The following is a 56720-nucleotide window of genomic DNA, read 5'->3' on the forward strand; positions in this document are numbered from 1 at the left end:
GGTGGTGATAGTTGCAGCTGCCGGGCCGACAATTGCGGAATCTGACTTGGGGCTACTTCCAGGCGTCCTCGATCGCCTCGAAGATGTCGGCGTCGGTTTCCTTCTGCCAGTCGGGCAGGTCCGGCCAGTCGGCGACGTAGCCGGGCTTCGGGTTCTCGAAGTGCTTGTACATCTGCGCGGTCCAGCAGGTGGCGACGAAGCGGCTCTTCTGCTCGCGGGTGAGGCGGGAGGCGTGGCGGTCGCTGAGGTCGAGGAACTGGCGCACCTGGTCGTGGACGGCGCCGGCGGCCTGGCGCTCCCACTCGGGCGTCTCTTCCCAGGGGGTGACGTAGCCGGGCTTGGGATCGCCGGGGAAGTGCTTGCGCACTCCGTTGATCCAAGCCTCGCGGAACAGTCGGGCGCCCTCGGACTGCGACATGCCTTCCCCTCTCGTCACGTCGTGCACAGTGCGTCGATCTCGGCGCCCAGCTCTGCCACACGAGCGTCGCGAGTGAGCGGGTCGAGGTCGGTTCTTAGCCCTTGAAGTTTATGGGCGACGTAACCGGAGGAGGTCGTGCGGGCGAGTCGCAACGCCTCCCCGCCGTAGGCGAGTACTTGGTCGGGGTCCTGGCGCCGGGCGCCGATGGCCGCTAGGTCGGTCAGGACCGCACCGCGTCGGCGGAAGGACTGGCCGGAAGCGAGGATGTCCTGGCCGAGTGCGGTACTGAGTGCCTTCTCGGCGAGGTCGAGGCGTCCGAGCTGGAGGTAGCGCGCTCCGCGCTCCTCTGCGAGGCGGGAGCCGTCGAAACGCAGCCAGCCGCCGTTGTGGGCCGCCTCGCTCAGGCCGGTCACCTTCTCCGCTTTGTCCAGGGCACGTTCGCAGGCGGCGAGGTCGCCGAGGCCGGCGTACGCCTCGGCCTGGACGGCAGCGACCCAGTAGCGGGTGGACAGGGAACCGTCCCCGCGCCGTGCCACTTTCTCGGCGGCCGACAGCGTGCCGACCGCGTCGGCGTAGCGGCGTTCGTACAGATCGACGTAGGCGTGGCGGACGAGGGCACACGCCCACAGGTCGTAGGACTTCGCCTCCTGGCTGGCAGAGGCGGCGAGCGTGTAGGAGGCGGCGGCGTCGGTGTAGCGGTTGCCGTCGAAGGCCAATTCTCCGGCGAGCTGGAAGAGGTCGCCGGCCGCGCCGCACAGGGCCTGTGCTTCGGCCTCGGGCCGCCCGTCGAGGGTCTCGTTCAGGGCGGTGAGCTGGTCGCGGACGACTGGGTGGACGGAACGCTTGGCGCGGGCGAGTTGGTAGACCTGCCACAGGTGTCCGTTCCTGCGCAGGAAGTCGTCGGACATCCCGCGCAGCGCGCCCTCCGCGAGGGCTGCGCCCTCGTCGGGGGGTAGGGACACCAGGGCACTGGTGACGGTGATGGCGCGCAGGAACTGGCGTCGGATCATGTCGTCGAGGTCCCCTGAGCCGTGGTGGTCGCGAGGCGGCGGCCCTGCCGACTCCGGTCGGGCTGCTCGTGGCTGTCCCACCAAGGCGTCGAGTTCGTCAAGGTCGAGGTGGAGCAGCTCGGCCAGCCGTGGTCTCAGCGGCGGCTGCGGCGTGGTGGTGCGGCCTTCCCAGCGGCCGACGGTTCGTCGGTCCACGCCGAGGGCGTGCGCGAGCTCTTCCTGACTGTAGCCCAGCGCCCTGCGCCGCTCCGCAAGCCCCATGCCGCCCCCTTTCCACGCATCAACCCGCGTCTAACCCGACGGCACCGGGCTGTCCCAGAAGTGTCCCAGGACTGCCCCGCGGATGCCGTGGTCTGCGCCAACGCGAGCCGCTTTTCTGGACGTTGTCAGGCACGACAACGGTGGAGACCGGAGAAGGGGCGCGGGCAATGGCAGCAGGAAGCGTCACGTCGTCCGAGGTAGCTGAAGTGTCGATCGTCATGGAAGCGGTCGACGAGACCGTGGAAACCGCGCTGGCCACTCGCCTGATGATGCCCGAACGCCCGGTGATCGACGCCACGACCCGAGACCTGGTCAGCCACCTGAGAGTGCTGATGGCCGAGGAGCTCGGCTTCGACGAGAACCCGGCCGTCCAAGCGTTGTTCCGGGAGGGCTACCGGGTCCTCGACCTGACGCGCCGGCCGACGGAGCAGTCCCCTCACTTCCATGCCTACCAGTACATGCGGGACCTCGGCTCACTGACCAGACGCTTCGCCGACGTCTACTGCGCGACCCGGAAGAAGGACCAGGACGATGGCTGACCAAGCCCCGACCGAGCTGCCAGTGCGCTCATCTGGCGCCACCCTGCCCGACCAGGAACGAGCACGACGCGTCTTCATTGGCCGCCCCGGCCTCGCGCCGACCGTGGGGCAACAGCGTGGCAAGGGCCAGGGCGCGCAGTGAAAGGCCAGGTCACGGCCCAGGTCGTGTACATCGCGTGCGTCCTGGCGCTTGGGGGATCGATCGTGGTGGCGGTGTCCCGGGGGTGGTGGGCCAGCGGCGCAGCAGGCGAGGTCGCCTCTATGGCTGGCGGCAGTGGCTGCTGTCGGCCCTGATCATCGTCTCCACTACCTCGGTCGCCTGGGCTCTGTGGCACTTCGCCCCCGACTGAGAGACCACCGGTCCGCTCCCGACCCACCGACTCCCGCTCTGGCCGAGCGAGCCCTCAGGAAGACCCGGTCCCCACCGGGGAGGGGCTCAGCCGCTCTCCCCCTCGGCCAGAGCGGGCCCCACACCCCAACGAGCTCCCGTCCAGTTCGCCGTGAACGCCGGCGGCAGGGACGGGTCCGGGCTCCGCAGCTCGCGGGGCCCGTCCACCCACTCCGCAGGAGGAAGGAACAGCCATGATCATCGATGAGCTCTTCACGGGAGACCTGATCACCGGCGTCCCCAGCATGGACGCGGCGCTGCTCGACAAGATGCCCGGCGGCGGCGACAACAACGGCGACCACTGCAGCTGATCGGCCGGTGAACGCGGCGGAGCAGGGCCTGGTGTCCTGCTCCGCCGCTCCGTAGAGGAGGGGAGTGAAGTGCTCTCGTTTCGTGTGCGACTGGCAGACACCCGGGACGCCGGCTGGCGCTGGGACACAGACCGCTGGGTCAAGGGGGAGAGCTGGATCCGGCCCGCTCACGCAACCGTCCTGGTCGCGGACCTCATACCGGGCGACGGAGCAAGCGCCTGTGCGCTGGTGCGGGAAGACAGAGACAGTGAAGCCGACTACACGTCTCTGCTCGTCCGGCCCGACGAGATCCAGGTCTCGGCGGGAGTGCTGGGGACCGTCCCGCTGTACCTCACAGCAGTCGGCGACGAAATCTTCGGGTCATGGGACATCGTCGACCTCCGGCCTCACCTGCGACCTGACCGGCTCAATCCACGAGCGGTCGCCCGCACCTTGAGCCGCCAACACCGCTACAGCACCGACACCCTCTTCGACGGCGTGTACCGACTCACCGAACGCGCCACCGCGGTCTTCACGCCAGCGGGGCTCTCCATCCTCTACCCCGAGCCCACCCAGCACGTCCTGGAACCCCGCAGCCTCCGTAGCGGAGTGGACCCCGTGACCGCGTTCGACGCACTGCTCACCGAGGCCGCGGCCGAGTGGCGAACGACGGCCAGCCGTGTCGGCGTCGAGGTGTCCGGCGGAGCGGACTCGGCCAATGTGGCACTGTCCGCCGTCGCGGCCGGATTCGGCTCCGTGCACACCTTCGGGCTGCTCATGGGCGGCCGGATCGGCCAGCTCCAGCGAGACCGGCGCCGCTCCCTGGTGGACCACCTGGGATTGCGGGACACCGCTGTGCCAGCGATGCAGCACCCGCCCTTCGTGCCTGGAGGTGTGCGGGAACGGAGACGGCCGCATGACCCGGCGGGCGCCTTCTACCAGGAGGCATTCGACGTCGTGCGCGGGCGTGTGGCCGCACACGGCTGCGAGCTGGTCCTCACCGGAGGTGGTGGGGACGAGGTCAACGCCCACCACTCGCGTACGGAATACGGACTTCCGCCGAGGGAGCCGGTGCCGTGGCTCGGCGACAAGGCCACTGCGGCGCTGGCCCAGGTGAACGAGAACCTCGCTCCCATCCCGGTCCTGCCTGTGCCCACGCTCATGGCCTTCGGCCTGCACAACCCGGCGTACGTGAGACTCGGTATCTGGCCGGTGGCACCGCTCGTCCAGCCCCGGATGATCCGCTTCATGGAGCAGCTGCCGCACGAGTACAAACGCGACAAGAGGATGTTCCGCGACCGGCTTCGGCGGGCGGGTCTGCCCGAGTCCGTCGCGGCTCCGACCGAGCCGGAGAACTTCCTCGCGGTCATGGAGTCGGGACTGCGCACCTACGGGCTCCCTCTCCTGGACGAGATGCTGACCGATTCCCTGCTGATCGATCTCGGATACGTTGATGCCGACGCCCTCAGGCGAGCCCGTGACCACGCCGAGCGGACTCCCGCGGTGCCCGACCTGCTATGCGACACACTCGCCCTGGAAGTCGGACTGCGGAGCCTCGCATGAGCGGCCTGGACATCGCCGAACCCAGACACCTGGCAGCCTCCAACCTCTTCTACCGAGACCCCGCCCTGTACGACAGAGTGCAGTCCGACAGCACCAGCGCGAGCATCTGCCGGGCGCTCGTCGACCGGCACCGCCCGGACGCCCGCACTCTGCTGGACCTGGGCTGCGGAACCGGGAGAGACCTGGAGCTGCTGGCCCACTACTTCCACTGCATGGGCGTCGAGCTCCAGCCCGGCCTGGTCGACTACGCCCGCCGCACGCGACCCGGCCTCGATATCCGCCTCGGCGACATGCGCACCATCCGCCTCGACCACACCGCTGACGTGCTGACCTGCCTGGGAAACTCCCTCTCCTACGTGCACGACAACCAGGACATCCAGGCGGTCTTCCGGACCTTCGCAGCGCATGCCCGTCCTGGGACGCTCCTCGTACTTTGCTGCTCCGTAGCCCCGATCGAACGTGATGAGCCGCAGGAAACAGAGGTCGAGACCGGATCGGGCACAGCCCAAGTGACCATCACCTACGAGTGGGACCTGCGGGCCCAGATGAACACCATGCGCCGGCACTGGGTGTTCGACTCAGGTGAGGAAACACGGGACGTCATCCGTCGACGTGTCCTCGGACCGCGTGAGCTGGAGCTGTACGCGGCCCTCGCCGGCTTCGACGTCCTCCAGATCACCGACGGGATCGGAGCAGGCACCTTGCACGGGCCTACCGCGTACACCGTGGCCCGGTACAGGTGATCAGGACGCGGTAGTCAGCGCCCACGGCGGGTATCGTTCCCCACGGCCGGCCACCCCCTCGAAGAGACCCTGGCCCGGCAGCTCCTCTTCCTGCTCAAGCGGCTCGGGAGGGATTGCGGCGCCGAGATCGTCCGCATCAGTGATCCGCATCCCTCAACGTTCCGGCCATGCTTATTGCGTGGCGTCCGAGCAGTGCTGGTGCGACCGCCGGACTCGACTTAGGGCATGTTGAGGGCACGCCACCCTCTGATTGGACTAGACAATAAGTAAGGCCCAGGTCGGTGACCTGGGCCTTCTTCGTGGAGCGGGTGACGAGAATCGAACTCGCGCTCTCAGCTTGGGAAGCTGATGTTCTACCATTAAACTACACCCGCGTAAGACGCCGACCTCGTCGGTGCCTGGACGCTCGCTCACTCTACCTCATCGCTGGCCCCCGGTGTTCGCGCCGTGGGGCCGGTGGGCGTTTCGGTGGTGGGGTGATGCGGCTGCGGAGGGCCGGAGTTGAGGCGTACGGTGGGCGCGTGGGCGAGGGGTCCCGGAGGGGCCGGAGTGCCGCCTGGAGAGTCGTCTCTTTGATCCCGTACTGTGGCTTTTGTCGTCAGGGTAGTAAGCCAGACGCGGCTCTTGGGGAAGGGACTTGAAGGACTTGATGGATCGCACCGTCCTCCGCTGTGCCGATGGGCACGTGTTCACCGCCGCCTCGTTCCCGATGCAGCAGGCCGAGCGACTCGGCCCCGGCCGGCTCGTCCGATGTCCGCGGTGTGCGCGGCTGCGGAGTGCCGTGCCGGTGGGGTCGGAGAAGCGGTAGTCGGCCTCCCCGCCGGGGAGACTCAGTAGGACCCAGTAGCAGTCAGTAGCACCCAGTGGGAGTCAGTATCAAGGACCGGGCGCGCGGGGCGGCGGCGGTTGTCGCTGCTCCGCGCGCCTTGCGTATCCTCGGTGCGTGCTTCTCTCAGACAAGGACATCCGGGCCGAGATCGATTCCGGGCGGGTCCGCATCGAACCCTTCGACGACTTCATGGTGCAGCCGTCGAGTATCGACGTGCGCCTCGACCGCTACTTCCGGGTGTTCGAGAATCACCGGTACCCGCACATCGACCCCTCCGTCGAGCAGACGGACCTGACCCGGCTCGTGGAGCCGGAGGGGGACGAGCCGTTCATCCTGCACCCCGGCGAGTTCGTGCTGGCCAGTACGTACGAGGTCGTCTCGCTGCCCGATGATCTCGCCTCGCGGCTGGAGGGGAAGAGCTCGCTCGGGCGGCTCGGCCTCGTCACGCACTCCACCGCCGGGTTCATCGACCCCGGCTTCTCGGGGCACGTGACGCTCGAGCTCAGCAACCTGGCGACCCTGCCCATCAAGCTGTGGCCCGGAATGAAGATCGGGCAGCTGTGCATGTTCCGGCTCACGTCGCCGGCCGAGCACCCCTACGGCAGCGAGCGGTACGGGTCCCGTTACCAGGGGCAGCGGGGGCCGACGGCCTCCCGGTCCTTCATCAACTTCCATCGGACCCAGGTATGAGCCGGGTATGAGCAGCGAGAACGCAGGCGGGACGCGAGTATGAGTGACGTTCGGGAGAATCTGACCTACGAGCAGTTCGGCGTCGCCGTGCGCGAACTCGCGCAGGCCGTCGCCGACGACGGGTACGAGCCGGACATAGTGCTCTCCATCGCCCGGGGCGGGGTCTTCGTGGCCGGCGGGCTGGCGTACGCGCTCGACTGCAAGAACATTCACCTGGTGAACGTCGAGTTCTACACCGGGGTCGGGACCACGCTCGAGATGCCGGTCATGCTCGCGCCCGTGCCCGACGTCGTCGACTTCTCCCGGAAGAAGGTCCTCATCACCGACGACGTCGCCGACACCGGCAAGACGCTCAAGCTGGTGCGGGACTTCTGCCTGGACACCGTCGCCGAGGTCCGCAGCGCCGTGATCTATGAGAAGTCCCACTCGCTCGTGAAGTGCGAGTACGTGTGGAAGCGGACCGACGAGTGGATCAACTTCCCGTGGTCCGTGCTGCCGCCCTGCCGCAAGTCCGGCGAGCCGGTCACGCCCTCCAAGGAAGCTCTCTGAGCCTGCGCGGCAGCATGGAGCGGTCCCGGGCACAGCCGCTCGCGCGGGCAGGCGTGCGGCCTTCGTGGGAAGGCGGTCCTTGAGGCCTGCATGTCCCTGAGCGGGCTCCGAGCGGGCAGGGCGTCCGGCCGCGACGGTCCCCCCGGGGCGCTACGGCTGTCGGCGACGCCCGGCCCGGCGATGGACCGTACGGGGCGGGTGAGCCGGCGGAGGGGGCCGAGGTGGCTAGGCCTTGGCCGCGACGTAGTAGACGTTGAAGGGGTCGCCCTCCACCGACTTGACGTCGATGTCCTGGAACCCGGCGTCGTTCAGCATCCGCACCGCCGTCTCCTGGCCCCACACCGTGCCCAGGCCGGCCCCGCCCGTGCTGAGCGAGGTGGTCATGCAGTAGAAGACCGAGAAGCCGTAGAGGGCCGGCCCGAACGGGTGCCCGATGTTCGCCTCCAGCCTGCTGGACGCGGCGATGTCACCCATGAGGAACATGCCCTTGTGGCGCAGGGCGCGCTCGGTCGCCCTCAGCGTCTCGGCCGGTCGCGCGAGGTCGTGGATCACGTCGAAGGCGGTGATGAGGTCGAACTCACCGCTGATCTGCGTCGAGTCCGCCACGCGGTACCGGACGTTGCCGATCCCGGCGCGGGCCGCCTCGGCGCGTGCGGTGTCGACGGCGGCTTCGGACTGGTCGATGCCGAGGAAGCGGGAGGCGGGAAAGGCCCGCGCCAGCACCAGTAGGGCATGCCCCTGCCCCGTACCCACGTCCAGGACGTCGATGCCGGCGCGCAGGCGCTCGGGGAGCCCCGGAGCGAGCGGCACGATCGTGTCGACCAGGGCCAGGTCGTAGACCCGGGCGGACTCCTCGGCCTGTAGCGCCTGGAACCGCGGATAGGCCGAGTACGGGACGCCGCCGCCTTCTCGGAAGCAGCGCACCACCCGCTGCTCGACCTCGCCCATGAGCCCGACGTACATCATCATGCCGGCCAGGTTGTCCGGGCCCGCGGCAGTGGTGAGCGAGGCGGCGTGCTCCGGCGGCAGGTCGTACGTCCCCTCCTCCGGCCGGTACTCGACGAGCCCGCCGACCACCATGCCCCCGAGCCACTCCCGCACATACCGCTCGTCCAGGCCCGCCGCCTCGGCGATGTCCGCGCTCGACGACGGTGGCAGGGCGGCCAGTGAGTCGAACAGCCCGCACTGGTGGCCGACGCTGATGAGCAGGGCCAGAGCGCCCTTGTTGAGTACGTCGGTCAGCTCGGCGGCGAACCGCTCCTGCCGGTCGGCGTCCCGGGGTGTCCGGGCCGCTTCGGAAGTCGACATGACCGCACCTCCACTGGTGCTCCGCCGTCAGGCGTCACCGAGCATCGGCGAGACGCCCGTGTGCCAGTTTATCCCGGAAAGCGGCCTTCGGTCACCGGTCACTGACGGAACGCCGACCCGCACCACCTGGTGACGCAGGGGCGCGGGCGACGCGTCTAGAACGTGCCCAGCTTCACGATCGACAGCAGCGCGATCAGCTGGATCGCCGACGCGCCGAGCGCCTTCGGCCAGGGCAGGTCGTGGGAGCGGCCGACCATCAGGGTCAGCAGGACGCCGGCCGCGACCCAGGTGGCCCAGCCGAGGATCTGGACGAAGGGCGCGTCGCCGCCGGCGAACATGGCGACGATCAGACGCGGGGCGTCCGTGATCGACATGATCAGCATGGAGAGGCCGACCGTGGGCTGCCACGCGCCGTCGCCGCCGAACTGGCGGGCCAGGGTGTGGGTGACCACGCCCAGGACGAACGCGCTCAGGACCATCGCCACGGCCGTGGTCAGGACGATCGGGACCGCGTTCGAGAGCGTGGCCTTGATCGCCTCCTCGCGAGCGCCGTCGAAGCCGAAGACCGCCAACAGGCCGTAGAGGAAGGTCACGATGAGCGCCGGGGCCCACATCGCGTAGTCCCGCATCTGGAGGAAGGTCTGGTTGGGGGTGACGACGACGCCCCTCAGCAGGGCCTTCCAGTGCAGGCGGGGGCCGACCGGGCCGGGCGGCGGGGCGGAGCCGGCGCGGTAGGTCCCGCCCTGGTTGTAGGGGTCGTCGCCGACGGTGAACGCCTGGGTGTGGCCGGGGTTGTTGGCCGCGTACGGGTCGTGCGGAGCCTGGCCCCCGTGCGGGCCGCCCTGGGGGTAGCCGCCGTCGCCGAAGTACTCCGGCTCACCGTGCCCTCCGCCGTGCGGCTGCGGCCACGGTGAGCCACCGGCGCCGGGGCCGCCACCCCCGTACGGCTGCTGCGGGTACGGCTGCCGAGGCGTCGCGGGACCGCCGTACGGCGGTCCCTGGGGCGCCTGCTGTCCGTACGGAGGGTGTTGCGGTCGCGCGTTGGGAGCGCCGTTGTTCCGGCCGCGTCCGATCCTGAATCCAGCCACGCCTTCGAACGTACCTGGTCCCGGAGAGTGACGTGCGTGGCCCGGCCTTTCGGGGCGCCCTTTGCTGCCGAGCTGTGACATCCCTTACGGGGGTTGAGCGGGGTGTCCCCCAGGGGGCGGCCGTGCGGGGTCGGGCAGGCATCAGAGGCCCCGGCCCGCCGGGGAGGAGGAACGGCAACGGCCCCCGACCCGTTCTGGGTCAGGGGCCGCCGTAACCCGGACTGCCGGGCGGGTGGGGCCGGTTACTTCACCGGCTCCGGCGTCGGCTCGCTCTCCGTCTCCGGCTCGCCCGCCGGGTCGGCCGGGGTCTTGACGGAGTCCAGCAGGAGCTGGGCGACGTCGACGACCTGGATGGACTCCTTGGCCTTGCCGTCGTTCTTCTTGCCGTTGACCGAGTCGGTCAGCATGACGAGGCAGAACGGGCAGGCGGTGGAGACGATGTCCGGGTTGACCGAGAGGGCCTCGTCGACGCGCTCGTTGTTGATGCGCTTGCCGATCCGCTCCTCCATCCACATCCGCGCGCCGCCGGCGCCGCAGCAGAAGCCGCGCTCCTTGTGACGGTGCATCTCCTCGTTGCGGATGCCCGGGACGCTGGCGATGATCTCGCGCGGGGGCGTGTAGATCTTGTTGTGGCGGCCCAGGTAGCACGGGTCGTGGTACGTGATGATGCCCTCGACCGGGGTCACCGGGAGCAGCTTGCCCTCGTCCACCAGGTGCTGGAGCAGCTGCGTGTGGTGGATGACCTCGTAGTCGCCGCCGAGCTGCGGGTACTCGTTGCCGAGGGTGTTGAGGCAGTGCGGGCAGGTGGCGACGATCTTCTTGGCCGACTTCGGCTTCGCCGACTCGGGCACCACCTTGCCGTCCTCGTCCATCTCCTCGCCGAAGGCGGCGTTGAGGGACATGACGTTCTCCATGCCCAGCTCCTGGAACAGCGGCTCGTTGCCCAGCCGCCGTGCCGAGTCACCGGTGCACTTCTCGTCGCCGCCCATGATGGCGAACTTGACGCCCGCGATGTGGAGCAGCTCGGCGAAGGCCTTGGTGGTCTTCTTGGCGCGGTCCTCCAGGGCGCCGGCGCAGCCGACCCAGTACAGGTACTCGACCTCGGTGAGGTCCTCGATGTCCTTGCCGACGACCGGGACCTCGAAGTCCAGCTCCTTGAGCCACTCCAGGCGCTGCTTCTTCGCCAGGCCCCAGGGGTTGCCCTTCTTCTCCAGGTTCTTGAGCATCGTGCCCGCCTCGGACGGGAACGCCGACTCGATCATCACCTGGTAGCGGCGCATGTCGACGATGTGGTCGACGTGCTCGATGTCCACCGGGCACTGCTCGACGCAGGCGCCGCAGGTGGTGCAGGACCACAGGACGTCCGGGTCGATGACGCCGTTCTCTTCGAGGGTGCCGACCAGCGGGCGCTCGGCCTCGGCGAGGGCGGCCGCTGGCACGCCCGCCAGCTGCTCCTCGGACGCCTTCTCCTCGCCCTCCATCGTCTTGCCGCCGCCGGCCAGCAGGTAGGGGGCCTTGGCGTGCGCGTGGTCGCGCAGGGACATGATCAGGAGCTTGGGGGAGAGCGGCTTGCCCGTGTTCCAGGCGGGGCACTGCGACTGGCAGCGGCCGCACTCGGTGCAGGTGGAGAAGTCGAGCAGGCCCTTCCAGGAGAAGTGCTCGACCTGGGAGACGCCGAAGACGTCGTCGTCGCCGGGGTCGGCGAAGTCGATCGGCTTGCCGCCGGAGGTCATCGGCAGCAGCTCGCCGAGGGCGGTGCCGCCCTTCGCGTCGCGCTTGAACCAGATGTTCGGGAAGGCGAGGAAGCGGTGCCAGGCCACGCCCATGTCGGTCTTCAGGGCGACCGTGATCATCCAGATGAAGGAGGTCGCGATCTTCAGGCCGGCGAAGAGGTAGACGAGGTTCTGGAGCGTGGAGACGTCCAGGTCCTGGAGCGCGGAGACGACCGGGTACGAGATGAAGAACGACGCCTCGTAGCCGTCCACGTGGTGAAGGGCGCCCTCGAGGGCGTGCAGCATGAAGATGCAGACGCCGACGATGAGGATGACGGCCTCGACGAAGTACGCCTGGCCGAAGTTGGAACCGGCGAAGCGGGACTTGCGGCCCGGCTTGTTCGGCTTGCTCAGCTGGCGGATCCCGATCAGGACCAGGATGCCGAGCACCGTCATCGTGCCGATGAACTCGACGAAGACGTTGTACGGCGCCCAGTCGCCGATGACCGGCAGAATCCAGTCGGCCTCGAACAGCTGGCCGATCGCGTTGACGATCGTCAGCAGCAGGGAGAAGAAGCCCACCGCCACGAACCAGTGCGCCACCCCGACGATGCCCCAGCGGTTCATCCGGGTGTGCCCGAGGAACTCCCTGACCACGGTGAGGGTGCGCTGTGCGGGTTCGTCGGTCCGCGTGCCGGCCGGTACGGGCTGGCCGAGCCGCATGGAGTTGTAGATCTGCAGGACGGCGCGGCCGAACAGTGCGACGCCGACCACGATCAGGACCAGCGACACGATGATCGCGGCGAGTTGCATTTGGGGGCTCCTCGGGCCTGCGAGGTTTCGAGGGGGGCGGTATTACTAAGCGGTAACTTAGGTAGTTCGTCTGAGACTACCCCCATCCTCCGCCGCACTGTAGCCGGACGTGCGGTGATCTGTGTCGCTGAGGCAACCCTGACCGGCGGACCCGGTCGCGGGGTACGGCGTCTCGCTGAGTCGGACGCGCCATTCGTCGCAAATCATGATATTCGGCTTGTTCCGGGCATAGGTTGTGCCCGTGCTCTACGGGATCATCGCCGCCACCGCCTCCTTCCTCCTCGCCGCCCTGCTCACCGCGCTGCTGAGGGCGCCCGCGCTGCGCCTCGCCCTCGTCGACCGGCGACGGCAGCGGCCTGTCCCCCTGCTCGGCGGTGTGGCCGTCGTCCTCGTCACCGGGCTGGTCGCGTGGGCCGGGGACTGGACCGGTGTCGTGCCGCTGGGGTCGTTGGTCGGCCGGCTGCTGGTGGCCGGGACCGCCGTCGGCGCGCTCGGCCTGGCCGCCGACGTGTGGCGGCTGCGGCGGCGGTGGCTGCTCGCCGGTACGGCCGTCGCGGCGGCGTGCGTGGTGCCGTACGAGGTGACCGGGCCGGTGGCCGGGGCGCTCGCCGTGGGCTGGATCGCGGTGGTCGCCGTCGGCTTCCGGGGGCTCGACCACGCCGACGGGGTGGCCGGCACGGTGGGGGTGGTCACCGCCTTCGGGGTCGGTGCCTGTGCCGCCGCCGAGTTGATGGACGGGCTGGCGGTGCTGCTGAGCGCGCTGGCCGCCGCGCTGACCGGGTTCCTGCTGCACAACTGGCATCCCGCGCGGATCGCGCTCGGGGCGTGCGGGTCGCTCTTCGCGGGCTTCCTGCTGGCCGGGGCGGCGGTGTTCACCCGGGCGGGGCACGAGCCGGGGGCCGGCGCGGGGGTGCTGTTCGCGCTGACGGCCCTCGCGAGCGTCGACGCCGTACTCGTCCTGCTCTCGCGCCGGCTGGCCGGACGGCCCCTGCTGCGCGCCGGGCCCGACCACCTCGCCCACCGGCTGCGGCGGCTCGGGCTCACTTCGCAGGGCGCTGTGGTGGTCCTCGGCGTGGCCTCGTTCTGCGGGGTACTCGTGGGCGCGCTCGTGCACACCGGATGGGCGGGGGAGACGGCGGTGCTGTGGCTGGCGGGCGGGGCGGCGGCCGGATTGCTGGGGCTGCTGCGGGTACGGGTCTACGAGCCCCGGAGGGCGGGGACGGATCCCCGGACCCGTGCGTCGCTTCACGGGCCCCGCGCGGAACCGCGGGGGCGGCCCCGGGAGTCCCCCGAGGCGACGGACGCCCCGTCCCATGCGTCCTCCCGGGCAGCGATTTTCCCGGTTCGTCAGGGCAGGCGCGGCGAGGAACCCCAGGTCAGCGCGCCGTTGCGTGTAAGGAACGGATAAGAGTTGAGCCTCCTCGACTCACCTCTGTTGACGCATCGGAATGCGTCCTGCACACTTGAGCCTGTTCCACTCAAGTCAGCTGGAGGTTATTCACCATGGCACGTGCGGTCGGCATCGACCTGGGCACGACTAATTCCGTCGTCAGCGTTCTGGAGGGCGGCGAGCCCACCGTGATCACCAACGCCGAGGGCGCCAGGACCACGCCGTCCGTCGTCGCCTTCGCCAAGAACGGCGAGGTGCTGGTCGGCGAGGTGGCCAAGCGCCAGGCGGTCACGAACGTCGACAGGACCATCCGGTCGGTCAAACGCCACATGGGCACCGACTGGAAGATCAACCTGGACGGCAAGGACTTCAACCCGCAGCAGATCAGCGCCTTCGTGCTGCAGAAGCTGAAGCGGGACGCCGAGTCCTACCTGGGCGAGAAGGTGACCGACGCGGTCATCACCGTCCCGGCGTACTTCAACGACGCCGAGCGCCAGGCCACCAAGGAGGCCGGTGAGATCGCGGGTCTCAACGTCCTGCGCATCGTCAACGAGCCGACGGCCGCCGCGCTGGCGTACGGCCTCGACAAGGACGAGCAGATCATCCTCGTCTTCGACCTCGGTGGCGGTACGTTCGACGTCTCGCTGCTGGAGATCGGCGACGGCGTCGTCGAGGTGAAGGCCACCAACGGTGACAACCACCTCGGTGGTGACGACTGGGACCAGCGCGTCGTCGACTACCTGGTCAAGCAGTTCCAGTCCGGCCACGGCGTGGACCTGGGCAAGGACAAGATGGCTCTCCAGCGCCTCCGCGAGGCCGCCGAGAAGGCCAAGATCGAGCTGTCCTCGTCCACCGAGACCTCGATCAACCTGCCCTACATCACGGCCTCCGCCGAGGGCCCGCTGCACCTGGACGAGAAGCTCACCCGCGCCCAGTTCCAGCAGCTCACGTCCGACCTGCTGGAGCGCTGCAAGACGCCGTTCCACAACGTCATCAAGGACGCCGGCATCCAGCTGTCCGAGATCGACCACGTCGTTCTCGTCGGTGGCTCCACCCGCATGCCCGCCGTCGCCGAGCTCGTCAAGGAGCTGACCGGCGGCAAGGACGCCAACAAGGGCGTCAACCCGGACGAGGTCGTCGCCATCGGCGCCGTCCTGCAGGCCGGTGTCCTCAAGGGCGAGGTCAAGGACGTCCTGCTCCTCGACGTCACCCCGCTGTCCCTCGGTATCGAGACCAAGGGCGGCATCATGACCAAGCTCATCGAGCGGAACACGACGATCCCGACGAAGCGTTCGGAGATCTTCACCACCGCCGAGGACAACCAGCCCTCCGTGCAGATTCAGGTCTACCAGGGCGAGCGCGAGATCGCGGCGTACAACAAGAAGCTCGGTATGTTCGAGCTGACCGGTCTGCCCCCGGCGCCCCGCGGCGTCCCGCAGATCGAGGTCGCCTTCGACATCGACGCCAACGGCATCATGCACGTCACGGCGAAGGACCTCGGCACCGGCAAGGAGCAGAAGATGACCGTCACCGGCGGCTCCTCGCTGCCGAAGGACGAGGTCGACCGGATGCGCCAGGAGGCCGAGAAGTACGCGGAGGAGGACCACGCCCGCCGCGAGGCCGCAGAGTCCCGCAACCAGGGCGAGCAGCTCGTCTACCAGACGGAGAAGTTCCTCAAGGACAACGAGGACAAGGTCCCGGGCGAGATCAAGACGGAGGTCGAGGAGGCCGTCGCCGAGCTGAAGGAGAAGCTCAAGGGCGAGGACACCGCCGAGATCCGCACCGCCACGGAGAAGGTCGCCGCCGTCTCGCAGAAGCTGGGCTCGGCCATGTACGCCGACGCCCAGGGCGCGCAGGCCGCCGGCGGCGAGGCTCCGGGTGCTGGCGCCGGTGCCGGTGGCAAGGCGGCCGACGACGACGTCGTCGACGCCGAGATCGTGGACGACGAGCGCAAGGACGGTGCCGCGTGACGGAGGAGACCCCGGGTTTTGACGAGAAGCCCGACGTCCCCTCCGGCGCCACCCCCGACGACGCCGAGCCGAAGGCCGCCGCTCCCTCTTCGGAGGAGGGCGCGGCCCCGGCCGGGGACGCAAGTGACAACGCGGGCCTGGTGGCCCAGCTGGACCAGGTGCGCACGGCGCTGAACGAGCGCACGGCGGACCTCCAGCGGCTCCAGGCCGAGTACCAGAACTACCGCCGCCGCGTCGAGCGGGACCGCGTCGCGGTCAAGGAGGTCGCCGTCGCGAACCTCCTGTCCGAGCTGCTTCCCGTGGTCGACGACATCGGCCGCGCCCGGGAGCACGGCGAACTCGTCGGCGGCTTCAAGTCCGTCGCGGAGTCGCTGGAGACGGTCATCGCCAAGATGGGCCTCCAGCAGTTCGGCAAGGAGGGCGAGCCCTTCGACCCGACGATCCACGAGGCCCTGATGCACTCGTACGCGCCGGACGTCACCGAGACGACGTGCGTGGCGATTCTGCAGCCCGGGTACCGGATCGGCGAGCGCACCATCCGCCCCGCGCGGGTGGCGGTGGCCGAGCCGCAGCCGGGTGCGCAGGGGGCCAAGCCGGCCGAGGAGAACACCGAGGCACCGGCCGACCCCGCGGAGAGCGACGGGAGCACCGGGAACACCGGAAATGCCGGAAACACCGGAAACAAGGAGAGCGGTGGCCCGGACGAGGGCTGAGCTTGACGTGACGAGAGAGGAGGGACGTCGGGGATGAGCACCAAGGACTTCATCGAGAAGGACTACTACAAGGTCCTCGGCGTCCCCAAGGACGCCACCGAGGCCGAGATCAAGAAGGCGTACCGGAAGCTCGCCCGCGAGTACCACCCGGACGCCAACAAGGGAAACGTCAAGGCGGAGGAGCGCTTCAAGGAGATCTCCGAGGCCAACGACATCCTCGGTGACCCCAAGAAGCGCAAGGAGTACGACGAGGCCCGCAGCCTCTTCGGCAACGGCGGGTTCCGTCCGGGGCCGGGCGCGGGCGGCGGCGGCACCTTCAACTTCGACCTGGGCGACCTCTTCGGAGGCGGCGCCCAGGGCGGGGGCCAGGGAGGGGCCGGCGGCTTCGGCGGCGGGCTCGGCGACGTCTTCGGGGGCCTGTTCAACCGCACCGGCGCCGGCGGCCCCGGCACCGGCACGCGGACCCAGCCGCGGCGTGGCCAGGACATCGAGTCCGAGGTCACCCTGAGCTTCACGGAGGCCATCGAGGGCGCGACGGTCCCGTTGCGCATGTCCTCGCAGGCACCCTGCAAGGCCTGTTCGGGCACCGGCGACAAGAACGGCACGCCGCGCGTGTGCCCGACCTGTGTCGGTACCGGGCAGGTCGCCCGGGGCTCGGGCGGCGGCTTCTCGCTCACCGACCCGTGCCCGGACTGCAAGGGCCGCGGCCTGATGGCGGAGGACCCCTGCGACGTCTGCAAGGGCTCCGGCCGGGCCAAGTCCTCCCGGACGATGCAGGTCCGCATCCCGGCCGGGGTGTCCGACGGGCAGCGCATCCGGCTGCGCGGCAAGGGCACGCCGGGCGAGCGGGGCGGTCCGGCGGGCGACCTGTACGTGGTCGTGCACGTCAAGGAGCACCCCGTCTTCGGCCGCAAGGGCGACAACCTCACCGTCACCGTCCCGGTGACGTACGCCGAGGCGGCCCTCGGCGGCGAGGTCAGGGTCCCGACGCTGGGCGGCCCGCCCGTCACGCTGAAGCTGCCGGCGGGCACACCGGGCGGGCGCACCATGCGCGCCCGGGGCAAGGGCGCGGTCCGCAAGGACGGCACCCGCGGCGACCTTCTGGTCACCGTCGAGGTGAGTGTTCCGAAGGACCTGTCGGGGAAGGCTCGTGATGCGCTGGAGGCGTATCGCGAGGCGACCGCGGACGAGGATCCGCGGGCGGAGCTGTTCCAGGCCGCGAAGGGAGCATGACGGAGATGGACGGTCGTCGACGCAATCCGTATGAACTGACCGAGGACACCCCGGTCTACGTCATCTCGGTGGCGGCCCAGCTCTCCGGCCTGCACCCGCAGACCCTGCGCCAGTACGACCGCCTCGGCCTGGTCTCCCCGGACCGCACGGCCGGCCGCGGCCGGCGCTACTCGGCCCGCGACATCGAACTGCTCCGCACGGTGCAGCAGTTGTCGCAGGACGAGGGCATCAACCTGGCCGGAATCAAGCGCATCATCGAACTGGAGAACCAGGTCGCCGCGCTCCAGGCCCGCATGGCGGAGTTGCAGGACGCCCTCGACGGGGCGGCCACGGCGATGCGCCAGCGCGAGGCGGCGGTACACGCCTCGTACCGCCGCGATCTGGTCCCGTACCAGGAGGTACAGCAGACCAGCGCCCTGGTGGTGTGGCGGCCCAAGCGGCACGGCCAGTCCTCGGACTGACGGCCCGCACCAGCCAGAACGGCGACGAACCGGCCCGGAGGTGCCACCGGATCCGCACGGCCCGCCGGGCCGGTTCGCAACGTTGCTGTCTCATTGGTCCAGTACTTCTTGACGATTTAGTGAAGACGGCGTTGGCTTCCTTCACCTGGGTCACCACCACGCCCGTGTGTCGGAAGGTAAGCGCAGTGAACAGCCGTGCCCGTCGTATCGCCATCTCCCTGGCCGCGTCCATGATGACTTTCTCGCTGGCCTCCTGCGGTGTGCTGGGCGCGTCCGAAAGCAGTGACGAGGCGAGTCCGACCAAGGGCAACGACATCACTGTGGGGCTGCTCCTGCCGGAGAAGGAGAACACGCGCTACGAGCAGTTCGACTACCCGTACTTCAAGGCGAAGGTCGCCGACCTCACGCGCGACCAGGGCAACGTCAAGTACGCCAACGCCGAGGCGAACGCCTCGAAGCAGGCCGACCAGATGCAGCAGATGATCGACGACCAGGCCGACGTGATCGTCCTGGACGCGGTCGACGCGAAGTCCATCGGCACCGCCGTGCAGAAGGCCAAGGACGCCGGCATCCCCGTCATCGCCTACGACCGGCTGGCCGAGGGCCCGATCGACGCCTACATCTCCTTCGACAACGAACTGGTCGGCGAGGTGCAGGGCCGCTCCCTCATCGAGGCGCTGGGCGATGACGCGGACAGCTCCGCCAAGATCGTCATGATGAACGGCTCGTCCACCGACCCGAACGCCAAGCAGTTCAAGGCGGGTGCGACGTCCGAGCTGAACGGCAAGGTGACGATCGCCCAGTCCTTCGACACCAAGGACTGGAAGCCGGAGAACGCCGCGGCGAACATGGCCGAGGCGATCGAGAAGATCGGCAAGGACAACATCGCGGGCGTCTACTCCGCCAACGACGGCATGGCGGGCGGCGTCATCAAGGCCCTGGAGGACGCGGGCGTCACCGACCTGCCGCCGATCACCGGCCAGGACGCGGAACTGGCCGCGGTGCAGCGGATCGTCACCGGCGAGCAGTACATGAGCGTGTACAAGTCCTACCCGCAGGAGGCCGAGAGCGCCGCGGAGATGGCCGTGGCGCGCGTCCAGGGCCGGGACATCCAGTTCGACGCGCTCTCCCGCGACAAGGTCGACAGCCCTACCCACAAGGGCATCCCCGCGCAGCTCGTCCCCGTCGTCGCCCTGACGCAGGGCAACATCGACCAGACCGTCATCGCGGACGGCTTCTACAAGGTCTCCGACATCTGCACGGCCAAGTACGCGGCGGACTGCGCGGAGATCGGGCTCAAGTAGTCCGGTTCGGCCTCGGCCCACCGCCCCGGGCATACCTGTGGCAACCGGTACGTTCCGGCCGCCGTCCCACGCCGAGCCGTGTTGCGGACCCGGTCCCGGCCGCGCATAGTTGCGCTGCGGAAAGAGCCGGAACCGGGGGTGGGATGGGCGATGGCCGGGCACGGGGCGGATGAGCATCCACACGGTGCCGACCGGCTGTGCGCGGCCGGGGACCGCGTGTACTCCCGGGCCGTACGACGTGGCCGGGTGACCCGCCGGGACGCCGAGCCGGTCCCCTGCCTCCTGGAACTGGCCCTGCTGCACCCCGACCCCGACGACATGGACTGGCTGGTGCCGACCTCGCCGCAGGAGGTCATGACCCGGCTGCTGCGCGGTGTCCACGACGAGGTCAACGCCAGTCAGCGGCGGGTGGGCTCCGCAGTGGAGGCCTTCGAGCGGTACGCGGGTCTCGGCCGCCGGCTCCAGACCCCGGCCGGCACGGAAGGCGCGGCGATCCGCGTCCTGGACGGTCTGGCCCGCATCCAGGCCGCGATGGACGAGGCGACGCAGGCGTGCACGACAGAGGTGCTCACCGTCCAGCCCGGCGGCATCCGGCGCGAGCCGGAGCTGTCGGAGGGCCTGCACCGGGCGCTGGCGCTGCGCGGGCGCGGGGTGCGGATGCGGGACCTGTACACGCACGTCGCCCGGCACGGTCAGGGCCTGCTCAACTACCTGGAGTTGATGGGCGACGCGGTGGAGGCCCGCACCCTCGACGAGGTCATCGACCGCCTCATCCTCTTCGACCGCACGGTCGCCTTCATCCCCGCCAACACCGACCGCACGATGGCCCTCGAACTGCGCCACCCCGCCCTGATCGCCTACCTGGTCACGGTCTTCGAACGCCTGTGGCGCCTGGCCATCCCGCTGACCGCGCCCCTCCCCGACACCGGCATCGAGGGCATCTCCCACCGCGAGCAGTCCATCGCGGCCCTGCTGGCGGAGGGCCACCAGGACGCGGTGATCGCGGAGCGGCTGGGCATAAGCGTCCGCACGGCGCGGGCACACATCGCCCGCCTGTCCGAGACGCTGGGGGCGGCGAGCCGTACCCAGCTGGGGGTGCGCATCGCCCAGGCCGGCCTGGACGGCGCCCCGCGCCTGCCCGCCACGATCAGGGTGCCCGATCAGACTCCGGGTCGAGGATCCCCGACCGGCCGATGAGGTAGCCGAGCTGCGCCCGGCTCTCGCTGCCGAGGGTGGCGGCGAGTTTGGCGATGTGAACGCGGGCGGTGCGGACGTTCATGCCGAGGCGTTCGGCGATGACGTTGTCGGTGTGGCCCTCGATGAGGAGGGCGGCTATGGCGCGTTGGCGGGGGGTGATGCCGTTGAGCGTGGGTTGCCGGACCGCCTGCGGGTGCATGGGGGTGGCCAGGTGCCAGAGGCGGTCGAAGGTGTTGATGAAATAGGCGACCAGGGCGGGGTGGCGGACTTCGAGGGCGAGGGTGCGGTCGGCGCTGGCGGGGATGAAGGCGACGGTGCGGTCCACGATGATGAGACGGTCGGTGACCTCGTCGAGGGTGCGGGCCTCCACGTCACCGGTCAGTTGCTCGTAGCGGGCGCGTGAGTGTGCGGCGTGGCGTGCGGTGTGCTGGTAAAGCGCGCGCATGCGAGCGCCACGGTCGAGAAAGGCCTGGTCCCGCTTGATGGCCCCTTCGAGGATGTCAGGGCGCCTGGTGACCTTCGAATCGTGGGGCTGAATCGCCAGCAACTCGTGCCTGCCCTCGACCATGGCTTCCTTGATGGCCTGCCCCGTCCGCTCCTTGCTGCTGAGGATTCTGAGCGCCGGAGTGTCCTCGCTCGCCGCCGCACGCGTGCCGAGACGCATGAGGGGTTCGAAGAGATCCGCCAGGCGTTCACCACGCCGTCGCTCGCGGGCTATGCACTCTTCCGACGTGCGTAGCAGTCGCTGCAGGGCGACGGTCGGTGCGGTCGGCTCCAGCCGGTCCAGGTCGTCGATGGCCGGGTGCAGGAGACCGGTGTCGATCAAGCAAGGCGCTGTCGCTGCCGTGGTGCTGGACACACCGCCTTCACGCAGTGCGCGGGAGTACAGCTCGAGACCTGTCTCGCACAGTGCCTCGTCTCCGTGCCGGTGTGTCTCGTCGGTCATGAGCGGCTTTCCCCCCCAAGGTCCCGGTGCTCCTGCTCCAGGATCCCTGACTGGGCTATGAGATAGCCGAGCTGGGCACGGCTTCCGCTTCCCAGGGCCGTCGCCAGTTTCGCGATGTGGGCCCGGCAGGTGCGGACGTTCATACCGAGGCGGCGGGCGATGGCTTCATCGACGTGGCCCTCCACGAGGAGCTTGGCGATGGAGTGCTGGATGTCGGTGATGCCGTCAGGAGCGGTCTCGTACGGGGCGCCGGCGCTCAGGGGAACAGCCCGGCCCCACATGAACTCGAACACCTTGGCCAGGTAACTGACGAGGCCTGGGTGGCGGATCTCCAAGGCCACCTGCCGATCGTCGCGAACGGGAATGAACGCGACTGTGTCGTCGCAGATGATCAGGCGTTCGACCAGTTCGTCGATGGTGCGGTACTCCGCCTTTCCGTTGGAGAACCGGTCCACGTAGGCCAGTCGTTCCGCACTGTAGCGGGCTGTGTGCTGGTACAGCGTTCGGATGCGTACACCGCGCTCGGTCAGTGTCTTGTCACGCTCCAAGCCTTCGACGAGTCGACGCTCCGGATGGCGGGCGCTGGGTTGGACGGTCAGCACCTCGTTCTTGCACTGGGTCGTGGCCAGATCGAGAGCGGAGTTGATGCGGTCGAGTCCTTCCAGCACGGTGATCGAGTGGATTGGCGCCGCACCCTGCGCGCTGAGGGTCATGAACGGCTCGAAGGCCTCAGCCAACTCGACCGATGTCCGCCTGCGGTCCGCGATCTCCCGCTCGATCGGATTGAGCCGCTGGGCCAGAGCGATCCCCGGCTGGACAGGGCGTAGCCAGTTGGCGTCGTCCGGGTCGGGGTGCAGGAGGGCGAGATCTATTAGGCATGGGGCGTGGCCCGCCTCCACGCGGGTGATACGTCCAGTGCGCAGCGCGTTCGCGTAGAGACGCCCTCCCTCCTCGCAGAGTTCGGTAATCCCGTGGGAATGTGCCATATTGGTCCGATTTGTTGTCAAATCTCCACCCCCCAGGGTCCTGAACGTGCAGGAACATGATGCACCGATCGTGTGGCCATGACGTGCCTGAATGAGCCATCGTCTTATCCGACGGGGGAAGAGGGGACCTTCAAGTGAGGACGAAGCCGACTATGTCTAAGAGAATGCTTCGCTCGGTGCTTGTCGCCGCCTTCTCCGCCGTCGTGGCCTTCGGAGCACTGAATGGCCTCGTTACTGCGCAGGGCGACGAGCGAGCGAACAGTGTCGAGTCAGTGATGGAGGTTTCCGCCGCGTCCGCCGGCGAGGACGGGACTGCCACCACGGATGACACGGTGTGGTCGTGACATGACTACTCCACCCGACGACCGCTCCTTCCGTCGCGAGATGGCCACCGCCTACCGCTCCGGCTGGCACTTCATCGACCTGGTCACCGCGATCCCCCACGCCGGTGACTCCCTGATGGTGACCGTCTTCGGCGAGCCGGTCGTCGTCACGCTGGACGAGGACGGCGACGTACGGGCGTACCGGTGTCTGCGGCGGCCTCGGGGGGCGCCGCAGCCCGTGCGGTGCGCCATCCGGTACGGAATGATCTTTGTGAACCTGGACCAGAGGGACCACCGGCTCGCGCAGCCGGAGATCCCTGAAGTGAGGACCATCTCGGCCACCCCCCGCAGCGCCTGACGCGATTCCCCCGTCGTTACAAATCGCTCAGGTGCTTCCCCCCGGCAGCGGCGTCACCGTGACCTGAACACGGTGACGCCGCTGTCGTTTTGAGCGACCTTTCGGGGTATCGACCCTGCTCCCAGGCTGGCCGGAAAGGCTCTCGTGCGGGGGAAGTGGGCACCCTGGTGGCACTCGGCGGGAACCCGCGCCCGTTTTCTCCTTGAGTGGAATAGACTCAACTTTGTGTACGTTGTCTGAGTCAGCGCTGGGAGACACGGCCGGACCGCCGACGGCCGACGCTAGGAGGGAAGCCAGAACGTGGACGCCGAGCTGACCAACCGGAGCCGGGACGCGATCAACGCGGCCAGCAACCGGGCCGTGACCGAGGGAAACGCCGACCTCACCCCCGCCCACCTGCTCCTGGCTCTGCTCCAGGGGCAGGACAACGAGAACATCACCGACCTGCTCGCCGCCGTCGAGGCCGACCTCGCGGCCGTGCGCACCGGCGCCGAGCGCATCGTCGCCGGGCTGCCCAGCGTGACCGGGTCCACGGTCGCACCGCCGCAGCCCAGCCGTGAGATGCTCGCCGTGGTCGCCGACGCCCAGGCCCGCGCCAAGGATCTCGGGGACGAGTACCTCTCCACCGAGCACCTGCTCCTCGGCATCGCCGCGAAGGGCGGCGCGGCCGGTGAGGTACTGGAGGGGCAGGGTGCCAGTGCGAAGAAGCTGCAAGAGGCCTTCCGCAAGGCCAGGGGAGGGCGCCGCGTGACCACCGCCGACCCCGAGGGGCAGTACAAGGCGCTGGAGAAGTTCGGCACCGACCTCACCGCCTCCGCCCGGGAGGGCAGGCTCGACCCCGTCATCGGGCGGGACCAGGAGATCCGGCGGGTCGTGCAGGTGCTGTCCCGCCGCACCAAGAACAACCCCGTCCTCATCGGCGAGCCCGGCGTCGGCAAGACCGCCGTCGTCGAGGGGCTCGCCCAGCGCATCGTCAAGGGGGACGTGCCCGAGTCGCTCAAGGACAAGCGGCTGGTCGCGCTGGACCTCGGCGCGATGGTCGCCGGGGCGAAGTACCGGGGCGAGTTCGAGGAGCGGCTGAAGACCGTTCTCGCCGAGATCAAGGACTCCGACGGGCAGATCGTCACCTTCATCGACGAGCTGCACACCGTGGTGGGGGCCGGGGCCGGCGGTGACTCCGCCATGGACGCCGGGAACATGCTCAAGCCCATGCTGGCGCGCGGCGAGCTGCGCATGGTGGGCGCCACGACGCTGGACGAGTACCGGGAGCGGATCGAGAAGGACCCGGCGCTGGAGCGCAGGTTCCAGCAGGTGCTGGTCGCCGAGCCGTCCGTCGAGGACTCCATCGCGATCCTGCGCGGGCTCAAGGGGCGGTACGAGGCGCACCACAAGGTGCAGATCGCGGACAGCGCGCTGGTGGCCGCCGCGACGCTGTCCGACCGGTACATCACCTCCCGCTTCCTGCCCGACAAGGCCATCGACCTCGTCGACGAGGCCGCCTCGCGGCTGCGCATGGAGATCGACTCGTCCCCCGTCGAGATCGACGAACTCCAGCGCGCCGTCGACCGGCTCAAGATGGAGGAGCTGGCGATCGGCAAGGAGACCGACGCCGCGTCCCTGGAGCGGCTGGAGCGGCTGCGGCGCGACCTCGCCGACAAGGAGGAGGAGCTGCGCGGCCTCACCGCCCGCTGGGAGAAGGAGAAGCAGTCCCTCAACCGGGTCGGTGAGCTGAAGGAGAAGCTCGACGAGCTGCGGGGCCAGGCCGAGCGGGCCCAGCGCGACGGTGACTTCGACACGGCCAGCAAGCTGCTGTACGGCGAGATCCCGGCTCTGGAGCGTGACCTGGAGGCCGCCTCCGAGGCCGAGGAGGAGGTCGCCCGGGACACCATGGTCAAGGAGGAGGTCGGCGCCGACGACATCGCGGACGTCGTCGCCTCCTGGACCGGCATCCCCGCCGGGCGGCTGCTGGAGGGCGAGACGCAGAAGCTGCTGCGGATGGAGGACGAGCTGGGCAAGCGGCTCATCGGGCAGGGAGAGGCCGTGCGGGCCGTCTCCGACGCCGTACGGCGGAGCAGGGCCGGGATCGCCGACCCCGACCGGCCCACCGGGTCCTTCCTCTTCCTCGGCCCGACCGGCGTCGGCAAGACCGAGCTGGCCAAGGCGCTCGCCGACTTCCTCTTCGACGACGAGCGGGCGATGGTCCGCATCGACATGAGCGAGTACGGCGAGAAGCACAGCGTCGCGCGGCTGGTCGGCGCCCCGCCCGGATACGTCGGGTACGAGGAGGGCGGCCAGCTCACCGAGGCCGTGCGGCGGCGGCCGTACACCGTCGTGCTGCTCGACGAGGTCGAGAAGGCGCACCCCGAGGTCTTCGACATCCTGCTCCAGGTGCTGGACGACGGGCGCCTCACCGACGGGCAGGGCCGCACCGTCGACTTCCGCAACACCATCCTGGTCCTCACCTCCAACCTGGGCAGCCAGTACCTGGTCGACCCGCTGACCGGCGAGGTGGAGAAGAAGGAGCAGGTCCTGGAGGTGGTCCGGGCGTCCTTCAAGCCGGAGTTCCTCAACCGGCTCGACGACCTCGTGGTCTTCTCGGCGCTGAGCAAGGACGAGCTGAGCCGGATCGCGCGGCTCCAGATCGGCTCCCTCGCCCGGCGGCTCGCCGAGCGCCGCCTCACCCTGGAGGTCACCGACGAGGCCCTGACCTGGCTGGCCGACGAGGGCATGGACCCGGCGTACGGCGCGCGCCCGCTGCGTCGCCTCGTGCAGACCGCGATCGGTGACCGGCTCGCCCGGGAGATCCTCTCCGGCGAGATCAAGGACGGCGACACGGTCCGCGTGGACCGCTTCGGCGACGAGCTGATCGTGGGCCCGGCCGCGAGCGGCAAGACGCTGTAGGCCGGCAGGACGCTTTAGGGCGGCAAGGCGCTGTAGGCCGGCGAGGCACTACAGGGGCAGGACGCTGGAGTCCACGCTCGATGCGTGGTCGGCCCTCCGGCCGGCTCCGGCGCCATGCGCGGCGGCCCGTCACCCCTGGTGGGTGGCGGGCCGCCGTCGTCACACGGTGAGGTCGAGGTGGACGTCGAGGCCCGCGCGGAACTCCGTCGCGGCGCGGGCGCGTCCGGGCAGGTGTGCGTCGGCCGGTCCTGGACACCCGTGCCGGGATGCGGGAGGTCGCGCTGTCGTGAGTGTTCCGGAAGCCCCGCGTCGCGCACTCCCCGACCGGCCGCGCGCCGTCCGGCAGGGCGGCCTCGCCGGCGTTCCGGTCGTCCGGTTCGGGCCCGCGTGCCCCGCCGCCGCGTTCCGTGTCGGCCCCGCGGCCCGCGTCCGTCCGCCCGGCGGCCACCCGACCGGCCGGATCATGTCAGCCCAGGGCTGACAGGCCCCCGGCGGGCTTGCCACGCCCCTCCCCGCATGGGGGAGGATGGCCAGATCCGTACGAAGGGAAATTCACGGTGACCATCGATCCGTCCTCGATTCCGAACTTCGGGGGCAAGCAGCCCGAGCCGCAGTCCCAAGGACCGGCGGGCCCCGTCGTCCCGGATCAGGATCTTGTGAAGCAGCTCCTCGAACAGATGGAGCTGAAGTATGTCGTCGACGACGAGGGTGACCTCGCGGCGCCGTGGGAGCAGTTCCGTACGTACTTCATGTTCCGCGGCGAGGGTGACCAGCAGGTCTTCTCGGTGCGGACGTTCTACGACCGGCCTCACCAGATCGACGAGAAGCCGCAGCTGCTGGAGTCGATCGACGACTGGAACCGGCGCACCCTGTGGCCCAAGGTGTACTCCCACACCCACGACGACGGCACGGTCCGCCTGATCGGCGAGGCGCAGATGCTGATCGGCATGGGCATCAGCCTGGAGCACTTCGTCTCCTCGACGGTCAGCTGGGTCCGCGCCGCCATCGAGTTCGACCGGTGGCTCGTGGAGCAGCTCGGCCTGGAGCAGGAGGTCAACGAGTCGGAGAAGTCGACGGACGAGGACGGCGAATAGTCCGTCCCGTGCGAGGAGAGCCCGGCCCGGCGGTGATGCCGGGGCCGGGCTCTCACCGTTCATCCCGCCACACCGTTCATCCCGCCACACCGTTCACCCCGTCACACCGTTCACCCTGCCAGCGTCTTCAGCCGCCGCACCGCCTCTTCCAGTACCGGGGTCCGCTTGCGGAACGCGAAGCGGACGAGGGGGGCGCCCGCCTCGGGGTGGACCGTCGGGGACGGCGACGACGCCCGCTTGGCCTGCATGTCCGCGCGGTAGGCGGTGAAGTACGAGTCGGGTAGCGCGAGGGCCTCGGCGACCGCGTACTGGAAGGGATCGGAGGCCACGTACGTCAGGTACTGCTTGGCCGAGCGGACCGATACACGGTCCTGTTCGGGGCTGACGGAAAGGTGATCATGACCCCGCAGAGCGAAGAGCACTCCAGCACCATCAGGTCGATGCAGATCGACTCCGCTCTCGCCCTCGGCCGCCACGCGAAGGTCACTTCCGGCGTCTACATCGACTTCCCCGCCGACGAGAACTCCGCGCCCCCGATCTGGCGATCCTTCGCGAGGACGCCCGCCGGGAGGGCAAGCGTTACGGTCTCGAGGACGTCCTGCTGATCTCCGAGGTCGTCCCGGCCTCCTCCGCACGCAAGGACTACGACGACTGCACCGCGAAGTACGGCCGCTACGGAATCCCGATCTACCTGGTCGTGGACCCCTACGCCCAGGAAGTCGTCCTCCACACCCAGCCGACCGCCACCGGTTACATCGCGGCGCACACTCACAAGTACGGCACGGGCAAGCTCCCCATCGCCCTGGCCGACGGCCGCACCTTCACCCTCGACCTCGACGAACTCCCGCGTCCGGAGCCCGAGGCGGACGCCCGCTGACGAAGGGCCCGCGGTCGGCCCGGGCCCGTGCCGTCGGCACCGCTGTCGTCGGACGTGGCCGTTCCCGGTCGCGGCAGTCGGCTGGGCTCGCCTGGCCTTTCGTCGATCGGGATCGGCAGGGGGGCGTGCCGTTCTGTGCGGTGAGTCCGTGCGACGAAGTCCGGTTCGCCGCGAGGAGGTTCGAAGCCGCGTTCGCTGCGGGCGACAACCAGCACGTGCTGCCCTCGGGTAGCGGGCCGCTCGTCCTCGGCCGAGTTGCCGGCCCCGGTTCGGCGATGGCTTGGCACGGCAAGGACTGCTGCTGACAGGTTGGACGAATCCCATGCGGATGCGGATCGAACCCGAGACCGAGAAGGAGTTCGAGGCGGCGTGCGGGCTGCTGGTCGACCTCCTGGTCCGGTGGGCCGGGGAGCGGGGCTGCCGGCGGACGGAGTCAACGCCGGGGCGGCCCTGGAGTACCGACACCGGGCGACCGCCGACAGGCGGGCCGCGTGGTGACTGCCGATCACCGGTGTCCCGGTCGACCACGCGGCAGTCGAGTGCGGGTGCGCGGCGGCTCGGAGCAACCGGACCGTGTGGCCGGTACATGTGCTGGTACGTCTGTGGCTGTCAGGCGGCCAGCGTCTTGAGCCGGGAGACCGCCTCCTCCAGTACCGGGGTCCGCTTGCAGAACGCGAAGCGGACGAAGGGGGCGCCCGCCTCCCGGTGGTCGTAGAAGACCGCGTTGGGGACGGCGACGACCCCGGCGCGTTCCGGCAGGCCGCGGCAGAAGGCGAAGCCGTCGCTCTCGCCGAGGGGGCGGATGTCGGTGGTGACGAAGTACGTCCCGGCGGGGCGGTAGACGCCGAAGCCCGCCTCTTCCAGGCCCGCCGACAGCAGGTCCCGCTTGGCCTGCATGTCCGCGCGGTAGGCGGTGAAGTACGAGTCGGGCAGCGCGAGGGCCTCGGCGACCGCGTACTGGAAGGGCCCCGAGGCCACGTATGTCAAGTACTGCTTGGCCGAGCGGACCGCCGTGACCAGGGCGGGCGAGGCGGTGATCCAGCCGACCTTCCAGCCCGTGAAGGAGTACGTCTTGCCGGCCGACCCGATGGTCACCGTGCGTTCGCGCATCCCGGGGAAGCTCGCCAGGGGGATGTGCTCGGCCGTGTCGAAGACCAGGTGCTCGTAGACCTCGTCCGTCACCACCAGCAGGTCCCGTTCCACGGCCAGCTCGGCGATGGCCGCCAGCTCGGCGCGGGTCAGGACGGTGCCCGTCGGGTTGTGCGGGGTGTTCAGCAGCAGCAGGCGGGTGCGGTCGGTGACCGCGTCGCGCAGCTCGTCGAGGTCGAGACGGAAAGTGCCCTCGTGCGGGCGCAGGGTCACGGGTACGCGCGTACCGCCCGCCATCGCGATGCACGCCGCGTACGAGTCGTAGTACGGCTCCAGCGCCACCACCTCGTCGCCGGGCTCCAGCAGCGCGAGCAGGGAGGCGGCGATGGCCTCCGTGGCGCCGGCCGTGACCAGGATCTCGGTGTCCGGGTCGTAGGACAGGCCGTAGCGGCGCTCCTGGTGGGCGGCGACGGCGGTACGCAGCTCCGGGACGCCCGGGCCCGGCGGGTACTGGTTGCCGCGTCCGTCGCGCAGCGCCCGTACGGCGGCCTCCCTGATCTCCTCGGGACCGTCGGTGTCCGGGAAGCCCTGGCCCAGGTTGATCGCCCCGGTCCGCACGGCCAGGGCGGACATCTCCGCGAAGATCGTCGTTCCGAACTCGGCGAGCCGGCGGTTCAGGAAGGGGCGGGCGCTGGAGTTCATGGAGGTCATGGAGGTCATCCTGCGCCGAAGCTCTGGAGTTCCTCAACTCTGCTTTGGGGCGTGGTGGCGGGGGGCATCTCCCGTTCACGCAACGAACTTCACAGCGTCACAACGAGCTTCGAACAGAGAGCGGGGCGCCCGACGGGGGGCTGCTTCGGGGGAACTCCGGGCGCGAGCCCAGGAAGCGGAAGGAGGTGGCGCCATGGTCACCGGCATCATCCTGATCGTGGTCGGCGCCCTGGTGGTCCGGGGGCTTCTGGCGGGCGCGCGGAGCGGTGGCGGAGGCGGTCGAGGTCGCGGCCGCGGCCGCCGGAACAGCTGGTGGGCCGACGGTTCGTCGCCCGGCGGGCACAACACAGGCTCCTCCTGCGGCGGAGGCTCGTCCTGCGGAGGCGGGTCGTCGTCCTGCGGGGGAGGAGGGGGCGGCGGCGGATGCGGAGGAGGCAGCGGCTGACACGGGGCAGCCGAGCCTTCGCAGGGGGACCCGCATCCCCGTCACGGGGCCCGCACCTGGGAGCGGGCCCCGCGCCCCATGACGAGCGCCCGCCGGGAAACCCACCCGGCGGGCGCTCCCACGCACCGGCGCGCGCCGTACCGGCGGGGTGTGCGCCCTGGTTGAACAGTTGAGCTGTGGAGCCCCCTGGAGGATGGAAACCCCACGAAGTTGGGTAAAAACGCTGTGACGGCGTCACAGTTCATGATTCCCTCTCCTTCACCAACGCAGCTCCTCGGACGACCTGTTGACCCCCCTCCCGACCGGCCGACTGGGCTGAGCGGGCCGCATCCCCGGCAGTGACCGGGATGCGCAGCCCCACACCTTCCTCTCCTTGTGTGCTTGCGGAGCCGATCCATGCTCACGACCCTGAAAACCTCCTACACCGACACGCGCGCGGCCGACCTCGCCTGGGCCCTGGGGCGTGAGCCGCTGCCCGCGCTCGCCAGTCTCGATCTCGAACTGACGGGCGCGAAAATGCAGTTGAGACTCCTGGGGGCCTCCCATCAAGTCCTGCTGGAGGAGGAGCGGGGAAACTGTTCGGAGACGGTGGCGTGCATCCCCGGCAGCAGCACCCCCCTTCCGCTGGGCGTCGCCAAGCGGAAGGGCGACTGGGAGTACGAGTTCGCCGCTCGCGTGGAGGTGCTGACGCCGGGTTCCTTCGCCGGACGTGCCCAGGAACTGCTGGCCCTGGTCGCCGACCACCCGCACGGGCTGGTCGGCGTCTTCCCCGGCAGCCCGCACGCCTTCACCGCGCTGCTGGCCCATCGGCACGAGGGGCAGGTGCACTGGCGGACCTGGCACGCCTATCCGCAGGACGGCCACCTGGTGGCGACCCGGACCCGGGTGGGCGTCCGGGTGCCGACGTCGCAGCTCAGCCCGTCCGGGGCGTGAGCGGGCGCGGGGCGGGGGTCCGCGCGGTCCGGGCGGGATAAACCTGTGGTGCCCAACAGAACGTCAGTTTCACACGTGAGGGTGACGAAACGCAGTGCGGCCGTGACGTAACGTCACTCCGTGATCGAACCGCGCGCGCCCGCCCCGCCCGGCTCTCCGCCGTCCTGGGGCGGCCCCGGCGGCTCTCCCGACCCCACCGGCGGCTCTCCCGATTCCACTGGCGGTGCCTCCGGTTCATCGAGTGCCTCCGGTTCATCGGGTTCGGGCGTTCCCTCCGACGCTTCCGGTCCCGGCGGGCCGGCGCGGCTGCCCGTCCGGCCGGCGGTCGGGCGGTTCCTGGTGCTGGCCGGTGTGTTCGTCTGCGCGGCCTGCGGGCTCGTGTACGAACTCGAGCTCGTCGCCCTCGCCTCGTACCTGATCGGCGACTCGGTCACCCAGGCGTCCGTCGTCCTGTCCGTCATGGTCTTCGCCATGGGCCTCGGCTCGCTCGCCGCCAAACGTCTGCGCAGGTTCGCGGCGGCCGGCTTCGGCGCGGTCGAGGCCGTTCTCGCCCTGGTCGGCGGCTCCAGCGCGATGGTGCTGTACGCCGTCTTCGCCTGGACCGGCGGCTGGGGCGGCCTGTGGGCCGACGGCCCGCGCTTCCTGCTGGTCGCCTTCTCGCTCACCATCGGCGTGCTGATCGGTGCCGAGGTACCGCTGCTGATGGAGCTGATCCAGCGCGTTCGCCGCCAGGACGCGGGCGGCGCGGTCGCCGACCTGTTCGCCGCGGACTACGTCGGCGCGCTCGTCGGCGGCCTCGCCTTCCCCTTCGTACTGCTGCCCTTCCTCGGCCAGTTGACCGGTGCGCTGCTGACCGGCACTGTCAACACCGTCGTGGGCGCCGCCCTGGTCCTCGGCCTGTTCCGGCGGGACATGACCCGCCGGGCCCGTTGGCTGCTGCTGACCGCCAACGCCGTCGTGCTCGCCCTGCTCGCCACGGCGACCGTCCTCGCCGACGACTTCGAACGCGCCGCCCGGCACGCCGTGTACGGCCAGGACGTCCGGGTGGCCGTGAAGACCGGCGTGCAGGAGGTCGTCCTCACCGGCGACGCCGACGGCCGGCCGCTCGACCTGTTCCTGGACGGCCGGCTGCGGGTCGGCGGCAGCGGCGAGCGGCGGTACCACGAGGCCCTGGTGCACCCCGCCATGAGCGGCCCGCACGCGCGCGTGCTGATCCTCGGAGGCGGCGACGGCCTCGCCGCGCGGGAGGTGCTGCGCCACCCGGACGTGCGCCGCGTCGACGTCGTCGAACTCGACCCCGGGCTCGCCCGGCTGGCCCGGCACGACCCGGGACTGTCCGCACTGAACGAGCACGCCTACGGCGATCCGCGCGTCCACGTCACCACGGCGGACGCCTTCCGCCGGCTGCGGTCGACGCCCACCGCGACGTACGACGTGGTGATCTCGGACCTGCCCGACCCGGGCCTCACGGCCAGTACGAAGCTGTACTCGCAGGAGTTCTACGGCCTGCTCCGGCGGGTGCTCGCCCCCGACGGGCGGCTGGTCGTGCACGCCGGCCCGCTCTCGGCCCGCCCGCGGGCCTTCTGGACGGTGGACGCGACGCTCCACGCGGCCGGTCTGCGGACCGCCCCCTACCGCGTCGCCGCCCGGGACACCGGCCTCGCACCGGACCCCGACCGCACGGCCGCCACCCCGGACACCCCCCGCGACTGGGGCTTCCTCCTGGCCGCCCGCACGCCCCCCGCCCTGCGGCTCGAACCGACGGGCCCCCGCCCGCGCACCCTCACGCCCCCGTCCCTGGCCCAGGACGCCCGCGCCGCCTCCCGCGCCCGGATCGACGGCCTGCCGCCGTCGACGCTGGTGCATCCGCGCTACTGAGCCAGCGCCGAGCCTGAGCCCGGGCCCGAGCCCGAGCCCGGGTTATGCCCGTGCCCGTGTCCGCGCCCCGGTCCCTCTCCCCCGTAAGAACGAGTTCAGGCGGATCTCGCGGGAGGCGTGGGAGGGGGCGGGTGACTTTGTGCCGACGGGGGGTGCGTCGGGCGCCCGCTGGGTAGGGTGGCGTGACATGGAGCATGAGGTGTTCGTTCCGGTTCCGGCCGAGCGGCTCAGGGACGTGCTGGCCGACCCCGTCCGGGTCGCCCGGGCGGTTCCGGGGCTCCAGCAGGACGTCGGTGCCGAGCCCGTCGCGGGACGGCTCAAGGTGCGCATCGGCAGTCACTCCATCACCTACCGGGGATCCGTGCGCCTGTCCGCGCGCGAGGACGGTGCGTACGCCGTCGAGGGCGACGCCACCGAGTCGCGCGGCACCGGCACGGTCACGCTCGCGCTCACCCTCCGCGTGGCGGACGCCGACGGCGGCTGCACCCTCGCGTTCGCCGGGACGGCCACCGCGGACGGGCGCGTCACGGAGCTGCCCGAGGAGTCGGTGGCGTCGGCCGCGGCCCGGCTGCTGACGCGGTTCGCGGGGAACCTGGGCACGGCGGCGGCGCGGGAACGGGAGCAGGGGCCTGAGCAGCGCGAGGCGCGGCCGGAGCCGCAGCACACCTCCGTCCTCGACTCCGAGGTGTCCCCGCCCTCCCTCGCGGACACGGACGAGGGCGAGCCGGACGGGCACGGTGAGGCGGGCGAGCCGGACGGGCACGGTGAGGCGGGCGAGCCGGACGGGCACGGTGAGGCGGGCGAGCCGGACGGGCACGGTGAGCAGGGCGAGGCGGATGAGCAGGGCGAGCCGGACGCCCTTGGAGCCCCCGCCAGCCCCGAGGCCCCCGCCAGCCCCAAGGCCCCCGCCACCCCCGAAGCCGCCGAGCCGCCCGCCGCCGAGGCCGCGCACGCGCGCCGCACGATGATCGGCCGCAGCGCCGAGGAGGTGGACCACGCCCCGCCCCGCGGGCGGTACGCTCCCGTCCCCGCACCCCAGGCCGGCGCGGCCGGTGCTCCCCTGCGCTGGGCCGCCCCGGCGGCGGCACTGGTCGTGGCGTCGGCGATCGTGGTGGGTCGCGCGCTGCGCAGGCGCCGCTGAACCGTCGCGGCCGAGCCGTGGCCGGGCCGCGGCTCAGCCGCCGACAGCCGTGCTGCAGCGCAGCCGCCGTAGTCGGGCCGCGGCTCAGCCTCCGTAGCCGTGCTGCAGTTGAACCACCGCAGCCGGGCCCCAGCTGAACCGCCGTAGTCGTGCCGCGGGCCCAGCCGCCGTAGCCGAGCCGCAGCCCAACCGCCGTAGCCGAGCCGCCGCTCAGCGGCCGTAGCGTGCCGCCGCTCAGCCGGAGCCGGGCTTCCCGAGTCGGCCGGGTGGGGCGGTCTTGATCGCCCCAGTAGGGTCGTGGCGTGAGTAACGAACCCATCACGCTGACCGCGGGTGACGCGGAGGCGACCGTGCTGCCGGGCAACGGCGGCCGGATCGGCGGGCTGCGCGTCGGCGGCACGGAACTGCTCCGTCAGGGCGAGCGCTACGGCTGCTTCCCGATGGTCCCCTGGTGCGGCCGGATCCGCGAGGGCCGCTTCCGGGACGGCGCCGTCGTCCACCAGATGCCGCTCAACTCCCCGCCGCACGCCATCCACGGCACCGCCCGCGACGGCGCCTGGCGCACCGCCCGCGTCACCGCCGACGAGGCCGTCATCACGTACGACCTCACCGAGCCCTGGCCCTACTCCGGCCGCGTCACCCAGGCGATCGCCCTCGCCGAGGACGCGCTGACGCTGACGATGTCCGTGGAGACGTACGAGTCGTCCTTCCCGGCGCAGATCGGCTGGCACCCCTGGTTCAACCGAACCCTCGACGGCGCGGACGGGGCCGGCGTCGCGATCGCCTTCGACCCCGCCTGGCAGGAGGAGCGCGGCGACGACCACCTGCCCACCGGCAACCGCGTCGACCCGAAGCCGGGCCCCTGGGACGACTGCTTCGGCATGCCGGACGGCGTCGACGTCACCCTCACCTGGCCGGAGCGCCTGGAGCTGAGGGTGACCAGCCCGGAGCGGTGGGCCGTGGTCTACGACGAGCAGGAGGCCGCCGTCTGCGTGGAGCCGCAGACCGGGCCGCCCGACGGCCTGAACACCCTCCCGCGCCTGGTCACGCCCCTGGAGCCGCTGGAGGCCACGACGACCTGGAGCTGGACCCGGCTCTAAGCTGGTCGGCATGACGGACGTCAACGAAGCAATGCCGCCAGGCACACGCGGCGCGCTGCTGCAGCAGATCAAGGACAAGGCCGTGGTGCACGGCAAGGTGACCCTCTCCTCCGGTCTCGAGGCCGACTACTACGTCGACCTGCGCCGCATCACGCTCGACGGCGAGGCGGCGCCGCTGGTGGGGCAGGTGCTGCTGGACCTGACCGCCGACCTGGACTTCGACGCGGTGGGCGGGCTGACCATGGGCGCCGACCCGGTCGCCGCGGCCATGCTGCACGCCGCCGCCGCGCGGGGCCGGCAGCTGGACGCCTTCGTCGTCCGCAAGGCCGCCAAGGCGCACGGGCTGCAGCGGCGCGTGGAGGGCCCGGACATCAGGGGCCGCCGCGTCCTGGTCGTCGAGGACACCTCCACCACCGGCGGCTCCCCGCTCACCGCCGTCGAGGCCGTGCGCGAGGCCGGTGCCGAGGTCGTGGCCGTCGCGACGATCGTCGACCGGGCGACGGGCGCCGCCGAGAAGATCCAGGACGGCGCCGGGGTGCCGTACCTGTACGCGTACGACAAGGACGAGCTGGGCCTGGACTGAGCCGGGAAGGACGTCCGGCGGACGTCCACTCGGAGTATCCCGCTTCGTCTGGGAAGATGGGGCCGACGATGACGTCGCCCCCCAGGTCTAGGTCAGGGCCGTAAGCACGTTTCACGCCCCCCGCACATACAAGGAGCGGACAGATGCCCATCGCAACTCCCGAGGTCTACAACGAGATGCTGGACCGGGCGAAGGCAGGAAAGTTCGCCTACCCGGCCATCAACGTGACCTCTTCCCAGACGCTGCACGCGGCCCTGCGCGGTTTCGCCGAGGCGGAGAGCGACGGCATCATCCAGATGTCCACCGGCGGCGCCGAGTTCCTGGGCGGCCAGCACAAGAAGGACATGGTGACCGGCGCCGTCGCCCTCGCCGAGTTCGCGCACATCGTGGCCGAGAAGTACGACGTCACCGTCGCCCTGCACACGGACCACTGCCCGAAGGACAAGCTCGACGCGTACGTGCGTCCGCTGCTGGCGGTCTCCGAGGAGCGCGTCAAGGCCGGCCGCGACCCGCTGTTCCAGTCCCACATGTGGGACGGCTCCGCGGAGACGCTCGGCGACAACCTCTCCATCGCCACGGAGCTGCTGGAGCGCGCCCGCGCCGCCAAGATCATCCTTGAGGTCGAGATCACCCCGACCGGCGGCGAGGAGGACGGCGTCTCCCACGAGATCAACGACTCCCTCTACACCACGGTCGACGACGCGGTCCGCACCGTGGAGGCGCTGGGCCTGGGCGAGAAGGGCCGCTACCTGCTCGCCGCCTCCTTCGGCAACGTGCACGGCGTGTACAAGCCGGGCAACGTCGTGCTCCGCCCCGAGCTGCTCAAGGAGCTGAACGAGGGCGTCGCCGCGAAGTACGGTCAGCCGGCCGGCAGCAAGCCGTTCAACTTCGTCTTCCACGGCGGCTCCGGCTCCTCCGCCGAGGAGATCGCGACCGCGCTGGAGAACGGCGTGGTCAAGATGAACATCGACACGGACACCCAGTACGCCTTCACGCGTCCGGTCGCCGACCACATGTTCAGCAACTACGACGGCGTCCTCAAGGTCGACGGCGAGGTCGGCAACAAGAAGACCTACGACCCGCGCACCTGGGGCAAGCTGGCCGAGGCCGGCATGGCCGCGCGCGTGGTCGAGGCCTGCGGTCACCTGCGCTCGGCGGGCCAGAAGATCAAGTAACGGCCACGGCAGCACGCGGCGTCCGCGCCGTCCGCGCCGCGCCGTCCGCGCCGCGCCGTCCGCGCCGCGCCGTCCGCGCCGCGCCGTCCGCGCCGCGCCGTCCGCGCCGCGCCGTCCGCGACGGGCCGTCCGCGCCGGGCCCGGCATCGCCAGGATTCTCCTGCGGTGCCGGGCCCGCGCACGTATGCCGGGGGCATGGCGCAGACTTGTGCCCATGGCCATTCACGAGAACCTCCTCGGGGGACCGCCCCCGACCCACCTCCCCGACGACCCCGGACCGCGCGAGCTGCTGGCGGGCGGCACCTCGCCCGCCGACGTCGCCGCGAAGTACCCGACGTCCTCGCTGGCCTGGGCACAGCTGGCCGACGAGGCGTTCGAGCGGGGCAGCGTCGTGGAGTCGTACGCGTACGCCCGTACCGGCTACCACCGCGGCCTGGACGCCCTGCGCCGCAGCGGCTGGAAGGGGCACGGCCCGGTGCCCTGGGAGCACGAGCCGAACCGCGGCTTCCTGCGCGCCCTGCACGCCCTCGCCCGCGCCGCCCAGGCGATCGGCGAGGAGGAGGAGTTCGAGCGCTGCAGCCAGTTCCTGAAGGACTCCTCGCCGGCGGCGGCCGAGGTACTGGGCTGAACCGGGGACCGGACCCGTCCTGGCCCGCCTGCCGTGCGCAGGCGGGCCTTGCGGTTTGCTGCGACCATTGCGGAGGATGACGTTGGGGACCGGGGCCCCGTGTCGGTAACGGCAGGGCGGACCGCTACCCGTAGTGCAGCAGGAGACAGCGATGTCCCACGAAGCCCCGAATCTCGACTTCGAGGGCGGCACGCCGTACGAGGACTATGTCAAGGCGGACGTGCTCACCCACCTCCAGCACACCCTCTCCGACGATCCCGGAGAGATGGTCTTCCTGGTCACGACCCAGGTGATGGAGCTGTGGTTCACCGTCATCGTCCACGAGTGGGAGACCGCGGCCCGCGCCCTGCGCGAGGACCGGACCCAGGTGGCGACCGACGCGCTCAAGCGCTCGGTGCGGGAGCTGGAGGCGCTGAACGCCTCCTGGACGCCGCTCGCGGGCCTCACGCCCGCCCAGTTCAACTCCTACCGGAGCGCCCTCGGTGAGGGTTCCGGTTTCCAGTCGGCGATGTACCGCCGCCTGGAGTTCCTGCTCGGCGACAAGTCCGCGTCCATGCTCGTCCCGCACCGCGGCGCCCCGCGCGTCCACGCGGAGCTGGAGAAGGCGCTGCACGAGCCGAGCCTGTACGACGAGGTGGTCCGGCTGCTCGCCCGGTGCGGGTACGACATCCCGGACGCCGTCCTCCAGCGCGACGTCACCCGGAAGTACGAGGCGGCGCCCGAGGTGGAGGCCGCCTGGACGGCCGTCTACGCGGGCGACCAGAACGGCGAGCTGGCCCGCCTCGGCGAGGCGCTCACCGACGTCGCCGAGCTGGTGTGGCGCTGGCGCAACGACCACCTGGTCGCCACCCGCCGGGCGATGGGCTCCAAGACCGGCACGGGCGGCTCCGCCGGGGTGGCCTGGCTGGAGAAGCGGGCCCGGAACAACGTGTTCCCCGAGCTGTGGACGGCGCGGTCGTATGTCTGAGCTTCTCGAAGCGGCGGCCGAGGCCGACGAACTCGACGCCGCCGACGCGCTGGCGGCGCTGCGCGAGCGGTTCGTCCTGGACGACGTCGTCTACCTGGACGGCAACTCGCTCGGTGCCCTCCCGGCCGGTGTCCCCGCGCGCGTGGAGGACGTTGTACGCCGTCAGTGGGGCGAGCTGCGCATCCGGTCCTGGGAGGAGAGCGGCTGGTGGACCGCGCCCGAGCGGATCGGTGACCGGATCGCCCCGCTGGTCGGGGCGGGGCCCGGGCAGATCGTGGTGGGCGACTCCACGAGCGTCAACGTCTTCAAGGCGCTCGTCGCCGCCGTACGGATGGCGGGCGACGGCCGGGACGAGATCCTCGTCGACGCCACCACCTTCCCCACGGACGGGTACATCGCCGAGTCGGCGGCCCGGATGACGGGCCGCTCGCTGCGGCCGGTGACCCCGGCCGAGGTGCCGTCGGCGCTCGGCGACCGTACCGCCGCGGTCCTGCTCAACCACGTCGACTACCGCACGGGCCGGCTGCACGACCTGCCCGCGCTCACGGCGGCGGTGCACGCGGCGGGGGCGTACGTCGTCTGGGACCTGTGCCACAGTGCGGGCGCGCTGCCGGTCGGGCTCGACGAGCACGGCGTCGGCCTGGCGGTCGGCTGCACGTACAAGTACCTCAACGGCGGCCCCGGTTCGCCCGCGTACCTGTACGTGCGCCGCGACCTCCAGGACCGTTTCGACTCCCCGCTGCCGGGCTGGAACTCGCACGCCGAGCCCTTCGGCATGCGGCCCGCGTACGCCCCGGCGTCCGGCGCGGTGCGCGGCCGGGTCGGTACGCCGGACATCCTCTCCCTGCTCGCCCTGGAGGCGGCACTGGAGGTGTGGGACGGGGTGTCGGTGGAAGCGGTGCGGGCCAAGTCCCTGGCGCTGACGGACTTCTTCCTGCGCTGTGTCGGGGAGTACGTCCCGGACGGTCTGGTGGAGTCGGTGACCCCGGCGGCGCACGCCGAGCGGGGCAGCCAGGTCGCACTGCGCTGTGACGACGCGGGTGACGTGATGAAGCGCCTGATCGAGCGCGGGGTGGTGGGGGACTTCCGCGCCCCGGACGTCCTGCGCTTCGGCTTCACCCCGCTGTACGTCGGCTTCGCGGACGTGGAGCGGGCGGCGCGGGTGCTGGCGGAGACGCTGGAGTGACGGGCGGGTGCGGGCCGGGCGGGTGAGGGCCGAGTGGGTGAGGGCCGGGCAGGTGCGGGCAGGTGCGGGCAGGTGCGGGCAGGTGCGGGCTGGGTGGGTGCGGACTGGGCTGATCGCCCGGTCGCGGATCGCCTCGTCGCGGATCGCCCGGTCGCGGATCGGCTGGCCCTCACCCAGCGTTACATCCCCATGTCCGGGCACGTCACCGGCCTGATACCGTCCCGCCAGCGGCCGAATTCGTTCCCCCGGTCCGCCAACACCGTTTTGCAGCTGAGAGGTTGAGCATGCCGGACGCCGCCGCAGAACCGGGCACCGCTGCCGCCAGAGACGCCGCGGAGGCGGCGGAGGAGAAATCGGCCTTCTCGCACCCGGCGGTCGACCCCGACAGCACCGCCGTGTACGGCGACCACCCCGACCAGGTGATCGACTTCTACGTCCCGCGCGGGGCCGAGGGCCCGGGCGGTGCCGCTCCCGTCGTGGTGGTCCTGCACGGAGGTTCGTGGCGGGCTCCGTACGACCGCCGCCATGTCAGCCCGTTCGCCGGCTTCCTCGCCCGGCGGGGGCTCGCGGTGGCCAGTGTGGAGTACCGGCGCGGTGCGGGTGGCGGGGTTGGCGGGGATGGTGCCGAGGGCGCCGGTGCGGGGAGCCCCGTCGCGGGGCGCTGGCCCGAGACCTTCGACGACGTGGCCGCCGCGCTGGACGCCCTGCCCGCGCTGGTACGGCATCACCTCCCGCAGGCCGACGCGCGCCGTGTCGTGCTCACCGGCCACTCCGCCGGCGGCCATCTCGCCCTGTGGGCGGCCGCCCGGCATCTGCTGCCCGACGACGCCCCTTGGCGCATCGACGGCCCGGCGCCCCTGCGCGGTGTGGTCGCCCTCGCGCCGATCGCCGACTTCGAGGTCGCCGACAAGCTCGACGTGTGCGGCGGTGCGACGCGGCAACTCCTCGGCGGGGAGGAACTCTTCGCCGAACGCCGTCCCTACGCGGACCCGGCCCTGCTGCTGCCCACCGGCATCGCCACGGCCCTCGTTCAGGGCCGTGCCGACGTGGACGTTCCGCAGGTGGTCGCCGAGGCGTATGCCGACGCGGCGGCGAAGGCCGGGGAGGTGGTGGGCGTGACGCTGCTGGAGGACGTCGGCCACTATCCGCTGATCGACCCGGCGGCGGACGCGTGCGCGGTGGTGGCGGAGGAGATCGCGCAGCTTGCCTGGTGAGACCGGAGCTTTTCGCCGGGCGGGCGGGCCCGGTCGTACCCGTAATACCCGAGAGCTACCCCGCAGGTGAGTTCCCTGGCGGGACGCGGGTTACCCGGCGCGATCCATAACTTCCCTCACAGGCACGCCCGATGGTCGGGCGAGCTGGAGGGGAGCGGCCATGGGGCCCGGCACGGCGGTACGTTGGCGGCGGCGCGTGAGCAGATGGCGTCGGACCGTCCTCGCCGCGCTCATCTGTGGCGCCGTGGTCCTTCCTCTCTCCGGTGCCGCACGCCCCGAGATCCCGGCTCCGGCTCCCGCCGTGCTCGCGGCCCCGACGGCCGGCACGCTGGAGGAGGTGTACGCCGCCAACCGGGCCAACGCCGCCGAGGCGTCCCGGATGGCCGCCGCCCACGGCGACCGGCACCGCGCGGCGGCGGACCGCTCGATGGCCGACCCGTCCCGGCGTCCGCTCGCCTTCGACGGCCGGGGCGCGGGACTGGCCACGGAGGTCTTCGGCGACCTGGCCCACGCCGACCGCGTCGCCGTCCTGGTCCCGGGCTCCGACACGAGCCTCGACACGTACGGCCGGTTCCGTGCCGCCGCCCTGGCCCTGCACCGGCGGCTCGCCGCGCAGGCGTACGAGGGCGCTCTCCCTCACTCTCCCCCTCCCCACTCTCCCCCTCGCTCGAGCGGGGGGACCCGCACGGCGGTCGTGGCCTGGCTGGGCTACGAGACACCGGGCACCGTCAGCACCACGGTCGCCACCACCGGCCGCGCCGACCGGGCCGCCCCGAAGCTGCGTGCCCTGGTCGGCACCCTGCGCGGGATCACCGGCCCCGGCACCCGCCTCGCCCTCCTCTGCCACTCCTACGGCTCGGTGGTCTGCGCCCGCGCCGCCGACGGCCTGGACGTCGCCGACATCGCCCTGGTGGGCAGCCCCGGCACCGGCGCCGACTCCGTCGCGGGCCTGCACACGAGCGCCAGGGTCTGGGCGGCCCGGGGCGCCGACGACTGGGTGCGGCACGTGCCGCACCTCAGCGCCGACCTCTTCGGTTCCACCGTCGGTTTCGGCACCGATCCGGTCACCCCGGACTTCGGCGCCCGGGTCTTCGCGGCCGGCGACGGCGGCCACAGCGACTACTTCAGGACCGGCTCCGTCTCCCTGACGAACCTGGCCCGGATCGCTTTGGGCGAGACCACGGAGGTGACCCATGACTGAGGTGACCCGAACGACCCGAACGACGACGCGAACGAGCCCACCACACGCCGTGCCGAACCGGGGGCGCGACGCCGCCACGGGGCAGGGGCTTCGCCGTACCGCCAGCCAGGAACGGCTTCGCCGCACAACCGCCCGGCAGGGGCTGCGCCGCGCCTCCGCCCGGATCGACGCCGCGACGCCCGCGTCGCGGGACCGTGCCGTCGATGCCCTGCGTGCCATCGCCATCCTCGGCGTGGTCCTCGGCCACTGGATGGTGACGGCCCTGGTCGCCGACGGCGGCAGCCTGCGCGCGGCCAGTCCGCTCCAGGACATGTCCTGGCTGTCCCCGATCTCCTGGGTCTTCCAGACCCTCGCCGTGTTCTTCCTGGTCGGCGGCCATGTCGCCACCCGGGGCTACGCGTCGGCCAGAGCCCGCGGCACCTCCTACGGCGGCTGGCTGTCCGCCCGGCTGTCCCGGCTGTTCCGCCCGGTCGCGGCCGTCCTCACCCTGTGGACGGTGGCGGCGACGCTGCTGCTCCTGACGGGCGCGGAGTTCGTGACCGTCCACACCCTGGTGAAGCTGGCCCTGTCCCCGATGTGGTTCCTCATGGCCTTCGCCGCGCTGACGGCGGCGACTCCGCTGCTGACCCGGCTGCATCCGCTGTGGCCGCTGGTCGTCGTCCTCCACGTCGACCTGCTGCGCTTCGGGTTCGGCGCCCCCTCCTGGCTCGGCTGGATCAACCTCGCCGCGGGCTGGCTGGTCCCCTACACCCTCGGGGCCGCCTGGACCCGCGGCGAGCTGGACCGCCGCCGCGCGGGCGGGCTCCTGCTCACCGGCGGTACGGCGGCGACCGCGGCGCTCGTGGCCTGGGCGGGCTACCCGGCGTCGATGGTCGGCGTCCCCGGCGCCGAGGTGTCGAACCTCAACCCGCCGACGCTGGCCGCCGTCACCTTCGGCCTCGCGCAGTGCGGCCTCGCACTGCTGCTGCGCGAGCCGCTGCGCCGCGCGTTGCGGCGGCCCGTGGCGTGGGCGGCGGTCGCGCTGGTCAACCTCTCCGCGATGACGATCTTCCTGTGGCACCAGACCGCGTTGATGGCGACCACCGCCACCGGCCTCCTGGCCGGCCGCCTGCCCGGCCTGCACACGCTTCCCGACGGCCCGGACTGGGTTGCGGCCCGGCTCGCCTGGCTCCCCGTGTTCGCGTTCGTCCTGGCCGGCTGCTGGGCCGCCTTTCGCTCCTGCGAGCGCGGCGGCCGGCGCCGCTCCCGGGTCGTCCGGACTCATCGCCCGCCGGGCCGGACGAGGGCGGCGGGTGCACGTCATGTCTAGGGTGGGCCGAGTGGTGCGATGGGGGAGCCGGCGGATGACCAGGGACGGCCGGGGCGGCCGGGCCGGGCGTTTGCTGCGGGTGCTGCACGACGACCTGTGGACCTGGCGGGCGGACCCGCTGCCGCCGTCGGTGTGGCTGCGCTGGTTCCCGCACGGTGTCGTCTGCCTGGCCGCCCTCGGCGTGCTGCTCGGCGACGCGGCCCAGCTCGACGACAACGGCGGGGTGGAACCCGGGTGTGAAGACCCATGTGGGCCGGATCCTCGTGAAGCTGGGCCTCCGGGACCGGACACAGGCGGCGGTGTTCGCGTACGAGTCGGGGCTGGTGCGGCCGTCGGGGTACTGACCCGCGCCCGGCGCCCGCTGCCCCCGTAGTACCTGAGACGGATACCGAGGGACCCCTCTCACTACTGACGACGGCGCACCCCGGCTGCGCCTACCGTTGCGAACGTGACCGAGACGACCCAGATGCGGACCACCCCCTCCGGCGGTGGTGGCGCGCCGCGCAGCCCCGAGTTCCGGCTGGCCATGGACGCACTGCAGGGCCTGCGCCAGGACCTGTTCCACGACGCCTTCGCGTACCGCCCGCTGCCGCTCATGTCGACGGACGGTCCGCTGACCCGCCGGCTCCCCGACCGCCTGCGGTCGTACGCGGCCCGCCTGCCGCACGCGGTGGTGGTGGGCGCCGCGCTGATCGCCCTGTTCGGCGGTTCCGTGGCCAGTGGTGCCCAGGGAGGACCTGCGGCCCTGCTGAGCGGGCTGGTGTGCGCGATCCCGGTGCTGGCCACGCTGGTCCGGCCCGCCGGGGCCTTCTGGATGTCGATGGCGGCGACCCCGGTGGTCGCGGTGCTCCTCGGTGAGTTCGGCGAATGGCCGTGGCTGCCCGGACCGTTCATCTGCCATCTGACGGTGCTGGTGATCGTGGCCATACGCACCCGGCCCCGCACGGCCGCCTGGATGTGGACCCTGACCGCCGCCTACGCCTTGCTCGTGGAGACGCTGTTCGGCGACGGGGAGTACAACACCTCCGTGCCGATGCTGTTCCTCTCCGCCCTCGCCCTGCTGGTGGTCGCCGTCCGGCACGTCCGGCGGGAGGCTCAGCAGGAGGTCACCGCCCAGCAGACGGTCACCGCACACGAGCGGTCGCGGCGGACCCTGCTGGAGGAGCGCACCACCATCGCCCGCGAGCTGCACGACGTGGTGGCCCACCACATGTCGGTCGTCGCGATCCAGGCGGAGGCGGCCCCCTACCGCGTGGAGAATCCGCCTCCGGAGCTGGAGCGCGCCTTCGCCACCATCCGGGAGAACGCGGTGGCCGCCCTCACCGAGCTGCGCCGCGTCCTGGGCGTCGTCCGCGCCGAGGACTACGAGGCCCCGGACGCCCCGCAGCCCACGCTCGCCGACCTGGACGCCCTGCTCGCCAACGTGCGCGACGCCGGCCTGAGCGTGGAGAAGACGGTGACCGGAGCGGTGCGCGAGCTGCCGCCCGGTGTGGAGCTGTCGGCGTACCGGATCGTTCAGGAGGCGCTGAGCAACACCCTGCGGCACGCACCCGGCGCGACCGCCCGCGTCGAGGTGTCCTACGTCCTGGGCGGCCTGGGCCTGCGGATCGTCAACGGTCCGATCCCCGAGCTGACCCTGGTGAAGCCCTCGCCCGGCGCCGGGCACGGCGTCACCGGCATGCGCGAGCGCGTCTCGATGCTGAACGGTGAGATGACGGCCGGCCCCACCGACGACGGGGGCTACGAGGTGGCGGTGTTCCTGCCGTTCACGGCACCGACCGAAGGTGAAGCATGAGCGACCGCACGATCCGGGTACTGATCGCGGACGACCAGATGATGGTGCGCGAGGGCTTCTCCGTCCTGCTGAACGCGATGCCGGACATCGAGGTCGCCGGTGAGGCGGTCAACGGGCGGGAGGCCGTGGCGAAGGTCCGCGAACTGGCTCCGGACGTCGTCCTGATGGACATCCGCATGCCCGAGCTCAACGGCATCGAGGCGACGAGGGAGATCGTCGCGGCGGACGGCACGTCGAAGGTGCTGGTCCTCACCACCTTCGACCTCGACGAGTACGTGTACCAGGCGCTGCGCGCGGGAGCCTCCGGCTTCCTCCTCAAGGACGCCTCGGCCCGCCAGCTCGCCGACGGAGTCCGGGTGGTGGCCGCGGGCGAGGCCCTCCTCGCGCCGTCCATCACCAAGCGCCTGATCACCGAGTTCTCCAAGCTGTCCGACGCCCCGCGCCTGATGTCCTCCGCCCAGGCGGCATACGGCGACCTGACCGAGCGGGAGACGGAGGTGCTGGTCCTGATCGCACAGGGCCTGTCCAACGCGGAGATCGCCGAGCGCCTGGTGGTCGCCGAGTCGACGATCAAGACGCACGTCAGCCGCATCCTGGTGAAGCTGGGCCTCAGAGACCGCACCCAGGCGGCGGTCTTCGCCTACGAGGCCCGCCTGGTGACGCCTGGCTGAGAGAGCCTCCGGGCCTCTGGCCCCCGGTCGCCGCCACCCGTTAGCGTCCGTCCATGGCCGCCTTCGACAGGTTCGACAGCTTCGACCCCTGGGACCCGGCGTTCGTCGCCGACCCGTACCCCGCCTTCGCCGAGCTGCGGGCCCGGGGGCGGGTGCTCTACTACGAGCCGACCGACCAGTGGCTGGTCCCGCACCACGCGGACGTCTCGGCGCTGCTGCGAGACCGTCGGCTCGGCCGGACCTACCAGCACCGCTTCACGCACGAGGACTTCGGCCGTACCGCGCCCCCGCCGGAGCAGGAGCCCTTCCACACGCTCAACGACCACGGGATGCTGGACCTGGAGCCGCCGGACCACACCCGTATCCGGCGGCTGGTGTCGAAGGCGTTCACGCCGCGCACGGTGGAGCGGCTGAGGCCGTACGTGCACGGGCTGGCGGACGATCTGGTGGCCCGGCTGGTGGCGGCGGGCGGCGGCGACCTGCTGCGGGACGTGGCCGAGCCGCTCCCGGTCGCCGTGATCGCCGAGATGCTGGGCATCCCGGAGTCCGACCGTGCCCCGCTGCGGCCCTGGTCGGCGGAGATCTGCGGGATGTACGAGCTGAATCCGTCCGAGGAGACGGCGGCGAAGGCGGTCCGCGCGTCGGTCGAGTTCTCGGAGTACCTGCGCGGACTGATCGCGGCGCGCCGCAAGGAACCGGGCGAGGACCTGATCTCGGGTCTGATCGCGGCCCACGACGAGGACGACGACCGGCTCACCGAGCAGGAGATGATCTCGACCTGCGTCCTGCTGCTGAACGCCGGTCACGAGGCCACGGTGAACGCGACGGCCAACGGCTGGCTGGCCCTGTTCCGCGATCCGGACCAGTTGGCTGCCCTGCGCGCCGACCACTCCCTCGTCCCGTCGGCCGTGGAGGAGCTGATGCGGTACGACACCCCGCTCCAGCTCTTCGAGCGCTGGGTGCTGGACGAGATCGAGATCGACGGGACGACCGTCCCGCGCGGCGCGGAGGTGGCGATGCTGTTCGGCTCCGCCAACCACGACCCGGCGGTGTTCGCGGCCCCGGACCGTCTCGACCTCACCCGCGCGGACAACCCGCACATCTCCTTCAGCGCCGGCATCCACTACTGCATCGGCGCCCCACTGGCCCGCATCGAACTGGCGGCGTCCATGACGTCCCTGCTGGAGCAGGCTCCGGCGCTGCGCCTGGCGACGGAGCCGGAACGGAAGCCGAACTTCGTGATGCGCGGGCTGACGGAGCTGAGCGTGGAGGTCTGAGTGACGCCAGGCAGGCCACACCAGGGGGTGTCGTCCGGATCCTGCCCGGGTCGTCGCGGGGCCCGGCACGCACATCTGCGGCGTTGTCGTCGGTTGCCAGGGGCCCGCCCTGTCGCCCTCCTCCGCCTTCGCAGCCGCACGCACCGGACCCCGCTCGGGTCAGTCACAAGGCACCGTTGCCCGAAGCCGGCCCGATCCGAACGACACCCGCTGGCTCACGTCGTCATGTCCCGCCGCCGCAGCCCGGCCAGTCCCGCCCCCACCAGCACCACCGCGATCGAGGTGAGCACCAGCACCGGCGACCAGCTCATCTCCCCGCCCGGCAACTTCGGCAGATGCCCGAACGGTGACACGTCCAGCACCCGCCGCGGCACGTCCAGCGCCGGCCCGACCCACCCGAGCAGCAGCACCGCACCGGCGACTCCCCACGCGGCCACCGCACCCCGGGGCAGTACCCCGTGCAGCAGCACCGCCGCCCCGCCGATCACCCACACCGCCGGCAACTGCACCAGACACGCGCCCAGGATCGCCCCGGCGTCCCGGCCGTACCCGAGGGCGAAACCCAGCCCCGCGAGCAGCATGATGAGCGCCGCGCCGCCGAAGGCGATCACCAGGTGCCCCGCGGCCCACCGCAGCCGTCCCACCGCGGCCGCGAGCACCGGCTCCGCCCGTCCGGACGTCTCCTCGCCGTTCAGCCGCAGCACCGACGCGACGACGTACAGCGCGGCGATCAGCCCGAGCATGCCGACCATCGCCGACACGAACGCGTCGGTCAGCCCGGCCTGTCCGCCCATCCGCTCGATGATCTCGCGGGCCTGCTCGTTGTCCCCGACCAGATCGGCCGCCCCCTCGGTCATACCGCCGTAGACGACGCCGGCGAGGAAGAAGCCGATGCTCCAGCCGAGCACGCTGCCCCGCTGCAACCGCCAGGCCAGCGCACCGGCCGTACGCAGGCGCCCGGCGGCCGGTCCCGGCCGGGTCGGCAGGAAGCTCATGCCGAGGTCCCGGCGACCGGCCAGCCCGTAGGCCACCGCGCCCTGCATCGCCGCCGCGCCGGCGATCAGCAGCAGCACCCACCACCGCTCGGCCGCGAAGGCGCGCAGGTTCTCCAGCCAGCCCAGCGGCGACAGCCACGTCAGTACGGACGAGCCGTCGACGGTCGCCGAGTCGCCCGCCGCGCGCAGCACGAAGGCGCCGCCCAGCACCGCCGCAGTCAGTCCCCGGGCCAGCCGCGCGCTCTCGGTCAGCTGGGCGACGATCGCCGCCATCGTGGCGAAGAGCATCCCGACGCCCGCGACCCCGAGCCCGAGGGCCAGCGCGCCGGACGTTCCTTGTCCGGCCAGTCCGGCGACCACCAGCAGCGCCAGGACGCCGTTGGCGACCGCGGCCGTGAGCAGGGCCGCCGTCAGCGAGGCCCGGCGGCCGACCATCCCGGAGGCGACCACTTCCTGCCGCCCGCTCTCCTCCTCGTCGCGGGTGTGCCGTACGACGATCAGCAGGCTCATCACCGCGGCGAGCGCGGCGGCGTACACACCGACGCGCCAGGCCGTGAGCGCGCCGAGGCTGTCGTCGAAGACGGGGCCGACCATCGCGCGCAGCGAGGAATTGGTCTCCATCTGCCGCACCAGGTCGGCGCGTTCGGCGGCGGTGCCGTAGAGGCCCTTGATGGTGCCGGGCATGGAGAGCACCATCAGCGCGTTCACCGCCACCCAGACCGGGATCATCACCCGGTCGCGGCGCAGGGCGAAGCGCAGCAGCGTGCCCGTACCGGCGAGTTGGCGCGCGCCGCCGGACCGTACCGCGAGAGCCGTGGTGGTGGCCGTGGCGGTCATCACGACGTCACCGCCCCGGCGGCTTCGCCGGCCTCGGCCTGGTAGTGCCGCATGAACAGCTCCTCCAGCGTCGGCGGCGTCGACGTCAGCGACCGCACGCCCGACTCGCTCAGGCAGCGCAGTACGGCGTCCAGCTTGTCGGTGTCGACCTGGAGACGGACCCGGCGGCCCTGGACGTCGAGGTCGTGCACGCCCGGCAGCCGCGCCAGCCCGTCCGGGGCGCCCGCGAGTTCGGCGCTCACGCTCGTCCGCGTCAGATGGCGCAGTTCGGCGAGCGAGCCGCTCTCGACGGTCCGCCCCTTCCGGATGATGCTGACCCGGTCGCACAGCTCCTCGACCTCGCTGAGGATGTGGGAGGAGAGCAGGATCGTCCGCCCGCGCTCGCGCTCCTCGGTCACGCACCGCTGGAAGACCTCCTCCATCAGCGGGTCGAGGCCGGAGGTCGGCTCGTCGAGGATCAGCAGGTCCACGTCCGAGGCGAAGGCGGCCACCAGGGCCACCTTCTGCCGGTTGCCCTTGGAGTAGGTGCGGCCCTTCTTGGTCGGGTCCAGTTCGAACCGCTCGACCAGGTCCGCGCGCCGCCGTGTGTCCAGCCCGCCGCGCAGCCGGCCGTAGAGGTCGATGACCTCGCCGCCGGAGAGGTTGCGCCACAGCGTCACGTCGCCGGGGACGTACGCGATCCGGCGGTGCGCCTCCACCGCGTCCGCCCACGGATCGCGGCCGAGTACCTGCGCGGCACCCGAGTCGGCGCGCAGCAGGCCGAGCAGGACGCGGATGGTGGTGGACTTGCCGGAGCCGTTGGGACCGAGGAAGCCGTGGACCTCGCCGGCCTCGACCGCCAGGTCGAGCCCGTTCAGCGCGTGCGTCCGGCCGAACGACTTGTGGAGGCCGGAGACGCTGATTGCCTTCGTCATGGTTTCGAAAGTACGCTTCCTTCAGAAATTTGTGAAGTTAAGGAAGTGTCAGGATGTGAGGGATGATCGAAGGATGAGGGAGACAGCGGAGACGACGGGACGGGACCGTGACCCCGAGGCGGTGTCGAAGTTCGTCGAGGGCTTCGCCGCCCAGCTCGTCGAGGCCGGCCTGCAGCGGATGCCGGCCCGCGTCTTCGCCGCGCTGCTGGCCTCCGACCCGGGGTCGCTGACCTCGGCCGAACTCGGCGAACAGCTCCAGGTCAGCCCAGCCGCCGTCTCCGGGGCCGTGCGCTACCTCTCCCAGCAGCACATGGTCTCGCGCGAGCGGGAACCGGGCTCCCGCCGGGAGCGGTACCGGGTGCACAGTGACCAGTGGTACGAGGCGCTCACCAACCGCGAGACGATCCTCAAGCGGTGGGAGAGTGCGCTGAGCGAGGGCGTCGCCAGCCTCGGTGCCGAGACTCCGGCGGGTCGCCGCATGGCCGAGACGCTGGCGTTCTTCGAATTCCTCGACGGGGAACTCGCCGCGATGATGGAGCGCTGGCGCGTGCACCGCGAGAAGACCTTCGGGCACCGCTGACGCGAGGGCTCCGACGCGAGGGGCCGAAGCGAGGGGCCGAAGCGAGGGCGCCGACGCGAGGGGCCGAAGCGAAGGCTCCGGCACGCGGGCTCCGACGCGCAAGCTTTGACGTGGGGGCTCCGACGCGCGAGCTTTGACGTGCGGGCTCCGACGTGCGGGCTCCGACGTGCGGGCTCTGACGTGCGAACCGGCGCGCGGGCTCCGACGCTCAGCGCACCAGGTGCCCGTCCAGTTCGTCGGCCCATTAGCGCACCCCGCCCCCCGCCTCCGCTCACCGCCCGCGGGCCACCGCATCCCGCCCCCATCTCCGCCCGCCTCCGCTCACCGCCCGCGGGCCACCGCATCCCGCCCCCATCTCCGCCCGCCTCCGCTCACCGCCCGCGGGCCACCGCGCCTCGGCCCGGCCCGGCGGCCCGGCGCCGGCGCAGTCGCAGTCGCCGTGCAGCGGGCCCGGCCGCCCGCACGACGTTCACCGCGCCGGCAGCGTCAGCCCCCACGCCCCCTCCCGCACCGTCCACGTCCGCGTCCCCACCGGCCCCGACACCACCGCGTCGGCCCGGTACCGGAAGTGCGCCCCCGACACGGTCACCGTCCGTCCGCTCGCCGTCAGCGGCGCCGCCGCCGCGCCCACCGACAGCGGCCGCACCTCCACCACGGCCATTCCGCCGGCGCCCGGCACCACCGAGACACCCTCGACCGGCTGGTCCAGGTCCACCAGCGTCACCCCGTCGACCTCCACCCGCAGCCGCGCCGGACCGGCCGCACCCAGCACCGCCGTGGCCCGGGCCGGCCGCGAGGACGCCAGTGTCCGTACGAGGGACTGACAGGTCCGCAGCCAGGGACGGGCCGGCGCTCCCGACCCCATGTCCGTGCCCTCGGGGGCGGCGGCCGGCGGGATCTCCACGGCCCCCAGGACCACCCCGTCACTGTCGTCGACGAGCAGGTCGAGGCGGCGTTCCGTGCCGTCCAGCACCGCCCGTGCCGCCGCCACCGCGCCCGACGGCAGCCCGAGCGCCCGGGTGAGGCCCAGTACCGGCCCCACCGGCACCACCGACAGCGAGCAGCCGGCCAGCTCCCGCTGCCGGTGCAGCAGGCCGACGGCCCGCAGCAGAGCGTGGTCGTCACCGACCACGACGGGCCGCCGTGAACCCCTTCGCCGCAGCGCCCGGGCGAATTCCTCCGGACCGTCCGGCAGACACACCTTCGTGCTCGACGCACCCGCGCTGAGCACGTCTTTCGCGATCCGGACGGACTCACCGTCCGCCCGCCGGGCAACGGGATCGATGACCACCAGAAGCTGATCGGGCGTCGCGGAAGATCTCGCGGAAGTCGCCACCTCGGCCATGCCTCGCTTCCTCGGGTAGCATCTTTGTGCAAGAGCCCCTTGCGCTATTGCGCCAGGGGTTTCGTCTATTCCGGGGCATCCGGTCCGACGGTTGGCGGCCAACGACGGTCGCGGTGCACGTGGCGAAAAATCGCCGCGCACGCCCTCGACCATGGACATGCCCCGCCCGGAAGGGGTGTACGCGCGTGCCCGCACTTGTGCTGCTCGGTGCTCAGTGGGGTGACGAAGGCAAGGGAAAGGCGACGGACCTGCTCGGTGGTTCCGTCGACTATGTGGTGCGCTACCAGGGCGGCAACAACGCCGGCCACACGGTAGTCGTGGGCGATCAGAAGTACGCCCTCCACCTGCTCCCTTCCGGAATCCTGTCTCCCGGCTGTACGCCGGTCATCGGTAACGGCGTCGTTGTCGACCCGTCGGTCCTGTTCTCCGAGCTGAGCGGGCTGAACGAGCGCGGCGTCGACACGTCCAAGCTCCTGATCAGCGGTAACGCGCACATCATCACGCCGTACAACGTGACCGTCGACAAGGTGACGGAACGCTTCCTCGGCAAGCGCAAGATCGGTACCACCGGTCGCGGCATCGGCCCGACCTACGCCGACAAGATCAACCGTGTGGGCATCCGCGTCCAGGACCTCTACGACGAGTCGATCCTCACCCAGAAGGTCGAGGCGGCGCTCGACGCCAAGAACCAGATGCTCACCAAGCTCTACAACCGCCGTGCGATCGCCACGGGCCAGGTCGTCGAGGAGCTGCTCGGTTACGCGGACAAGCTGGCGCCGTATGTCGCCGACACCGTCCTGGTCCTGAATCAGGCCCTCGACGACGACAAGGTGGTTCTCTTCGAGGGTGGCCAGGGCACGCTGCTGGACATCGACCACGGCACGTACCCCTTCGTCACCTCGTCGAACCCGACCGCGGGCGGCGCCTGCACCGGCGCCGGCGTGGGCCCGACGAAGATCAGCCGGGTCATCGGCATCCTGAAGGCGTACACGACCCGCGTCGGTGCCGGTCCCTTCCCGACCGAGCTGTTCGACGAGGACGGCGAGGCCCTGCGCCGCATCGGCGGCGAGCGCGGTGTGACGACCGGCCGTGACCGCCGCTGCGGCTGGTTCGACGCGGTGATCGCCCGTTACGCCACCCGCGTCAACGGCCTCACGGACTTCTTCCTCACCAAGCTCGACGTCCTCACCGGCTGGGAGCAGATCCCGGTCTGCGTGGCGTACGAGATCGACGGCAAGCGGGTCGAGGAGCTGCCGTACTCGCAGTCCGACTTCCACCACGCGAAGCCGGTCTACGAGATGCTGCCGGGCTGGAGCGAGGACATCAGCAAGGCGAAGTCCTTCTCCGAGCTGCCGAAGAACGCGCAGGCTTACGTCAAGGCGCTGGAGGAGATGTCCGGCGCCCCGATCTCCGCGATCGGCGTGGGCCCGGGCCGGGACGAGACGATCGAGATCAACTCGTTCCTGTAGAACCGGGTACTTGTAGAACCGGGTACTTGTAGGACCGGGTACTTGTAGAACCCGGTCCTACAGGAACCCGTCCTCGTAGGACTCGTTCCCGTAGGACCGCGGTAACCGCCGGTGAACGCGGACGGCCGGGATCCCGCACGGGGTCCCGGCCGTCCGCGTTCGGCCGGCGGATACGCTGACCGGTGACAGCAGTGGACGCAACGGACAGCGCGGAGCGGATCGGAACATGCGGAAGCCCACCACCCGGATGTGGATCTGGCTGACCGTCGCCGTCGTGGCCGTCGCCGGAGGGCTTCTCTACGTCGACAGCCACCGCGTCTCCGCCGCCCCGCACGCCGCCGACGCCAAGTGCGACGAGGTGGTCTCCCGCCTTCCGGACGGCATACCCGGCGCCTCGCGCGACTGGGCCCTCGGCGACGGCACCGCCTCCTGGGGCGGCCAGAAGGCGGTGTTCCGCTGCGGCGCCGAGGAACTGCCGCCCAACATCAACCTCTGCGTCACGGCCGACGGCGTCGACTGGGTCCTGGACGAGGAGCGGCTGAAGAGCGACGGTGTGAGCGTCCTGCGGACGTACGGCCGCTCACCGGCCGTCGAGCTCACGTACTCCGGGCCGCGCGAGGAAGTGGGCGGCATCCTCGCCGCGCTGGACCCGGCCGTGAAGTGGATCCCGCAGGAGCGGAAGTGCGTCGGCCTCGAGGACGCCGACGTCCTCGGCTAGCCGTTCGGCCCCCTTCGCCGGGCGTCGGCGCGGAGCCTGGTGTCGGATCGGGGGCATGACGGACCGTGAGAGCGGGGGCATGACCGGCCGTGACCGCGCCGCTTCCTGTCAGGGCCCCTACGGTGGCGAGACCGACCCCTGGGGCTGCGGTGACCCGGCCCGCTTCGAGGTAGCCCGGCATCTGCGAACGCCGCTGCGGGTGTGTCCCGTACATCTGGGGCCGTCCCTGCTGCTGGCGGACGGGGTGCTGTGGCCGCCGGGGATCTCCCTGATCCGCTGAGGACGCGCGCCACCGTAGTGGTTCACTTGGGTGACTCGGCCGGATCGGACCGGAGGCCGCCTACTTCGGCGTCCTCGGCGGTCGGCGGACGGCCCTGCTGGTCCTCGACATGCAGGACAGCTCGGAGATGCCCCGGCTCGGTGAGCCGTTCCTCATGGAGATGAACGCCGAGATCGAGCTTTGCCCGATCATGAACGGCGAGGACCTCGCGAAGGGCCTCTCCCAGCTGCGCTGACCGGCACGAGGTCAGCTGAAGACGATCATCGACCCCTGCGCCAGGCTCCGCGTGGCCGCCGCGTGCAGGCCCAGCCACACGTGGCGCTCGCGGGCGAAGGGGCTGGCGTCGTACGGCGCGGGCACGGCCGGCTCCTCCAGCTCCGTCGGGGCGAGTGGCGGCTGCGGGGGTGCCGGGGGGTTGGCCGGATCGATGCCCAGGGCCGGGGCGACGGCCTCCAGTTCCCGCAGGAGAGTGTGCGAGGAGCCCAACGGGCCGCCGCCCGCGAGGAGTTCGTCGCTCGCGAGCGGGTGCGGGAAGTCGACGGGGACATAGGCGCCCGCGTGGTCGTAGTGCCAGACCAGGTGCGACTGCTGGGCCGTCGCCTCGAACATCTCCAGCAGCTGCTCGTAGTCGCCGCCGAGTTCGTCCACCGGCGTCACCGGCAGTCCGCACACCTGGAGCAGGTGTGCCCGGCGCAGGAAGTGCAGCGCGTCGTAGTCGAAACCGGCCACCGGGGCGACCTCGCCGGACAGTCCCGGCATGTACTGGTACACCGGCACCGGCGGCAGCCCCGCCTCGGCCAGCACCTTGTCGTATTGCGCGAGTTCCTCGGCGAACGGGTTGTCCGGCGTGTGGCACAAGACGTCGACGAGCGGTACCAGCCACAGGTCACAGGCCAAAAGAGGGCTCCTCACACAGCACGGCGATCAAGCGCGGCGATCCAGCACGATGGTCAGGCTCGGTGGTCAGGCTCGGTGGTCAGGCTCGGTGGTCAGGAAGCGTAGTCGGTGCGCGTTGCGTGCAGTTCCCATACCCACCTGGCGCCGGTCCACGACACGCGGGACGTTGGTCATCACCGGGCGAGCCGCTCGATGAGGGCGAGCGAGTGGGTGTTGTACGCCTCGACGAGCGACCGCGCCCCCGGGGCGTCGCGGCGGGCGAGGGCGTCGACCAGCTCGGTGTGCCCGGACCACAGTGCGCCGCGCAGGTCACTGAGCCGGCGCAGGTGCTGCACCGTGCACACCCAACTCTGCACGCGCAGCCGGTGCAGGAAGTCGGAGAGGTAGGGGTTGCCGAACAGGACGGCCAGCTCGCGCCAGTACCGCAGGTCGTAGCCGATGAGGATGGCCAGGTCACCGGCCGCGGCGGCGCGCTGTGCCTCCTCGCCGCGCCGGCGGACCCCGGCGAGGGCGGCGGCGATCCGCGGGTCGCGGGGGTCCGGGCCGCCCCGGCGGTCGTCGACGAGGACGAGGAACATCCCGTCGGTGACGAGGCTGCGGGCCTCGATCATGCCCCGGAAGTCGCCGACCGAGTACTCGTGCACGCGGAAGCCGCGATGGTGGTCGGCGTCGAGGAGCCCCTGCGCGGACAGGTCGACCAGGGCCTCGCGCACCGGCGTCGCGGAGACCCCGTACTGCTCGGCGATCTCCTTGACCGTGAATTCCTGCCCCGGCTGGAGCCGCCCGGCCAGCACCTCGTCGCGGAGCGCGTCGGCGATCTGCTGCCGCAGGGTGCTGCGGGTGACGGCACCGGTGCCGCTGGGGCCGGGCATGGTCGGGCGGTCTCCTTGTCGCGTGCGGGGAGGGGGCGTACTCGTACACATGTCTACCGTGCACGAGCACGCCACCTTACGCGCTCGGATCCCTTTCCTGCCCGTATGCGGCCAGGGCCCCGCTCTGGCCTTACTCGGTGTACTGGTCCGCCACGGACAGCGCCGTGTCCAGGGCCGCCAGGCCCTCCTTCAGCTCCGCCTCGGAGACGTTGCACGGCGGCACGACGTGGGTCCGGTTCATGTTCACGAACGGCCACATGCCGTGGGCCTTGGCGGAGGCGGCGAACGCGGACATCGGCGTGGCCGCCTGCCCCGTCGCGTTGTACGGCACCAGCGGCTCCCGGGTCTCCCGGTTCTTCACCAGCTCCAGCGCCCAGAACATGCCGACGCCCCGCACGTCGCCCACGCTCGGGTGGCGCTCGGCCAGCTCCCGCAGCGCGGGCTCGACGACCTCGGCGCCGAGCCGGGCGGCGTGCTCGACGATGCCCTCCTCCTCCATCACGTCGATGGTGGCGACGGCGGCGGCGCAGGCCAGCGGGTGCCCGGAGTACGTCAG

50 protein-coding genes, 1 tRNA gene and 3 pseudogenes (1 of these 54 running past the window's edge) are annotated in these 56720 nt (G+C 71.3%); 38 read left to right on the top strand and 16 right to left on the bottom strand.

Going from position 1 to position 56720, the window contains the following annotated elements:
- Window positions 1-52: 52 nt before the first annotated feature.
- On the bottom strand, window positions 53-418 hold the full coding sequence (locus tag ACIQ1J_RS05530; protein WP_403554323.1) for a hypothetical protein: 366 nt from the start codon (window positions 416-418) through the stop codon (window positions 53-55).
- A 14-nt stretch (window positions 419-432) separates the two neighbouring features.
- On the bottom strand, window positions 433-1689 hold the full coding sequence (locus ACIQ1J_RS05535) for a helix-turn-helix transcriptional regulator (protein ID WP_403554325.1): 1257 nt from the start codon (window positions 1687-1689) through the stop codon (window positions 433-435).
- 167 nt (window positions 1690-1856) lie between these two features.
- On the opposite strand from ACIQ1J_RS05535, the gene ACIQ1J_RS05540 reads away from it, so the two are divergent.
- The 3 genes from ACIQ1J_RS05540 to ACIQ1J_RS05550 all read left to right on the top strand — a co-directional run bounded on the left by ACIQ1J_RS05540 (window position 1857) and on the right by ACIQ1J_RS05550 (window position 5212).
- Window positions 1857-2228 carry a hypothetical protein gene (locus ACIQ1J_RS05540; protein ID WP_403554327.1) on the top strand — a complete coding sequence of 124 codons (372 nt, stop codon included), beginning with the start codon at window positions 1857-1859 and terminating at the stop codon, window positions 2226-2228.
- A gap of 768 nt (window positions 2229-2996) precedes the next feature.
- The gene (locus ACIQ1J_RS05545) at window positions 2997-4469 is read left to right on the top strand and encodes an asparagine synthase (RefSeq protein WP_403554328.1); all 1473 of its coding nucleotides are present in this window, start codon (window positions 2997-2999) and stop codon (window positions 4467-4469) included.
- Complete coding sequence (locus ACIQ1J_RS05550; RefSeq protein ID WP_403554329.1) at window positions 4466-5212, top strand: class I SAM-dependent methyltransferase; 747 nt, start codon at window positions 4466-4468, stop codon at window positions 5210-5212. The genes ACIQ1J_RS05545 and ACIQ1J_RS05550 overlap by 4 nt, the downstream gene beginning before the upstream one ends.
- Before the next feature lie 300 nt (window positions 5213-5512).
- Here ACIQ1J_RS05550 and ACIQ1J_RS05555 read toward each other — a convergent pair.
- A tRNA-Gly gene (locus tag ACIQ1J_RS05555) sits at window positions 5513-5586 on the bottom strand.
- A 569-nt stretch (window positions 5587-6155) separates the two neighbouring features.
- Here ACIQ1J_RS05555 and dcd point away from each other — a divergent pair.
- Together dcd and ACIQ1J_RS05565 are read left to right on the top strand one after the other, a co-directional pair.
- On the top strand, window positions 6156-6731 hold the full coding sequence (gene dcd, locus ACIQ1J_RS05560; RefSeq protein ID WP_403554331.1) for a dCTP deaminase: 576 nt from the start codon (window positions 6156-6158) through the stop codon (window positions 6729-6731).
- 39 nt (window positions 6732-6770) lie between these two features.
- On the top strand, window positions 6771-7280 hold the full coding sequence (locus ACIQ1J_RS05565; RefSeq protein WP_210963140.1) for a phosphoribosyltransferase: 510 nt from the start codon (window positions 6771-6773) through the stop codon (window positions 7278-7280).
- A 225-nt stretch (window positions 7281-7505) separates the two neighbouring features.
- On the opposite strand, the gene ACIQ1J_RS05570 is transcribed toward ACIQ1J_RS05565, so the two are convergent.
- The 3 genes from ACIQ1J_RS05570 to ACIQ1J_RS05580 form a co-directional block, all read right to left on the bottom strand.
- Window positions 7506-8588, bottom strand: a complete 1083-nt coding sequence (locus ACIQ1J_RS05570) for a class I SAM-dependent methyltransferase (RefSeq protein WP_403554333.1) — start codon at window positions 8586-8588, stop codon at window positions 7506-7508.
- Window positions 8589-8743: 155 nt separating this feature from the next.
- Complete coding sequence (locus ACIQ1J_RS05575) at window positions 8744-9757, bottom strand: YIP1 family protein (protein WP_403554335.1); 1014 nt, start codon at window positions 9755-9757, stop codon at window positions 8744-8746.
- 161 nt (window positions 9758-9918) lie between these two features.
- Window positions 9919-12201, bottom strand: a complete 2283-nt coding sequence (locus ACIQ1J_RS05580) for a (Fe-S)-binding protein (RefSeq protein WP_210963143.1) — start codon at window positions 12199-12201, stop codon at window positions 9919-9921.
- A 241-nt stretch (window positions 12202-12442) separates the two neighbouring features.
- On the opposite strand from ACIQ1J_RS05580, the gene ACIQ1J_RS05585 reads away from it, so the two are divergent.
- The 7 genes from ACIQ1J_RS05585 (at window position 12443) to ACIQ1J_RS05615 (ending at window position 20469) form a co-directional block, all read left to right on the top strand.
- Window positions 12443-13609, top strand: a complete 1167-nt coding sequence (locus ACIQ1J_RS05585; RefSeq protein WP_403554338.1) for an MraY family glycosyltransferase — start codon at window positions 12443-12445, stop codon at window positions 13607-13609.
- A 95-nt stretch (window positions 13610-13704) separates the two neighbouring features.
- Window positions 13705-15561, top strand: coding sequence for a molecular chaperone DnaK (gene dnaK / locus ACIQ1J_RS05590; RefSeq protein ID WP_403554340.1), 1857 nt, complete (start codon window positions 13705-13707; stop codon window positions 15559-15561).
- Window positions 15558-16274 (top strand): nucleotide exchange factor GrpE, encoded by a 717-nt coding sequence (gene grpE / locus ACIQ1J_RS05595; protein ID WP_403554342.1) that lies wholly within the window; start codon window positions 15558-15560, stop codon window positions 16272-16274. The genes dnaK and grpE overlap by 4 nt, the downstream gene beginning before the upstream one ends.
- A gap of 33 nt (window positions 16275-16307) precedes the next feature.
- Window positions 16308-17507: a molecular chaperone DnaJ gene (gene dnaJ / locus ACIQ1J_RS05600; protein WP_403554344.1), complete on the top strand. Its 1200-nt coding sequence runs from the start codon at window positions 16308-16310 to the stop codon at window positions 17505-17507.
- A 5-nt stretch (window positions 17508-17512) separates the two neighbouring features.
- A complete protein-coding gene (locus ACIQ1J_RS05605) occupies window positions 17513-17968 on the top strand; it encodes a heat shock protein transcriptional repressor HspR (protein WP_121748168.1) in 456 nt (151 codons plus the stop codon).
- 185 nt (window positions 17969-18153) lie between these two features.
- Complete coding sequence (locus tag ACIQ1J_RS05610; protein ID WP_403554346.1) at window positions 18154-19272, top strand: sugar ABC transporter substrate-binding protein; 1119 nt, start codon at window positions 18154-18156, stop codon at window positions 19270-19272.
- Between the two features lie 150 nt (window positions 19273-19422).
- Window positions 19423-20469 (top strand): LuxR C-terminal-related transcriptional regulator, encoded by a 1047-nt coding sequence (locus tag ACIQ1J_RS05615; protein ID WP_403554348.1) that lies wholly within the window; start codon window positions 19423-19425, stop codon window positions 20467-20469.
- On the opposite strand, the gene ACIQ1J_RS05620 is transcribed toward ACIQ1J_RS05615, so the two are convergent.
- Together ACIQ1J_RS05620 and ACIQ1J_RS05625 are read right to left on the bottom strand one after the other, a co-directional pair.
- Window positions 20420-21415, bottom strand: a complete 996-nt coding sequence (locus tag ACIQ1J_RS05620) for a LuxR C-terminal-related transcriptional regulator (RefSeq protein WP_403554350.1) — start codon at window positions 21413-21415, stop codon at window positions 20420-20422. The genes ACIQ1J_RS05615 and ACIQ1J_RS05620 overlap by 50 nt on opposite strands.
- Window positions 21412-22401 (bottom strand): helix-turn-helix transcriptional regulator, encoded by a 990-nt coding sequence (locus ACIQ1J_RS05625; protein ID WP_403554352.1) that lies wholly within the window; start codon window positions 22399-22401, stop codon window positions 21412-21414. Before ACIQ1J_RS05625 ends, ACIQ1J_RS05620 begins: the two co-directional genes overlap by 4 nt.
- 345 nt (window positions 22402-22746) lie before the next feature.
- Between ACIQ1J_RS05625 and ACIQ1J_RS05630 the strand changes: the two genes are divergently transcribed.
- From ACIQ1J_RS05630 to ACIQ1J_RS05640, 3 genes are all read left to right on the top strand, one after another.
- Entirely contained in the window at window positions 22747-23082 is a 336-nt protein-coding gene (locus ACIQ1J_RS05630; protein WP_351387190.1) for a hypothetical protein, read from the top strand.
- Between the two features lie 300 nt (window positions 23083-23382).
- Entirely contained in the window at window positions 23383-25983 is a 2601-nt protein-coding gene (clpB, locus tag ACIQ1J_RS05635; protein WP_403554354.1) for an ATP-dependent chaperone ClpB, read from the top strand.
- Between the two features lie 557 nt (window positions 25984-26540).
- Window positions 26541-27077 carry a YbjN domain-containing protein gene (locus ACIQ1J_RS05640; RefSeq protein ID WP_403554356.1) on the top strand — a complete coding sequence of 179 codons (537 nt, stop codon included), beginning with the start codon at window positions 26541-26543 and terminating at the stop codon, window positions 27075-27077.
- Window positions 27078-27187: 110 nt separating this feature from the next.
- Here the strand turns inward: ACIQ1J_RS05640 and ACIQ1J_RS05645 are convergent.
- A pseudogene (locus ACIQ1J_RS05645) lies at window positions 27188-27439 on the bottom strand (aminotransferase); the annotation flags it as partial.
- A gap of 36 nt (window positions 27440-27475) precedes the next feature.
- Between ACIQ1J_RS05645 and ACIQ1J_RS05650 the strand changes: the two are divergent.
- Both ACIQ1J_RS05650 and ACIQ1J_RS05655 read left to right on the top strand, forming a co-directional pair.
- Complete coding sequence (locus ACIQ1J_RS05650) at window positions 27476-27682, top strand: hypothetical protein (protein WP_403554839.1); 207 nt, start codon at window positions 27476-27478, stop codon at window positions 27680-27682.
- Window positions 27622-27954 carry a Uma2 family endonuclease gene (locus ACIQ1J_RS05655; protein ID WP_403554811.1) on the top strand — a complete coding sequence of 111 codons (333 nt, stop codon included), beginning with the start codon at window positions 27622-27624 and terminating at the stop codon, window positions 27952-27954. Before ACIQ1J_RS05650 ends, ACIQ1J_RS05655 begins: the two co-directional genes overlap by 61 nt.
- A 609-nt stretch (window positions 27955-28563) precedes the next feature.
- On the opposite strand, the gene ACIQ1J_RS05660 is transcribed toward ACIQ1J_RS05655, so the two are convergent.
- The gene (locus tag ACIQ1J_RS05660) at window positions 28564-29754 is read right to left on the bottom strand and encodes a pyridoxal phosphate-dependent aminotransferase (RefSeq protein WP_403554358.1); all 1191 of its coding nucleotides are present in this window, start codon (window positions 29752-29754) and stop codon (window positions 28564-28566) included.
- A gap of 841 nt (window positions 29755-30595) precedes the next feature.
- Between ACIQ1J_RS05660 and ACIQ1J_RS05665 the strand changes: the two genes are divergently transcribed.
- The 16 genes and pseudogenes from ACIQ1J_RS05665 (at window position 30596) to ACIQ1J_RS05740 (ending at window position 47257) form a co-directional block, all read left to right on the top strand.
- Entirely contained in the window at window positions 30596-31132 is a 537-nt protein-coding gene (locus tag ACIQ1J_RS05665) for a DUF2617 family protein (protein WP_210963154.1), read from the top strand.
- A gap of 306 nt (window positions 31133-31438) precedes the next feature.
- Window positions 31439-33010: a polyamine aminopropyltransferase gene (locus ACIQ1J_RS05670; protein WP_210963203.1), complete on the top strand. Its 1572-nt coding sequence runs from the start codon at window positions 31439-31441 to the stop codon at window positions 33008-33010.
- 187 nt (window positions 33011-33197) lie between these two features.
- Window positions 33198-34151, top strand: coding sequence for an SRPBCC domain-containing protein (locus tag ACIQ1J_RS05675; protein WP_403554360.1), 954 nt, complete (start codon window positions 33198-33200; stop codon window positions 34149-34151).
- Between the two features lie 302 nt (window positions 34152-34453).
- Window positions 34454-35251, top strand: coding sequence for an aldose 1-epimerase (locus tag ACIQ1J_RS05680; protein ID WP_403554362.1), 798 nt, complete (start codon window positions 34454-34456; stop codon window positions 35249-35251).
- A 10-nt stretch (window positions 35252-35261) separates the two neighbouring features.
- Window positions 35262-35834 carry an orotate phosphoribosyltransferase gene (gene pyrE, locus ACIQ1J_RS05685; protein WP_403554364.1) on the top strand — a complete coding sequence of 191 codons (573 nt, stop codon included), beginning with the start codon at window positions 35262-35264 and terminating at the stop codon, window positions 35832-35834.
- Window positions 35835-35977: 143 nt separating this feature from the next.
- The gene (fbaA, locus tag ACIQ1J_RS05690; RefSeq protein WP_210963157.1) at window positions 35978-37009 is read left to right on the top strand and encodes a class II fructose-bisphosphate aldolase; all 1032 of its coding nucleotides are present in this window, start codon (window positions 35978-35980) and stop codon (window positions 37007-37009) included.
- A 214-nt stretch (window positions 37010-37223) separates the two neighbouring features.
- The gene (locus ACIQ1J_RS05695; RefSeq protein WP_403554366.1) at window positions 37224-37637 is read left to right on the top strand and encodes a DUF3151 domain-containing protein; all 414 of its coding nucleotides are present in this window, start codon (window positions 37224-37226) and stop codon (window positions 37635-37637) included.
- Between the two features lie 151 nt (window positions 37638-37788).
- Complete coding sequence (locus ACIQ1J_RS05700; RefSeq protein ID WP_403554368.1) at window positions 37789-38604, top strand: tryptophan 2,3-dioxygenase family protein; 816 nt, start codon at window positions 37789-37791, stop codon at window positions 38602-38604.
- Complete coding sequence (gene kynU, locus ACIQ1J_RS05705; RefSeq protein ID WP_210963160.1) at window positions 38597-39790, top strand: kynureninase; 1194 nt, start codon at window positions 38597-38599, stop codon at window positions 39788-39790. Before ACIQ1J_RS05700 ends, kynU begins: the two co-directional genes overlap by 8 nt.
- Window positions 39791-40074: 284 nt before the next feature.
- Complete coding sequence (locus ACIQ1J_RS05710) at window positions 40075-41004, top strand: alpha/beta hydrolase (protein ID WP_403554371.1); 930 nt, start codon at window positions 40075-40077, stop codon at window positions 41002-41004.
- Window positions 41005-41164: 160 nt separating this feature from the next.
- Window positions 41165-42205: an alpha/beta hydrolase gene (locus ACIQ1J_RS05715; protein WP_403554373.1), complete on the top strand. Its 1041-nt coding sequence runs from the start codon at window positions 41165-41167 to the stop codon at window positions 42203-42205.
- On the top strand, window positions 42198-43514 hold the full coding sequence (locus ACIQ1J_RS05720) for an acyltransferase (protein ID WP_403554375.1): 1317 nt from the start codon (window positions 42198-42200) through the stop codon (window positions 43512-43514). Before ACIQ1J_RS05715 ends, ACIQ1J_RS05720 begins: the two co-directional genes overlap by 8 nt.
- Before the next feature lie 236 nt (window positions 43515-43750).
- A pseudogene (locus ACIQ1J_RS05725) lies at window positions 43751-43858 on the top strand (DNA-binding response regulator); the annotation flags it as partial.
- A 104-nt stretch (window positions 43859-43962) separates the two neighbouring features.
- Window positions 43963-45309, top strand: a complete 1347-nt coding sequence (locus tag ACIQ1J_RS05730) for a histidine kinase (RefSeq protein ID WP_403554377.1) — start codon at window positions 43963-43965, stop codon at window positions 45307-45309.
- Complete coding sequence (locus ACIQ1J_RS05735) at window positions 45306-45980, top strand: response regulator transcription factor (protein WP_210963165.1); 675 nt, start codon at window positions 45306-45308, stop codon at window positions 45978-45980. The genes ACIQ1J_RS05730 and ACIQ1J_RS05735 overlap by 4 nt, the downstream gene beginning before the upstream one ends.
- Window positions 45981-46033: 53 nt before the next feature.
- Window positions 46034-47257, top strand: coding sequence for a cytochrome P450 (locus tag ACIQ1J_RS05740; RefSeq protein WP_403554379.1), 1224 nt, complete (start codon window positions 46034-46036; stop codon window positions 47255-47257).
- 215 nt (window positions 47258-47472) lie between these two features.
- Here the strand turns inward: ACIQ1J_RS05740 and ACIQ1J_RS05745 are convergent, their stop codons facing one another.
- Window positions 47473-49089 (bottom strand): ABC transporter permease, encoded by a 1617-nt coding sequence (locus ACIQ1J_RS05745; protein ID WP_210963167.1) that lies wholly within the window; start codon window positions 49087-49089, stop codon window positions 47473-47475.
- Window positions 49089-50003, bottom strand: coding sequence for an ATP-binding cassette domain-containing protein (locus ACIQ1J_RS05750; protein WP_403554381.1), 915 nt, complete (start codon window positions 50001-50003; stop codon window positions 49089-49091). Before ACIQ1J_RS05750 ends, ACIQ1J_RS05745 begins: the two co-directional genes overlap by 1 nt.
- Before the next feature lie 73 nt (window positions 50004-50076).
- Between ACIQ1J_RS05750 and ACIQ1J_RS05755 the strand changes: the two genes are divergently transcribed.
- Window positions 50077-50583: a GbsR/MarR family transcriptional regulator gene (locus ACIQ1J_RS05755; RefSeq protein ID WP_210963169.1), complete on the top strand. Its 507-nt coding sequence runs from the start codon at window positions 50077-50079 to the stop codon at window positions 50581-50583.
- Between the two features lie 469 nt (window positions 50584-51052).
- Here the strand turns inward: ACIQ1J_RS05755 and ACIQ1J_RS05760 are convergent, their stop codons facing one another.
- Window positions 51053-51928, bottom strand: coding sequence for a diacylglycerol kinase (locus ACIQ1J_RS05760; protein ID WP_403554383.1), 876 nt, complete (start codon window positions 51926-51928; stop codon window positions 51053-51055).
- 185 nt (window positions 51929-52113) lie between these two features.
- On the opposite strand from ACIQ1J_RS05760, the gene ACIQ1J_RS05765 reads away from it, so the two are divergent.
- The 4 genes and pseudogenes from ACIQ1J_RS05765 to ACIQ1J_RS05780 form a co-directional block, all read left to right on the top strand.
- Window positions 52114-53397, top strand: coding sequence for an adenylosuccinate synthase (locus ACIQ1J_RS05765; RefSeq protein WP_210963171.1), 1284 nt, complete (start codon window positions 52114-52116; stop codon window positions 53395-53397).
- Between the two features lie 226 nt (window positions 53398-53623).
- Window positions 53624-54115 carry a DUF3515 family protein gene (locus ACIQ1J_RS05770; protein ID WP_403554385.1) on the top strand — a complete coding sequence of 164 codons (492 nt, stop codon included), beginning with the start codon at window positions 53624-53626 and terminating at the stop codon, window positions 54113-54115.
- Window positions 54116-54170: 55 nt separating this feature from the next.
- On the top strand, window positions 54171-54395 hold the full coding sequence (locus ACIQ1J_RS05775; protein WP_374196470.1) for a hypothetical protein: 225 nt from the start codon (window positions 54171-54173) through the stop codon (window positions 54393-54395).
- 40 nt (window positions 54396-54435) lie between these two features.
- Window positions 54436-54630 (top strand): annotated as a pseudogene (locus ACIQ1J_RS05780) (hypothetical protein); the annotation flags it as partial.
- Window positions 54631-54641: 11 nt separating this feature from the next.
- On the opposite strand, the gene ACIQ1J_RS05785 reads toward ACIQ1J_RS05780, so the two are convergent.
- From ACIQ1J_RS05785 to ACIQ1J_RS05795, 3 genes are all read right to left on the bottom strand, one after another.
- Entirely contained in the window at window positions 54642-55292 is a 651-nt protein-coding gene (locus ACIQ1J_RS05785) for a hypothetical protein (protein ID WP_210963174.1), read from the bottom strand.
- Between the two features lie 173 nt (window positions 55293-55465).
- A complete protein-coding gene (locus ACIQ1J_RS05790; RefSeq protein ID WP_403554388.1) occupies window positions 55466-56164 on the bottom strand; it encodes a GntR family transcriptional regulator in 699 nt (232 codons plus the stop codon).
- A gap of 130 nt (window positions 56165-56294) precedes the next feature.
- Window positions 56295-56720: the end of an aspartate aminotransferase family protein gene (locus tag ACIQ1J_RS05795; protein WP_403554390.1), read on the bottom strand. The gene runs 930 nt beyond the window's last position; only the last 426 of its 1356 coding nucleotides appear in the window; its start codon lies off the right edge, out of view; the stop codon is at window positions 56295-56297.

This window comes from Streptomyces sp. NPDC097107, from assembly GCF_044762405.1.
Lineage (GTDB): Bacteria > Actinomycetota > Actinomycetes > Streptomycetales > Streptomycetaceae > Streptomyces > Streptomyces thinghirensis.

Coding starts and splice junctions, on each gene's coding strand:
- dnaJ (WP_403554344.1), top strand. CDS start 16,308: ATGAGCACCAAGGACTTCATCGAGAAGGACTACTACAAGGTCCTCGGC.
- ACIQ1J_RS05695 (WP_403554366.1), top strand. CDS start 37,224: ATGGCCATTCACGAGAACCTCCTCGGGGGACCGCCCCCGACCCACCTC.
- ACIQ1J_RS05760 (WP_403554383.1), bottom strand. CDS start 51,928: ATGGCCGAGGTGGCGACTTCCGCGAGATCTTCCGCGACGCCCGATCAG.
- ACIQ1J_RS05535 (WP_403554325.1), bottom strand. CDS start 1,689: ATGGGGCTTGCGGAGCGGCGCAGGGCGCTGGGCTACAGTCAGGAAGAG.
- ACIQ1J_RS05575 (WP_403554335.1), bottom strand. CDS start 9,757: ATGTCACAGCTCGGCAGCAAAGGGCGCCCCGAAAGGCCGGGCCACGCA.
- ACIQ1J_RS05665 (WP_210963154.1), top strand. CDS start 30,596: ATGCTCACGACCCTGAAAACCTCCTACACCGACACGCGCGCGGCCGAC.
- ACIQ1J_RS05675 (WP_403554360.1), top strand. CDS start 33,198: ATGGAGCATGAGGTGTTCGTTCCGGTTCCGGCCGAGCGGCTCAGGGAC.
- ACIQ1J_RS05745 (WP_210963167.1), bottom strand. CDS start 49,089: ATGACCGCCACGGCCACCACCACGGCTCTCGCGGTACGGTCCGGCGGC.
- kynU (WP_210963160.1), top strand. CDS start 38,597: ATGTCTGAGCTTCTCGAAGCGGCGGCCGAGGCCGACGAACTCGACGCC.
- ACIQ1J_RS05580 (WP_210963143.1), bottom strand. CDS start 12,201: ATGCAACTCGCCGCGATCATCGTGTCGCTGGTCCTGATCGTGGTCGGC.
- ACIQ1J_RS05570 (WP_403554333.1), bottom strand. CDS start 8,588: ATGTCGACTTCCGAAGCGGCCCGGACACCCCGGGACGCCGACCGGCAG.
- ACIQ1J_RS05720 (WP_403554375.1), top strand. CDS start 42,198: ATGACTGAGGTGACCCGAACGACCCGAACGACGACGCGAACGAGCCCA.
- ACIQ1J_RS05625 (WP_403554352.1), bottom strand. CDS start 22,401: ATGGCACATTCCCACGGGATTACCGAACTCTGCGAGGAGGGAGGGCGT.
- ACIQ1J_RS05605 (WP_121748168.1), top strand. CDS start 17,513: ATGGACGGTCGTCGACGCAATCCGTATGAACTGACCGAGGACACCCCG.
- ACIQ1J_RS05650 (WP_403554839.1), top strand. CDS start 27,476: ATGACCCCGCAGAGCGAAGAGCACTCCAGCACCATCAGGTCGATGCAG.
- ACIQ1J_RS05770 (WP_403554385.1), top strand. CDS start 53,624: ATGCGGAAGCCCACCACCCGGATGTGGATCTGGCTGACCGTCGCCGTC.
- ACIQ1J_RS05550 (WP_403554329.1), top strand. CDS start 4,466: ATGAGCGGCCTGGACATCGCCGAACCCAGACACCTGGCAGCCTCCAAC.
- ACIQ1J_RS05620 (WP_403554350.1), bottom strand. CDS start 21,415: ATGACCGACGAGACACACCGGCACGGAGACGAGGCACTGTGCGAGACA.
- ACIQ1J_RS05775 (WP_374196470.1), top strand. CDS start 54,171: ATGACGGACCGTGAGAGCGGGGGCATGACCGGCCGTGACCGCGCCGCT.
- ACIQ1J_RS05630 (WP_351387190.1), top strand. CDS start 22,747: ATGACTACTCCACCCGACGACCGCTCCTTCCGTCGCGAGATGGCCACC.
- ACIQ1J_RS05755 (WP_210963169.1), top strand. CDS start 50,077: ATGAGGGAGACAGCGGAGACGACGGGACGGGACCGTGACCCCGAGGCG.
- ACIQ1J_RS05750 (WP_403554381.1), bottom strand. CDS start 50,003: ATGACGAAGGCAATCAGCGTCTCCGGCCTCCACAAGTCGTTCGGCCGG.
- ACIQ1J_RS05530 (WP_403554323.1), bottom strand. CDS start 418: ATGTCGCAGTCCGAGGGCGCCCGACTGTTCCGCGAGGCTTGGATCAAC.
- dnaK (WP_403554340.1), top strand. CDS start 13,705: ATGGCACGTGCGGTCGGCATCGACCTGGGCACGACTAATTCCGTCGTC.
- ACIQ1J_RS05660 (WP_403554358.1), bottom strand. CDS start 29,754: ATGACCTCCATGAACTCCAGCGCCCGCCCCTTCCTGAACCGCCGGCTC.
- ACIQ1J_RS05740 (WP_403554379.1), top strand. CDS start 46,034: ATGGCCGCCTTCGACAGGTTCGACAGCTTCGACCCCTGGGACCCGGCG.
- ACIQ1J_RS05790 (WP_403554388.1), bottom strand. CDS start 56,164: ATGCCCGGCCCCAGCGGCACCGGTGCCGTCACCCGCAGCACCCTGCGG.
- ACIQ1J_RS05715 (WP_403554373.1), top strand. CDS start 41,165: ATGGGGCCCGGCACGGCGGTACGTTGGCGGCGGCGCGTGAGCAGATGG.
- ACIQ1J_RS05700 (WP_403554368.1), top strand. CDS start 37,789: ATGTCCCACGAAGCCCCGAATCTCGACTTCGAGGGCGGCACGCCGTAC.
- ACIQ1J_RS05565 (WP_210963140.1), top strand. CDS start 6,771: ATGAGTGACGTTCGGGAGAATCTGACCTACGAGCAGTTCGGCGTCGCC.
- fbaA (WP_210963157.1), top strand. CDS start 35,978: ATGCCCATCGCAACTCCCGAGGTCTACAACGAGATGCTGGACCGGGCG.
- pyrE (WP_403554364.1), top strand. CDS start 35,262: ATGACGGACGTCAACGAAGCAATGCCGCCAGGCACACGCGGCGCGCTG.
- ACIQ1J_RS05540 (WP_403554327.1), top strand. CDS start 1,857: ATGGCAGCAGGAAGCGTCACGTCGTCCGAGGTAGCTGAAGTGTCGATC.
- ACIQ1J_RS05735 (WP_210963165.1), top strand. CDS start 45,306: ATGAGCGACCGCACGATCCGGGTACTGATCGCGGACGACCAGATGATG.
- ACIQ1J_RS05615 (WP_403554348.1), top strand. CDS start 19,423: ATGGCCGGGCACGGGGCGGATGAGCATCCACACGGTGCCGACCGGCTG.
- ACIQ1J_RS05710 (WP_403554371.1), top strand. CDS start 40,075: ATGCCGGACGCCGCCGCAGAACCGGGCACCGCTGCCGCCAGAGACGCC.